Annotated in this window: 54 protein-coding genes and 1 pseudogene (2 of these 55 running past the window's edge); 21 read left to right on the top strand and 34 right to left on the bottom strand. The window is 64.6% G+C overall.

Annotated elements, in window-relative coordinates; all coding sequences use genetic code 11:
• The 5 genes from RPS27_RS05295 to RPS27_RS05275 all read right to left on the bottom strand — a co-directional run.
• Nucleotides 1–1,114, bottom strand: partial view of an AMP-dependent synthetase/ligase gene (locus RPS27_RS05295; protein ID WP_212067793.1) — the 5' portion only. Its footprint begins 725 nt before the window's first position; only the first 1,114 of its 1,839 coding nucleotides appear in the window; it begins with the start codon at nt 1,112–1,114; the stop codon falls past the left edge of the window.
• A gap of 91 nt (nt 1,115–1,205) precedes the next feature.
• Nucleotides 1,206–1,994 carry an ABC transporter ATP-binding protein gene (locus RPS27_RS05290; protein WP_212067792.1) on the bottom strand — a complete coding sequence of 263 codons (789 nt, stop codon included), beginning with the start codon at nt 1,992–1,994 and terminating at the stop codon, nt 1,206–1,208.
• 3 nt (nt 1,995–1,997) lie between these two features.
• Nucleotides 1,998–2,756 (bottom strand): ABC transporter ATP-binding protein, encoded by a 759-nt coding sequence (locus RPS27_RS05285; RefSeq protein WP_212067791.1) that lies wholly within the window; start codon nt 2,754–2,756, stop codon nt 1,998–2,000.
• On the bottom strand, nt 2,753–3,904 hold the full coding sequence (locus RPS27_RS05280) for a branched-chain amino acid ABC transporter permease (RefSeq protein WP_194404599.1): 1,152 nt from the start codon (nt 3,902–3,904) through the stop codon (nt 2,753–2,755). The genes RPS27_RS05285 and RPS27_RS05280 overlap by 4 nt, the downstream gene beginning before the upstream one ends.
• Nucleotides 3,905–3,909: 5 nt before the next feature.
• Nucleotides 3,910–4,785 carry a branched-chain amino acid ABC transporter permease gene (locus RPS27_RS05275; RefSeq protein WP_194404600.1) on the bottom strand — a complete coding sequence of 292 codons (876 nt, stop codon included), beginning with the start codon at nt 4,783–4,785 and terminating at the stop codon, nt 3,910–3,912.
• 261 nt (nt 4,786–5,046) lie between these two features.
• On the opposite strand from RPS27_RS05275, the gene RPS27_RS05270 reads away from it, so the two are divergent.
• The 5 genes from RPS27_RS05270 (at nt 5,047) to RPS27_RS05250 (ending at nt 9,995) form a co-directional block, all read left to right on the top strand.
• Nucleotides 5,047–5,796: an ABC transporter ATP-binding protein gene (locus RPS27_RS05270; protein ID WP_212067790.1), complete on the top strand. Its 750-nt coding sequence runs from the start codon at nt 5,047–5,049 to the stop codon at nt 5,794–5,796.
• Complete coding sequence (locus tag RPS27_RS05265) at nt 5,793–7,319, top strand: permease (protein WP_212067789.1); 1,527 nt, start codon at nt 5,793–5,795, stop codon at nt 7,317–7,319. Before RPS27_RS05270 ends, RPS27_RS05265 begins: the two co-directional genes overlap by 4 nt.
• A gap of 109 nt (nt 7,320–7,428) precedes the next feature.
• Nucleotides 7,429–8,244, top strand: a complete 816-nt coding sequence (locus tag RPS27_RS05260; protein WP_211415756.1) for an MBL fold metallo-hydrolase — start codon at nt 7,429–7,431, stop codon at nt 8,242–8,244.
• 65 nt (nt 8,245–8,309) lie between these two features.
• Nucleotides 8,310–8,831 carry a hypothetical protein gene (locus RPS27_RS05255; RefSeq protein WP_211415755.1) on the top strand — a complete coding sequence of 174 codons (522 nt, stop codon included), beginning with the start codon at nt 8,310–8,312 and terminating at the stop codon, nt 8,829–8,831.
• 111 nt (nt 8,832–8,942) lie between these two features.
• Entirely contained in the window at nt 8,943–9,995 is a 1,053-nt protein-coding gene (locus RPS27_RS05250; protein WP_212067788.1) for an amidohydrolase, read from the top strand.
• Nucleotides 9,996–10,076: 81 nt separating this feature from the next.
• Here RPS27_RS05250 and RPS27_RS05245 read toward each other — a convergent pair whose 3' ends face one another.
• Complete coding sequence (locus RPS27_RS05245; RefSeq protein WP_194404606.1) at nt 10,077–10,532, bottom strand: cupin domain-containing protein; 456 nt, start codon at nt 10,530–10,532, stop codon at nt 10,077–10,079.
• Nucleotides 10,533–10,768: 236 nt separating this feature from the next.
• Here RPS27_RS05245 and RPS27_RS05240 point away from each other — a divergent pair, with 236 nt between their 5' ends.
• Nucleotides 10,769–11,323, top strand: coding sequence for a hypothetical protein (locus tag RPS27_RS05240; protein WP_211415754.1), 555 nt, complete (start codon nt 10,769–10,771; stop codon nt 11,321–11,323).
• An 89-nt stretch (nt 11,324–11,412) separates the two neighbouring features.
• On the opposite strand, the gene RPS27_RS05235 is transcribed toward RPS27_RS05240, so the two are convergent.
• Nucleotides 11,413–12,669: an aminopeptidase gene (locus tag RPS27_RS05235; protein ID WP_194404608.1), complete on the bottom strand. Its 1,257-nt coding sequence runs from the start codon at nt 12,667–12,669 to the stop codon at nt 11,413–11,415.
• Nucleotides 12,670–12,781: 112 nt separating this feature from the next.
• Nucleotides 12,782–14,143, bottom strand: coding sequence for a 3-carboxy-cis,cis-muconate cycloisomerase (gene pcaB / locus RPS27_RS05230; RefSeq protein ID WP_212067787.1), 1,362 nt, complete (start codon nt 14,141–14,143; stop codon nt 12,782–12,784).
• Between the two features lie 464 nt (nt 14,144–14,607).
• Here pcaB and RPS27_RS05225 point away from each other — a divergent pair, with 464 nt between their 5' ends.
• Complete coding sequence (locus RPS27_RS05225) at nt 14,608–16,167, top strand: winged helix-turn-helix domain-containing tetratricopeptide repeat protein (protein WP_212067786.1); 1,560 nt, start codon at nt 14,608–14,610, stop codon at nt 16,165–16,167.
• A gap of 55 nt (nt 16,168–16,222) precedes the next feature.
• On the opposite strand, the gene RPS27_RS05220 is transcribed toward RPS27_RS05225, so the two are convergent.
• The 4 genes from RPS27_RS05220 to RPS27_RS05205 all read right to left on the bottom strand — a co-directional run bounded on the left by RPS27_RS05220 (nt 16,223) and on the right by RPS27_RS05205 (nt 19,271).
• Nucleotides 16,223–16,966, bottom strand: a complete 744-nt coding sequence (locus tag RPS27_RS05220) for a hypothetical protein (protein ID WP_212067785.1) — start codon at nt 16,964–16,966, stop codon at nt 16,223–16,225.
• 87 nt (nt 16,967–17,053) lie between these two features.
• A complete protein-coding gene (locus RPS27_RS05215) occupies nt 17,054–17,773 on the bottom strand; it encodes a hypothetical protein (protein ID WP_212067784.1) in 720 nt (239 codons plus the stop codon).
• A 135-nt stretch (nt 17,774–17,908) separates the two neighbouring features.
• The gene (locus tag RPS27_RS05210; RefSeq protein ID WP_194404612.1) at nt 17,909–18,157 is read right to left on the bottom strand and encodes a hypothetical protein; all 249 of its coding nucleotides are present in this window, start codon (nt 18,155–18,157) and stop codon (nt 17,909–17,911) included.
• Nucleotides 18,158–18,296: 139 nt separating this feature from the next.
• Nucleotides 18,297–19,271 (bottom strand): NAD(P)H-dependent flavin oxidoreductase, encoded by a 975-nt coding sequence (locus tag RPS27_RS05205; protein ID WP_212067783.1) that lies wholly within the window; start codon nt 19,269–19,271, stop codon nt 18,297–18,299.
• 109 nt (nt 19,272–19,380) lie between these two features.
• On the opposite strand from RPS27_RS05205, the gene RPS27_RS05200 reads away from it, so the two are divergent.
• Entirely contained in the window at nt 19,381–20,943 is a 1,563-nt protein-coding gene (locus RPS27_RS05200) for an AMP-binding protein (RefSeq protein ID WP_212067782.1), read from the top strand.
• A 325-nt stretch (nt 20,944–21,268) separates the two neighbouring features.
• On the opposite strand, the gene RPS27_RS05195 is transcribed toward RPS27_RS05200, so the two are convergent.
• The 7 genes from RPS27_RS05195 to RPS27_RS05165 all read right to left on the bottom strand — a co-directional run bounded on the left by RPS27_RS05195 (nt 21,269) and on the right by RPS27_RS05165 (nt 26,959).
• Entirely contained in the window at nt 21,269–22,042 is a 774-nt protein-coding gene (locus RPS27_RS05195) for a thioesterase family protein (protein ID WP_313753885.1), read from the bottom strand.
• A 207-nt stretch (nt 22,043–22,249) separates the two neighbouring features.
• Complete coding sequence (locus RPS27_RS05190; RefSeq protein ID WP_194404616.1) at nt 22,250–23,218, bottom strand: NAD(P)H-dependent flavin oxidoreductase; 969 nt, start codon at nt 23,216–23,218, stop codon at nt 22,250–22,252.
• A gap of 189 nt (nt 23,219–23,407) precedes the next feature.
• On the bottom strand, nt 23,408–24,808 hold the full coding sequence (locus RPS27_RS05185; protein WP_212067780.1) for an aspartate ammonia-lyase: 1,401 nt from the start codon (nt 24,806–24,808) through the stop codon (nt 23,408–23,410).
• Between the two features lie 36 nt (nt 24,809–24,844).
• Nucleotides 24,845–25,372, bottom strand: coding sequence for a hypothetical protein (locus RPS27_RS05180; protein WP_212067779.1), 528 nt, complete (start codon nt 25,370–25,372; stop codon nt 24,845–24,847).
• Between the two features lie 48 nt (nt 25,373–25,420).
• Nucleotides 25,421–26,002 (bottom strand): YqaA family protein, encoded by a 582-nt coding sequence (locus RPS27_RS05175; protein ID WP_249132012.1) that lies wholly within the window; start codon nt 26,000–26,002, stop codon nt 25,421–25,423.
• Nucleotides 26,003–26,069: 67 nt separating this feature from the next.
• Nucleotides 26,070–26,474, bottom strand: a complete 405-nt coding sequence (gene hisE, locus RPS27_RS05170; protein ID WP_212067778.1) for a phosphoribosyl-ATP diphosphatase — start codon at nt 26,472–26,474, stop codon at nt 26,070–26,072.
• A 116-nt stretch (nt 26,475–26,590) separates the two neighbouring features.
• Nucleotides 26,591–26,959: a hypothetical protein gene (locus RPS27_RS05165; RefSeq protein WP_211415744.1), complete on the bottom strand. Its 369-nt coding sequence runs from the start codon at nt 26,957–26,959 to the stop codon at nt 26,591–26,593.
• Between the two features lie 226 nt (nt 26,960–27,185).
• Between RPS27_RS05165 and RPS27_RS05160 the strand changes: the two genes are divergently transcribed.
• The 8 genes and pseudogenes from RPS27_RS05160 (at nt 27,186) to RPS27_RS05125 (ending at nt 35,537) form a co-directional block, all read left to right on the top strand.
• Nucleotides 27,186–28,238, top strand: coding sequence for an ABC transporter substrate-binding protein (locus RPS27_RS05160; protein ID WP_212067777.1), 1,053 nt, complete (start codon nt 27,186–27,188; stop codon nt 28,236–28,238).
• A 67-nt stretch (nt 28,239–28,305) separates the two neighbouring features.
• Nucleotides 28,306–28,581: a type II toxin-antitoxin system RelE/ParE family toxin gene (locus RPS27_RS05155; RefSeq protein WP_211415743.1), complete on the top strand. Its 276-nt coding sequence runs from the start codon at nt 28,306–28,308 to the stop codon at nt 28,579–28,581.
• Between the two features lie 39 nt (nt 28,582–28,620).
• A complete protein-coding gene (locus RPS27_RS05150) occupies nt 28,621–28,932 on the top strand; it encodes a HigA family addiction module antitoxin (RefSeq protein ID WP_063200303.1) in 312 nt (103 codons plus the stop codon).
• A gap of 74 nt (nt 28,933–29,006) precedes the next feature.
• A complete protein-coding gene (locus RPS27_RS05145; protein ID WP_194404622.1) occupies nt 29,007–30,803 on the top strand; it encodes a glucan ABC transporter ATP-binding protein/ permease in 1,797 nt (598 codons plus the stop codon).
• A 188-nt stretch (nt 30,804–30,991) separates the two neighbouring features.
• Complete coding sequence (locus RPS27_RS05140) at nt 30,992–32,485, top strand: serine hydrolase (protein WP_212067776.1); 1,494 nt, start codon at nt 30,992–30,994, stop codon at nt 32,483–32,485.
• A 188-nt stretch (nt 32,486–32,673) separates the two neighbouring features.
• Complete coding sequence (locus RPS27_RS05135; RefSeq protein ID WP_313753884.1) at nt 32,674–34,359, top strand: long-chain fatty acid--CoA ligase; 1,686 nt, start codon at nt 32,674–32,676, stop codon at nt 34,357–34,359.
• 12 nt (nt 34,360–34,371) lie between these two features.
• Nucleotides 34,372–34,943 (top strand): annotated as a pseudogene (locus RPS27_RS05130) (DUF924 family protein).
• A gap of 108 nt (nt 34,944–35,051) precedes the next feature.
• A complete protein-coding gene (locus tag RPS27_RS05125; protein WP_194404626.1) occupies nt 35,052–35,537 on the top strand; it encodes a peroxiredoxin in 486 nt (161 codons plus the stop codon).
• A gap of 133 nt (nt 35,538–35,670) precedes the next feature.
• On the opposite strand, the gene rnhA is transcribed toward RPS27_RS05125, so the two are convergent.
• From rnhA to ispH, 3 genes are read right to left on the bottom strand one after another with little or no spacing between them, the layout of a single operon-like run.
• Complete coding sequence (gene rnhA, locus RPS27_RS05120) at nt 35,671–36,135, bottom strand: ribonuclease HI (RefSeq protein ID WP_211415739.1); 465 nt, start codon at nt 36,133–36,135, stop codon at nt 35,671–35,673.
• Nucleotides 36,132–37,115: a homoserine kinase gene (locus RPS27_RS05115; RefSeq protein WP_212067775.1), complete on the bottom strand. Its 984-nt coding sequence runs from the start codon at nt 37,113–37,115 to the stop codon at nt 36,132–36,134. Before RPS27_RS05115 ends, rnhA begins: the two co-directional genes overlap by 4 nt.
• Before the next feature lie 6 nt (nt 37,116–37,121).
• Nucleotides 37,122–38,090, bottom strand: coding sequence for a 4-hydroxy-3-methylbut-2-enyl diphosphate reductase (ispH, locus tag RPS27_RS05110; protein ID WP_194404630.1), 969 nt, complete (start codon nt 38,088–38,090; stop codon nt 37,122–37,124).
• A 264-nt stretch (nt 38,091–38,354) separates the two neighbouring features.
• On the opposite strand from ispH, the gene RPS27_RS05105 reads away from it, so the two are divergent.
• The gene (locus RPS27_RS05105) at nt 38,355–39,050 is read left to right on the top strand and encodes a DUF1013 domain-containing protein (protein ID WP_194404631.1); all 696 of its coding nucleotides are present in this window, start codon (nt 38,355–38,357) and stop codon (nt 39,048–39,050) included.
• A 130-nt stretch (nt 39,051–39,180) separates the two neighbouring features.
• Here the strand turns inward: RPS27_RS05105 and RPS27_RS05100 are convergent, their stop codons facing one another.
• Complete coding sequence (locus tag RPS27_RS05100; RefSeq protein ID WP_211415737.1) at nt 39,181–39,927, bottom strand: OmpW family protein; 747 nt, start codon at nt 39,925–39,927, stop codon at nt 39,181–39,183.
• A gap of 192 nt (nt 39,928–40,119) precedes the next feature.
• Nucleotides 40,120–40,395: a hypothetical protein gene (locus RPS27_RS05095; protein ID WP_249132028.1), complete on the bottom strand. Its 276-nt coding sequence runs from the start codon at nt 40,393–40,395 to the stop codon at nt 40,120–40,122.
• A 211-nt stretch (nt 40,396–40,606) separates the two neighbouring features.
• Between RPS27_RS05095 and RPS27_RS05090 the strand changes: the two genes are divergently transcribed.
• Nucleotides 40,607–41,278, top strand: coding sequence for a hypothetical protein (locus RPS27_RS05090; RefSeq protein WP_212067774.1), 672 nt, complete (start codon nt 40,607–40,609; stop codon nt 41,276–41,278).
• A gap of 205 nt (nt 41,279–41,483) precedes the next feature.
• On the opposite strand, the gene RPS27_RS05085 is transcribed toward RPS27_RS05090, so the two are convergent.
• The 3 genes from RPS27_RS05085 to RPS27_RS05075 form a co-directional block, all read right to left on the bottom strand.
• Entirely contained in the window at nt 41,484–43,394 is a 1,911-nt protein-coding gene (locus RPS27_RS05085) for a propionyl-CoA synthetase (RefSeq protein WP_212067773.1), read from the bottom strand.
• Nucleotides 43,395–43,746: 352 nt separating this feature from the next.
• Entirely contained in the window at nt 43,747–45,132 is a 1,386-nt protein-coding gene (locus tag RPS27_RS05080) for a tetratricopeptide repeat protein (protein ID WP_212067772.1), read from the bottom strand.
• A 185-nt stretch (nt 45,133–45,317) separates the two neighbouring features.
• Nucleotides 45,318–46,082, bottom strand: a complete 765-nt coding sequence (locus tag RPS27_RS05075; protein ID WP_212067916.1) for a tetratricopeptide repeat protein — start codon at nt 46,080–46,082, stop codon at nt 45,318–45,320.
• A gap of 134 nt (nt 46,083–46,216) precedes the next feature.
• Here RPS27_RS05075 and RPS27_RS05070 point away from each other — a divergent pair, with 134 nt between their 5' ends.
• Together RPS27_RS05070 and RPS27_RS05065 are read left to right on the top strand one after the other, a co-directional pair.
• Nucleotides 46,217–47,794, top strand: coding sequence for a cation:proton antiporter (locus tag RPS27_RS05070; protein ID WP_212067771.1), 1,578 nt, complete (start codon nt 46,217–46,219; stop codon nt 47,792–47,794).
• 66 nt (nt 47,795–47,860) lie between these two features.
• On the top strand, nt 47,861–48,631 hold the full coding sequence (locus RPS27_RS05065; protein WP_211415732.1) for a hypothetical protein: 771 nt from the start codon (nt 47,861–47,863) through the stop codon (nt 48,629–48,631).
• A gap of 57 nt (nt 48,632–48,688) precedes the next feature.
• Here the strand turns inward: RPS27_RS05065 and RPS27_RS05060 are convergent, their stop codons facing one another.
• The 5 genes from RPS27_RS05060 to RPS27_RS05040 form a co-directional block, all read right to left on the bottom strand.
• Nucleotides 48,689–49,495: an SDR family NAD(P)-dependent oxidoreductase gene (locus RPS27_RS05060; RefSeq protein WP_091955767.1), complete on the bottom strand. Its 807-nt coding sequence runs from the start codon at nt 49,493–49,495 to the stop codon at nt 48,689–48,691.
• 55 nt (nt 49,496–49,550) lie between these two features.
• Nucleotides 49,551–49,928 (bottom strand): DUF1850 domain-containing protein, encoded by a 378-nt coding sequence (locus RPS27_RS05055; RefSeq protein ID WP_212067770.1) that lies wholly within the window; start codon nt 49,926–49,928, stop codon nt 49,551–49,553.
• Nucleotides 49,925–52,036 (bottom strand): TRAP transporter permease, encoded by a 2,112-nt coding sequence (locus RPS27_RS05050; protein ID WP_212067769.1) that lies wholly within the window; start codon nt 52,034–52,036, stop codon nt 49,925–49,927. Before RPS27_RS05050 ends, RPS27_RS05055 begins: the two co-directional genes overlap by 4 nt.
• A 184-nt stretch (nt 52,037–52,220) precedes the next feature.
• The gene (locus RPS27_RS05045; RefSeq protein ID WP_194404640.1) at nt 52,221–53,168 is read right to left on the bottom strand and encodes a TAXI family TRAP transporter solute-binding subunit; all 948 of its coding nucleotides are present in this window, start codon (nt 53,166–53,168) and stop codon (nt 52,221–52,223) included.
• A gap of 194 nt (nt 53,169–53,362) precedes the next feature.
• Entirely contained in the window at nt 53,363–53,842 is a 480-nt protein-coding gene (locus RPS27_RS05040) for a hypothetical protein (protein ID WP_212067768.1), read from the bottom strand.
• Between the two features lie 193 nt (nt 53,843–54,035).
• Here RPS27_RS05040 and RPS27_RS05035 point away from each other — a divergent pair, with 193 nt between their 5' ends.
• Entirely contained in the window at nt 54,036–54,341 is a 306-nt protein-coding gene (locus RPS27_RS05035) for a hypothetical protein (RefSeq protein WP_063203784.1), read from the top strand.
• A 148-nt stretch (nt 54,342–54,489) separates the two neighbouring features.
• On the opposite strand, the gene RPS27_RS05030 is transcribed toward RPS27_RS05035, so the two are convergent.
• Nucleotides 54,490–55,704 (bottom strand): hypothetical protein, encoded by a 1,215-nt coding sequence (locus RPS27_RS05030; protein ID WP_212067767.1) that lies wholly within the window; start codon nt 55,702–55,704, stop codon nt 54,490–54,492.
• 53 nt (nt 55,705–55,757) lie between these two features.
• Nucleotides 55,758–56,186, bottom strand: partial view of a CoA pyrophosphatase gene (locus tag RPS27_RS05025; RefSeq protein WP_211415726.1) — the 3' portion only. 198 nt of this gene lie beyond the right edge of the window; the window shows 429 of its 627 coding nt (coding positions 199–627); the start codon falls outside the window, past its right edge — the gene reads right to left on this strand; its stop codon occupies nt 55,758–55,760.

Below are 56,186 nucleotides of genomic sequence, written 5' to 3'. Positions count from 1 at the left end.
AGCGGATCAGTTCCGGCGCGATCGGCGCCGCGCCGGTGAAGGCGACGCGGCAGCGATCGAGCCCGATCATGCGGCGGATGTTGCGGAATGCGACCCGGTAGGCGACGCGGCTTGCGAGCCGCAGCGACAGCGGCGGCGCCTTGCCCTCGAGCCTGTAGTCGACCATGCGGTAGCCGATGCCGATGGCGCGGCGATAGACCCATTGCTGGAGCGGCGTCGCATCCTTCAGCGCGATGGTGACGGCGGAATAAAATTTCTCCCAGATGCGCGGCACCGCCAGGAAGACGGTCGGCTGCACCTCGCGCAGATTGTCCGGCACGGTCTCCGGGCTCTCGGCGAAATTCATCACCGAGCCGAGCGCGACCGAGATGTAGTAGCCGCCGATGCGTTCGGCGACGTGGCAGAGCGGCAGAAAGATCAGGCGGGCGTCGTCCTCTCGCGCCGGGATGAAGTCATTGGCATGCCGCATCTGGTGCGTGACGCTGCGGTTGGCGTGCATCGCGCCCTTGGGCGGGCCGGTCGTGCCGGACGTATAAACGAGGATGGCGAGATCGCCGGCGCTGCGGCTGTCGATCATCTCCTGCCACAGCGCCTCGCGCCCGACCATGTGATTGCGGCCGAGCGCGCGAAACTCGTCGAGCGACATCACCATGTCGTCGGAGAAGCCGCTGAGCCCCTCCATGTCGAACACGATGATCTTCTGCAGGCTCGCACAGCGGGCGCGGCAGGCGAGGATCTTGTCGAGCTGCTCCTCGTCCTCGGCGAAAATCACCCTGGTTCGGGAATCGTTGACGAGATATTCGACCTGGGACGACGCGTCGGTCGGGTAGATGCCCGAGGAGACGCCGCCGGCGCACAGGATGCCCATGTCGGCATGGACCCATTCCGGGACGGCGTTGGCGATGATGGAGGCGACGTCGCCGGGCCGGAAGCCGATCGCATTGAGCCCGTAGGCGATCTCCTTGGAGATCTCCAGCCATTCGCGCCAGCTCGTCGGCTGCCAGATCCCGAATTTCTTCTCGCGGATCGCCGGCCGATCGCCGCGCGTCTCCGCAGCGCGCAGAAAGCTCTTTGCGATCGTATCAGCGACCGTCAGCACCGCCGGTCGGGCCATGCGCCTCTCCTCCCTGTCGCCTGCCTCCGCTGCCTGCCTTGCCGGCGGTCTATGTCGCGGATGGCAAGCTCATCTTACTGCCAGCTTGTCCTCACCGCCATGTCTTCTTCTTTTTCCAGCGCCGCTCGCCGCGGGCGCCCGCTTCCTTGGCGCCAAGGTAGAACTCCTGGATGTCCTGGGAATGCATCAAGCGGTCGCAGCTGTCGTTCATCACGATGCGGCCGATCTCCAGCACATAGCCGTAATGCGCCGTCTCCAGCGCCACCTTGGCGTTTTGCTCGACCAGCAGGATCGACATGCCCTGCTCCTCGTTGACGCGCCGGATGATGGTGAAGATCTCCTTCACCAGCAGCGGCGACAGGCCGAGCGAGGGCTCGTCGAGCAATAGCAGCGTCGGCCGGTTCATCAGCGCGCGTCCGATCGCGAGCATCTGCTGCTCGCCGCCCGAGAGCTGCCCGGCCGGCTGGTTGATGCGCTCCTTCAGGCGCGGGAAATAGCCGTAGACGCGCTCTAAATCGTCAGCGACGCCGTCGCGGTCCTTGCGCGGATAGGCCCCCATCATCAGGTTCTCGCGCACAGACAGGAACGGGAACACCTCGCGCCCCTCCGGCACATGGCTGAGGCCGAGCCGCACGATCCGGTCGGCCTCCATGCGCTGGATCGGCTTGCCCAGGAATTCGATCGCGCCCTTCTGCGGATCGAGGATGCCGGAGATGGTCTTCAGGACCGTGGTCTTGCCGGCGCCATTGGCCCCCAGCAGCGTGACGATGCGGCCGCGCGGCACTTCCAGCGAGATGCCGCGGATCGCCATGATCGGTCCGTAATAGCTCTCGATGTTGGAGAGCTTCAGGATGATATCGGGTGTCACCGCGGCATCCATGGGTCAGGCTCCAAGATACGCGGCGACGACGTCGGGGTGCTGCTGAACCTCGGCAGGCGAGCCCATCGCCAGCACGCGGCCGTAGTTCAGTGCGATGACGCGATCGGAGACCCGATTGACCAGCGACATGTCGTGCTCGACCATCAGCACGGTGATGCCGAGCTCGCTCTTCATGTCCCGGATCCAGAACGACATGTCGTCGGTCTCCTCGACATTGAGGCCGGATGACGGCTCGTCGAGCAGGATCAGCTTCGGCTCCGAGCACAGCGCGCGGGCCAGCTCGATCACCTTGCGGACACCATAGGGCAGGCCGGAGATCAGCTTGTCGCGATAAGGTTCGAGATCGAGGAATTCGATGACCTGCTCGACCCTGCGGCGGTGCAGCTTCTCGTTGGCCCGCACGCTCGGCAGGAACAGCAGCTCCTGCCAGAGCTGCGTGCTCGAGTGCCGGTGGCGGCCGACCAGGAGGTTGGAGAGCACGGTCGCGTTCTCGAACAGCTCGATGTTCTGGAAAGTGCGGGCGATGCCGAGCTTGGCGATGTCGTAGGGCGGCTCCTCCGTGATGTCCAGGTCCTCGAAGAAGATCCGGCCCGAGGTCGGCCGGTAGATCCGCGAGATCAAATTGAAGATCGAGCTCTTGCCGGCGCCGTTGGGCCCGATGATCGAGAGGATCTCGCCCTTCTCGACCGCGAAGGACACCGCATCGACGGCCTTGAGGCCCCCGAAATGCAGCGACAGGTTTTCGGCGCGGAAATAGCTCATCGGTTCCGCTCCGACTTCACATAGATCTTCTGCCGCTTGAAGGTGGCGCGCTTGTAGAGCGGGAACAGCTGGAAGAAGAGCTTGATCTTCAGCCAGCGGCCGTAGAGGCCGAGCGGCTCGAACAGCACGAACAGCACGATGATGATGCCGTAGATCGCGCCCTTCAGGCCGTTGAGCGAGGCGAAGGCCGCGACGTTCGACTTGATATTTCCCGCGATCGCCGGGCCGGCGCCAAGCGTCGCCGCAATGCCGGAGATCATGCCGGGCATGTCGTCCTTGAGGTAGGTGAGGAACGGATCGATCATCACGATGAAGATCGCGCCCAGCACCGCACCGTGCAGGCTGAAGGTGCCGCCGATCAGGATCACGATGATGAACTCGATCGAGAGCTGCAGCGTGAACATCTCCGGCGAGATGAAGGAGAGCTTATGGGCGAACAGCACGCCGGCAAAGCCGGTGATCGCCGCCGAGATCGCAAAGGACTTCACCTTGTAGAGCGCGACGTTGACGCCCATGCTGCGCGCCGCCGTCTCGCTGTCGCGGATCGCGACGAAGGCGCGCCCTGTCGGCGAGCGCAGCAGATTGAGCGTGCCGACGATGGTCAGCACCAGCACGGCAAGGCAGAGGAAATAGAAGGCCGGGCTGTCGCGCGGCACCGTGACGCCGAGCAGCGACAACGTCTTGACCCGCATGCCCTCGTTGCCGTTGGTGACGCTTTCCCAGCGCGCCAGGATCTCCTCGACGATCAGGGCGAAGGAGATCGTGGCGATGACGAGGTAGATGCCAGTGAGGCGCAGCGCGGGAAAGCCGACCATCGCGCCGATGATGCCGGTCAGGCCGCCGGCGGCGAGGAAGTAGACCGGGAACGGCACGTTGTATTTCTGCAAATAGGCGGCGGTGTAGGCGCCGATGGCGAGGAACGCGGCGTGGCCGAGCGAGGCCTGGCCGGTGAAGCCGGTGAGGATCAGGAGCGCCACGCCGACGGTCGCATAGATGCAGACGAAGACGAGCTGGCTCATCAGATAGCTGGAGAGCACATAGGGTGCGATCAGCAGCAACGCGAGCAGGATGCCGTAGGAGACGAAGTAGCCCGAATGCGGGAACAGCTTGATGTCGTCCTCATAGTCGGTCTTGAACAGGAAGCGCATGGCGTTCAGACCTTCTTGCGGACGTGGTGGCCGAACAGGCCTTCGGGCTTCAAGAGCAGCACCGCGAGCAGCACGAGATAGGGCGCGACGTCCTTCCAGCCTTCGGGCAGGTAGAAGCCGGCCATGCTCTCGATCACGCCGATCAGGACGCCGCCGACCACCGCACCCGGAATCGAACCGAAGCCGCCGAGCACCGCGGCCGGAAACGCCTTCAGGCCGAGCACGAGGCCGACATTGGAATGGATGAAGGTGATCGGCGCCAGCAGCACGCCGGCGCAGGTCGCGACCGCCGCGCTGATCGCCCAGACGATCGACACCACGCGCTTCACCGGAATGCCCATGTAATAGGCGGCGAGCATGTTCTCGGAGCTGGCGCGCATCGCGGTGCCGAGCGTGGTCTTGTTGAAGAACAGCCAGAGCAGCGTGCACAGGATCATCGTCGCCGCGATCACCGACAGCTTGTCGTAGGCGAGCACCAGCGAGCCGATGCGCAGCACGCCCTGGCTGAACGGCGTCTCGATCTTCAGATCATCGGTGCCCCAGATCATGCCGGCGATCGAGCGCAGGAAATAGCCGAGGCCGATGGTCGCCATGATGATGGAGAATTGCGGATAGCCGAGGATCGGCCGCACCACCACGCGCTCCGCCAGCATGCCGAACAGCGCCATCGCGGCCACCGCACCGGCAAAGCCAATCCAGTAGTTCAGGCCCATCATGCCGATGAAGGTGAAGGCGAAGAAGCCACCGAGCATCATCAGATCGCCCTGGGCGAAATTGACGACCTCGGTGGCCTTGTAGACGAGCACGAAGCCGAGCGCGATCAGGCCGTAGACGCAGCCGAGCGCAACACCGCTGACCAGCTGCTGAACGAAATCCAGCATTGACGCGCGTCCTCCCGATACAACCGGCGGTTCTTCCCGACCGCCTTGCCGTATCTTGTGTCCAGTCGCTACGCAGTCGTTTCGCTGCGTTAGCGCCATTTGTCCGGAACCAATTCAGCCTGAACCACTCAGCGCTGTCAACAAACGGTGACTTGCCTTTAGTCCAATCCGGATGACGGAATTTGCTGCAGCGCGATTCACCGCGCCGAAACATCTTCGGGTCATGGTCCAAGCGATGCAAAACCGGATGGTGTGGCCGTCATGAAGCCGGACAGCTCGGCGCTGGAAGTTAAGGGGTTAACGAAGCGTTTTGACCGTTTGGCGGTCGATAGCCTCGATCTCACCATCCACGCCGGCGAATTCTATGCGCTGGTCGGCCCCAACGGCGCCGGCAAGACCACGACTTTGCGCATGGTGGCGGGCCTGCTGCGCCCCGATGCCGGCGCGGTCTCGATCTTCGGCATCGATGCGCTCCAAAACCCCGTCGCCGCCAAGCAGGTGATGGCGTGGGTCTCCGACGAACCGATGATCTACGACAAGCTGACCCCGCTCGAATACCTCGAATTCGTCGCCGGCCTCTGGGGCATCGCGCCGTCGGTCTCCGAGCCGATCGCGCAGGACCTGCTGGATTCGCTCGGCCTCGCGCCGCACCGGCACGAGCGCTGCGAGGGCTTTTCCAAGGGCATGCGCCAGAAGGTGGCGCTGGCCGGCGCGCTGGTGCACGACCCCCGCCTCATCATCCTCGACGAGCCGCTGACCGGGCTCGATGCCGTCTCGGCCCGCCATGTGAAGGGCCTGCTCAGCGAGCGTGTCCGCGCCGGCTGCACCGTCATCATGACCACGCATATTCTCGAAGTGGCCGAGCGCATGGCCGACCGCATCGGCGTGATCGCCTCGGGCCGCCTCGTCGCCGAGGGCACGCTGAGCGAGCTGCGCCAGCAGAACGGCGATGCCGACACCAGCCTGGAGGATCTCTTCATCGCGCTGGTGACGCTTCCGGAAGCCGCATGAGCTCGGCGACCGCGCTCTCCTGGTTTGCCCGCCACGAGCTACGGCTCGCCTGGCGCGAATGGTTCGCCATGATGACCGGCGGACGGCGCAAGCGGACGCGCGCCGCTGTCATCGGCCTCGTCTGCTTCGCTGCGCTGCTGCACCTGCCGGCCTGGGCGGTGATCGGCCGTTTCGCCGATCTGCAACTGCCGCTCGACAAATCCTCGCTGATCGTGATCTCGGCGACGATCTTCCTCGCCTGGACCCTGATGCTGTCGCAGGCGATCGAATCGGTGACGCGGGTGTTCTACGCCCGCGCCGATCTCGACCTGATCATGTCCTCGCCGGCAACGCTCGCCAATCTGTTCTCGGTCCGCATCGCCGCGATCGCGCTGACCGTCACGGTGATGGCGCTGCTGTTCTCGACGCCCTTCATCGACGTGCTCGTGATCGGCGGCGGGCCGCGCTGGCTCGCTTCATTCGGCGTCGTGGTCGCGATGGGCCTGTCGGCCGCGGCGATCGCCATCGCCGTCACCATCCTGTTGTTCCGCCTGATCGGCCCGGCGCGGACGCGCCTGATCGCCCAGATCCTCGCCGCGATCATCGGCGCCGGCTTCGTGATCGCGCTCCAGGTCGCCGCGATCATGTCCTACGGCACGCTGTCGCGCTTCACCATCCTGACCTCCGGTAGCCTGGCCGCTCACGCGCCCGACGTCGACAGCATCTGGTGGTGGCCGGCGCGGGCGGTGATGGGCGACAGCGAGGCGTTGCTGCTGCTCCTGGCGCTCGCTTTGGTGCTGCTCGGCAGCGTCATGGCGATGTTCTCTCACCGCTTTGCCGACACGGCGATCGATGCCGCGGCCTACGGCACATCGGGCGGCCGGCGCGCCAAGGAGCGGCCGTTCCGCGCCGGCTCGCGGCAACAGGCGCTGCGTCGCAAGGAATTTGCGCTGCTCTGGCGCGATCCCTGGCTGATCTCACAGACCCTGATGCAATTGCTCTATCTGGTGCCGCCGGCGCTGCTGCTCTGGCGCAATTTTGCCGACAGCTCCGCGGCGCTCACGCTGATCACGCCCGTCATCGTGATGGCGGCCGGGCAGCTCGCCGGGGGACTTGCCTGGCTGACGATCTCGGGCGAGGACGCCCCCGACCTCGTCGCGACGGCGCCCTTGACGCCCTCCAACGTCACCCGCGCCAAGATCGAGGTGGTGCTGATCGCGATCGCCGTGATCTTCTGCCCGCTGATCGCCGCACTCGCTTTCGCCTCGCCTTACCAGGCCGCAATCAGTGCCGGCGCGGTCATTACCAGCGCGGCCTCCGCGACCGCGATCCAGCTCTGGTTCCGGGTGCAGGCCCGGCGCAGCCAATTCCGCCGCCGCCAGACCTCGTCGCGGCTGGCGACCATTGCTGAAGCCTTCTCCTCGATCGGTTGGGCCGCGAGTGCAGCGCTGCTGCTCGCTTTGCCTCTGGCAGGCCTGATCAGCGGCCTGATCACCGCCGGCCTCGTCGCGGTCACCTGGAAGTTCAGCCCAAGACGCGAATAGAGGGCGGGAGCGACAGGTGCGACACTGACGCGCTGTTGATCGCTGGCAGTTGGCCACATGCAGCATTGCACGCTAGACTTTCCCCGAGGCGTCATCGGGGACGGAATTCATGTGGCGACTGGTTTCGGCGACTCTGGCGCTGTTCGGCGCAGTTCTCTCACCTGCCCTCGCCCAGCAGCAACCACAGCGCAGCGAATGCCTGGCGATGGCCAACGCGACCCCGCGGGCCATGCCGGTCGCGTTCCGGCAGGCCGCCGGCACCGCCGAGGTCGAGATCACCTATGCCGGCCACTCCACCTATTTCATCGACACGCCCGGGGGCTTGCGCATCGCGACCGATTACAGCGGCGCCTATCAGGTGGGACGGCTGCCCGACGTCGTGACCATGAACCGGGCCCACAGCACCCACTACTCGCTGTTTCCCGACAAGCGCATTCCTCACGTGCTGCATGGCTGGGGCGAGGACGGCAAGCCGGCGCTCGTGTCGGAGCGCATCAGCGACACCTTCATCCGCAACGTCACGACCGACATCCGCCGCTATTTCGGCGACGATGCCGGCACCGACATGATCCGCGACGGCAATTCGATCTTCATCTTCGAGGTCGCCGGCCTCTGCATCGGCCATCTCGGCCACCTCCATCACAAGCTCGACGACAGCCATTTCGCCCAGATCGGACGGCTCGATATCGTGATGGTGCCGATCGACGGCACCTACACCATGTCGCTGGACGGCATCTCCGACATCACCAGGCGGCTGCGCGCCTCGGTGGTGCTGCCGATGCACCGCTTCGCCACCCCGCTCGACGACTTCATGCGCCGGATTGGCCAGCAATTCGAGATCGACCGCCGCTCCGGGCGGTCCTTCCGGATGTCGCGGGATGCGTTGCCCTCGAAGCCGACGGTGATCATCCTCGACGGGGTCTGAGGCGCAATTTTCTCCAAGCCGGTCGCCGGCCGAAAGTGCTGATTTCCTCTCAACAGGAGATCGACATGACCGACTTTGCCAAACTCTTGCACGCGGACGGACCGAATCCCGAGCACACGGCGGCGCTGCAGCTTTACGGCCGCTTTGTCGGCGACTGGGATGCCGAGATCACCGCCCATGGATCCGACGGCGCAAAACACACCGCAATCGGCGAGATCCATTTCGGCTGGGTGCTGGAGGGCCGTGCCGTCCAGGACGTCTGGATCATTCCCCGCCCCGCGGGCTCTCAAGCGTTTCCGATCGCCGGCAACTGGTACGGCACGACGCTGCGTGTCTACGATCCGACCATCGACGCGTGGCGGATTTCCTGGTTCGATCCCGGCCGCAGCGTCTTCCGCCAGCAGATCGGCCGTTCGCGCGGGCAGGACATCGTACAGGAAGGCACCACCGAAGCCGGCGAACTGACGCGCTGGAGCTTTACGGAGATCACCAAGGACGCCTTCCATTGGCTCGGCGAGGTCAAAACGGCCAATGCAGCCAATTGGCGACTGGTCGTCGACGTGAGGGCCAAGCGGCGCAAGAGCTGACGACAGCGCCGCATTGCCCGTGGCGACGGGTGCGGTTGCGCAGCGCGCGCTGCTGCGTGGCGAGACGAGATGATAGGCTCCCGGCACAATAACATGAGGGAGCGAACGCCGATGGCTGCAAGGGGGTTGCCCGCCAACACGAGCGGGTTGTTCGTCGAACCGCGCGAGGACTGGCTTGCGCTGCATCGGGAGGAGATCATCGATCCCGCGCGGCCGATCGTCGATCCCCATCACCATCTCTGGAATCGCGGGCACCGCTATCTCATCGAGGAGATGGCTGATGACATCGCCTCCGGCCACAACATCATCGCGACCGTCTATGTCGATTGCCGCTCGATGTATCGCGCCCACGGACCGGAGGCATTCCGGCCCGTCGGCGAGGTCGAGTTCGCCAACGGGGTCGCGGCGATGAGCGCGAGCGGCGCTTACGGCAAGGCCGCGATCTGCGCCGGCATCGTCAGCCACGCCAATCTGCTGCTCGGCGACGCCGCAAAACCGGTGCTGGAGGCCGAGATCGCGGCCGGCAACGGCCGCTTCCGCGGCATCCGGCATTCCTCGGCCTGGGACGAAGATCCTGCTGTCGCCGGCATGTATGCGAACAGGCCGAAGGGGCTGTTGCAGGACCCGGCCTTTCGCAAAGGCTTTGCCTGCCTCGCGCCGTTGAACCTCAGCTTCGACGCCTGGCTATTCCATCCGCAGATCGGTGAGCTCACCGCGCTGGCACGAGCCTTCCCCGACACCAGGATCGTGCTCGACCATTGCGGCGGCCCGGCCGGGACAGGTCGCTTCGCGGGACGGCGCGAGGAGGTGTTCGCGCAATGGCGTGCGTCGATCCGGGAGATCGCGAAATGCGAGAACGTGGTGGTCAAGCTCGGCGGGCTCGCAATGTGCCTGCTCGGCTACGACTTCCATTTGCGCGAGAGGCCCCCGACATCCGAGGAGCTCGCCGCGGCCTGGCGGCCCTATGTCGAGACCTGCATCGAGGCGTTCGGCGTCAAGCGCGCGATGTTCGAGAGCAATTTCCCGCCGGACAAGGGTCAGTGCAGCTACCAGGTGATCTTCAACGCTTTCAAGCGTATCGCCGCACCGCTGAGCGAGGACGAGAAGACGGCCCTGTTCTCGCAGACTGCAACCGAAGTCTACCGGCTCGAGTTGCCGTCATGACGAGAAGAGGGGCCGGGATGTTATCCCGCCCCCTCTTCGTCGTGGCCGCTGGGAAGCGTCCTTGAAACCTGATTGGTAGCCCTAGCCTGCGCCCATCAGCGAGGCCGGGCGGCGCTCGCCGGTGGCGGTGAAGATCTTCTTGAGCTTGTTCACCACCCGGATCAGGAAGCCGATCATCACGGGATTGGTCTTGCGGCAGAAGGCGATCTTCTTGACGTAGCCTTCGACATGCCATTTGGCATGCGCGCCGTCGCGGAAGAAGATGACATCACCGGGGCCGTAGCGCTTCGGCGGCATGCCGTCGCTTTCGAGCACGATCGATCCTTCCATGATCATGATCGTCTCATCAATATCGTAGTACCAGTTGAAGCGCCCTTCGGTGCAGTGCCAGATGATGGTCGAGGCGGTGCCGTCGGCGCTGGTGGACAGGATGTGCGAGCGCGACACCGGGTTGCCCTCGATGATCCAGGACGGCTCGATCGGCCGCAGCTCGAGGTCGACATTGCAACTACCGATTTCAATCAATGAGCGCGACATCTTCTTCCCCAGGGGATATAATAAGTATGGCCGGGTCTCGGCCCGGATTGTTTCGAAAGAAGTTGGAACGCTAGTCATCGGTTTTTAATTCTTTCTTACGCAGGCCTCGAAAATCAGCCGGAAGTTGCAGCCGCAACGCGGTTAACGCCGCGATTTCCCTGCAAATTCGCGCACATGAACCGGTCCCTTTTGGGGTGCGACAAAGTGCGCGGAAGCACCAAAACGGAGCCACTCCGATGCCCCTCACGCCCGAGGTTGTGACAGCCAATCGCGCGGTCGTCGCCCGGCTCGCCAGCCTCGACGTTTCCTTCGTGCTGGACGAGGAGCCCTGGTTCACCATCGACGGCATCGACACCCCCCGGCAGATCGGCAGTGACGGCTCCGGGGGCGCGCTCGTGCTTCTGCCGTCGCAGACTGTGCTCTACGTGTCGTCGGAGGGCCGCGCGGGAATTATCGCGGACAGTTTCGAAGCATTCGTCCAGCTCGTCGTCGCCCGCCCCTATTGGCTCGACATCCTCAAATTTTCCGCCGGCGGTGACCTCCAGGAGATGCGGCGCGCGGCGGAGGCACTTGAGGCGACGCTCGACGACGAGGACGAGATCAACGAGGCCCGTGAGGAGATCCGCAAGAACCTCGAGTTCAGCGAGGCGGACGATCCCGTCGGCGCGCTCTACGAGGCAATCGCTGCGTCCGACGCCATCGTGCGGGCCACCGACGGCAGCCCGTTCACGACGCTGTTCAACCGTTTCAGCATCGACAACAATCCAATGCTGCGCAACGCGGCAGAGTGAGAGGTAGCGAGACTGTCGCGAAGACCTCCACCTCTCCCTGCGGAAGAGGTGGGCCACGCCTCGGGCTACCTATTGGATCGAACTGGCTACTACTTCGCCCACTCGCCCTTGCGGAACACCGGGACCTTGCTGCCATCGGGCAAGATGCCGTCGATATCGGTCTCGGCCGAGCCGATCATCCAGTCGATATGGATCAGGCTCTGGTTGCCGCCTTGCGCCGCGATCTGCTGCGGGGTGAGCTGCGCGCCGTTGACGAAGCACTTCGAATAGCACTGGCCGAGCGCGATGTGAGACGCCGCGTTCTCGTCGAACAGCGTATTGTAGAACAACAGCCCGCTCTGCGAGATCGGCGAGGAATGTGGCACCAGCGCCACCTCGCCGAGGCGGCGGGCGCCCTCGTCGGTGTCGAGCACCTTGTTCAGCACCTCAGCACCGCGCGAAGCCTTTGCGTCCACGATCTTGCCGTCTTCGAAGCGCACCGCGATGTTGTCGATCAGCGTGCCTTGGTAGGACAGCGGCTTCGAGCTCACGACATGGCCATAGACGCGACGGCAATGCGGCGTGGTGAAGACCTCTTCGGTCGGGATGTTGGCGTTGCAGCTGATGCCGTTCTTGGACAGCGAGGCCCCGCCCTCCCATTCGTGGCCGTCGGCAAGACCAATTGTGAGGTCGGTGCCCGGTCCCGAATATTGCAAGGCACGAAAGCGCTGGCCGTTGAGCCAGTTGGTCCGCTCGCGCAGCACCGCATTGTGGCTCGCCCAATTGCCCATCGCGTCCTCGCGATCGACACGGCTTGCTGCGAAAATCGCATCCGCCAGCTTGCCGATGGCAACGTCCTCGGGATCATCGGGGAAGACCTGCTTGGCCCAGGACGGGCTCGGATAGGCGATGATGTTCCAGTTGGTGTCGAAATTGACGATCTTCTCCAGCGCGGGCTGATAGGCCATCGAGTTCGCCTTGCTGGCGCGTGCCACCTTGGAAGGATCTTCGCCCGACAGCAGCATCGGATTGTCGCCGACGATGGCGAGCCGCGCGGTGTTGTCAGCGAATGCCTTGGCCATGCCCTCGTAGAGCCAGCCGGCGGCGCGATCGAAGCTGTTGTCGTGGCCGTGGCGGTAGCGCGCCAGCGTCATCTCCTCGTCCGACAGGATCGGCGTCACGATACCGGCGCCGGCCTTGTAGGCATGCACGGCGATCCGCCTCACCAGCGGCAGCGCGATCGCAGGCGCGGTGAGAAGAAGATCCTGTCCCGGCCGCAAGCCCAGGCCCACCTTCACCGCCACCTCGGCCAGCCGGTCGAGCTTCACGGGATCAATGGAAGCGGTGGAATTGCGGTGGTCGGTCATGCGGGGCCCTCTGCCGAAGTCTCTCGTTCAATCTAAGTCTAGCATCGCGAGGCGCAAGTGCGCGAGCACCTTGCGGCACCGAGAAGATACGCAGTTTCACGCATATTGGTTTTCAACGCGTTGCCGATTTCAGCACCCGGTCAACCATGTCGGGCGCGAGCCCGAGGTAATTTTTCGGTGAGGTGAGCGCCTCGATTGTGGCGCGATCGATGCGGCTCGCGATCCGCGAGTCCGCCGACAGCGCATCGGCCAGGCTCATTCCCTTGTCGTTGGCCTGACGGCAGGCGTCGTAAACCACGTCATGGGCCTCTTGCCGGCCGAGCTGCGGCGCGAGCCCCATCATGACCGCTTCGGCCACGATCAGGCCGCGGCTGACCGCGAGATTGTCGTTCATCTTCGCCTCGTCCACGATCAGGCCGGCGAGTGCGAACTTCGCCTGATGCAGCGCGCCGGCGGTCAGCACGAAGCTTTCGGGGATCGCCATCCATTCGGCGTGCCAGGGCCCCGTGGCGCGCTCGAAATCCTGAACCATGGCGTCGAGCATCAGGCCGGCATGCTGGCGCACCGCCTTGGAGGCCGCCAGCATCAGTTCCGACGAGATCGGATTGCGCTTCTGCGGCATGGTCGAGGAGGCGCCGCGCCCCTTGACGAAGGGCTCGTAGACCTCGGCGAACTCGGTCGAGGCCATGATCATGATGTCGAGCGCAATCTTGCCGAGCGAGCCGGTGACGAGAGCCAGGAAGTTCACGGCTTCCGCAAATCCGTCGCGCGCGACGTGCCAGGTCGAGGCGGGAACGCCGAGCTTCAACTCGGCGCAGAGTGCCTCCTGCACCTCGAACCCCTTGTCGCCGAGCGAAGCCAGCGTACCGGCTGCGCCGGCGAACTGGCCAACCAGCACGCGCGGCTTCAGCTGCCTCAGTCGCTCGGCATGGCGATCGAACATGGCGAGCCAGATCGCGGTCTTGTAGCCGAAGGTCACCGGCAACGCCTGCTGGAGATGGGTGCGGCCGGCCATCGGCGTGTCGCGATGGCGTTTCGAGAGGTTCGCCAGGATGCCTCGGAGTTCGTCGATGTCGCGCGCGACGATCTCCAGCGCGGCGCGGAGCTGCAGCACCACGGCGGTGTCCATGATGTCCTGCGTGGTCGCGCCCCAATGCACGTAGCGGCCGGCCTCCCCGCACTGCTTCGCCAGCTGATGCACCAAAGGGAGGATGGGGTAGCCGACGATGTCGGTTTCCTGCCTGAGCAGATCGAAATCGAGCGCGGCGACGTCAGTCCGCGCCGCGATCTGCTCGGCAGCGTCTCGCGGAATGACGCCGCATCTCCCTTCCGCCCTCGCCAACGCCACCTCGACCTCCGCATAGCGGGCGACCGTCGCGACGTCGGAAAACACCTCGCGCATCTCCGGCGTGCCGAAGGCATCGCGGAACAGCATGGAATCGAGCACAGTGGTGGAAGCGCTAAAGGCGGGCATGGGCGTTTCTTCGTGGTTGGTGGTTTGTATGGGCGATAGCTTATGCAGGCCGCGCGGTTCAGGAAAGGACATTCACGGCTCATCGCATCGACCGCACGACGACATCATGACGGCACTTCCCGTTAATTCGTCATCCTGAGGCGCGGGCGAGCGATGCTAAGCAGCGCACGAGGAGCCTCGAAGGATGAGCGGCCGCGCTGCAGCCGGGCCGTGCATCCTTCGAGGCCTCCGCTGCGCTCCGGCACCTCGGGATGACGATGTTGGATATGCGAAGATGATCTTTCTTGGTGATTTGCTCAGCGCAACATCCTGGCAGTGGTTGTATTCCCTCCGACAAGGGCATGGCTGCCATCACACGATGGCGGTGAACCAGGCGCCCCTCTCGGCAGACTCACAATTTTCGACCCAAATTTCCTTTTTGTCGTTTGCTTGCCCGATGTCGTTGTGAAGCCTGAGTTTTCGACGTGCAGTTTCTGTTCCGGGACCACCTCCTCGATACCGACCTGCGCGAGCTGAGCCGCGAGCAGGTTCCAATTGCCGTGGAGCCGCAGGTCTTCGACCTCGTCGTCCACCTCATGCAGAACCGCGACCGCGTCGTCAGCAAGAACGAGCTGATCGACAAGATCTGGCACGGCCGCAGCGTCTCCGAATCCACTCTGACCAGCCGCATCAACGCCGCGCGCAAGGCGATCGGCGACAGCGGCGCGAGCCAGACCCTGATCCGCACCATCGCCCGCAAGGGTTTTCGCTTCGTCGGCGATGTCGAGGCCAAAGGTGGCGCGATCCTGCCGGAACACGGCCGCGCCGCCTTCATGCCGCGGGCTGCGCTGGCGCTTCCCGAGCGGCCCGCGATCGCCGTGCTGCCCTTCACCAATATGAGCGGCGAGGACGGGCAGGATTATTTCTCGGACGGCATCTGCGAGGACATCATCACCGCGCTGTCGAAGCTGCGCTGGTTCTTCGTCGTCGCGCGCAATTCCTCCTTCGTCTACAAGGGCCGCGCCGTGCACATCCGCGAGGTCGCGCGCGAGCTCGGGGTACGCTACGTGGTCGAAGGTAGCGTGCGGCGGAGCGGCGAGCGGGTGCGCATCTCGGCCCAGCTCAACGATGTCTCGACCGGCAGCCATCTCTGGGCTGAGCGCTACGATCGCGAGCTCGCCGACATCTTCGCCGTGCAGGACGAGATCACCGAGGCGATTGTCGCCGCGATCGAGCCACAGCTCTATGCCGCCGAAAACTTTCGCGCCCAGCAGAAGCCGCCGGGGAGTCTCGATGCCTGGGACCTCGTGATGCGCGCGCTGTCGCATCATTGGCGCATCACGCGGGAGGACAACGCCGCCGCGCAGGGGTTGCTCGAACAGGCTGTCGCGATCGATCCTGCCTATGGCAAGGCGCTGGGCCTGCTCGCGACCAGCCACATTTTCGGTGCGCATATGGGCTGGGCCGACATGGCGACGACAGTGCCGATCGCCGAGCGCGCGGCGCTCGCGGCGGTGGAAGCCGATCGCGAGGACGCCTTCGCCCACCACGGGCTCGCCTACACCTATCTGTTCCGCCGCCGCTTCGACGACGCGCTGGCCGAGTTCGAGCTGGCGCTGCAGCTCAATCCGAATTTTGCAATGGCGCACGCCTTCCATGGCGTGACGCTGTGCTACGCCGGCCGGTGGCAGGACGGCGACGCCGCCGCGCGCCGCGCATTGCGGCTCAGCCCGCGCGACCCGCTCGCGGCAATCTATTGCGGGGTTGCGGCCTATGCCCGGTTCGTCGGCCGCGACTATGAGGGAGCCGTGCAGATGGCGCGGGAGTCGATGCGGCAACGCGGCGATTTCGTCGGCGCGCACCGCGTGCTGACGGCTGCCGCTGGGATGTCAGGAAATCCGGCGCTCGCGGCGACCGCCCTGGACGGTCTGCGCCGCGCTCAGCCCGGCATCTCGCTCGGCTGGATCACACGCGAGCTGCCGATGCTGCGAGACGAGGATCGTGCGCATTATTTGGAAGGGTTTCGGCGCGCCGGAATGACGTGACGGCGGCGCGGCAATGACAGCGCACCTTCTTTGCTGGCAGAATCGCGGATAAGCGCTAATCGTCGTCGGAGCCGAACAGCCTGATCTGCGGGAAGCCACCGCGCGGCCGGCCGGCGTAATCGCGGGAATCCGAGTCCTCGCGGACGTTGCGCGCGACGTCGTCCCAATCGGTGCGATCGCGCACGCCGCGCTGCTCGCGGCCCTCGTAATAATGGCGGCGCTCTGCCCAACGATCGCGGCGCTCCATTCGGCGCCGCTCTGACGCTGCGCGCTTCACGTCGGAATCTTTCGCCTTGGCATAGGCATTGTCAGGCGACGTGGCGGGATCGACCGATGCTTGCTGCTCGCCCGGTTTTGCGGCCTTTGGTGACGATGCGAGGGCCGGTTTGGACTGTTCCTTAGATTGTTCCTTGAACTGTTCCTTGGGTGGCTCAACCGCGGCCGCCTGTGACGGCGGCGGCGGTGCCGGCGGTTCGGCATTCGCTTGAGTGGGCTGCGGGTCAGGTTTGGCCACTTCGGGCTTGGCCGCTTCAGGTTTGGCTTCAGCCTGCGCCGGTGTGGCGATCATCCCGCCAAAGGCTTGCGAGCCCGTGAGATAATTCACGCGTTCCGACGGCGCGTTGGTCGCCGCCGGCACGCCAGCCGATTCAGCGCGTTGCGCCATCTTGCTGGTGTCCGGGCCGTGCTTGGACGTGACCGGATTCATGATATTGCCGGCGACGATGCCGCCGCCCAGACCAATGGCGATGGCTGCGACAATGGTTCCGGCACCGACGAAATAGGCTGTCGAGGCGCGCATTGATCCACTCCCTCTTTGGGGCGAGCAACGCGCGTTGATTGCCGGATGTTCCTGGTGGGAAAGCAGTTCCTGAAGGGAACTTGAGCGTCAGATCTGCTGCGCGACCTTCTCGAGCCCGATGAGGCGAGCGAGCTTGCGCACTTCCTCTTTCTGATCGTCACGCAGCTGGAACAGCAGCGGCATGGCCGCCGACTTCAACTGCTGGACCTCATCGCAATTCGGGTCGATCTGCGCGCTGGGCGGCGCGTTCGGATTGGAGAGCTTGTTCGCGGAAATCTTCCGGACGACGTTGCGCAGCGCGCTCTCAACCGAGGGCCAGTAATATTCCTGCGACGAGGACAGTTTCAGGCGGTCCCTGATGCCCGCGATCTGTGCGTCGGACAGCAGGGTGTAATGTTTCTGCGGCTGCGGCTTCGTCACCACCTTCGGCTTGGCCGGAACTTCGACGGCGGGAACCTCCGCGGCGGCGGGCGCTTCGGACACGCTTGGCGCGGCCTTCGGCATTGGGAAGTCGGTGGGCGTTGCAGCGGCAAAGGCCTGGCGCAGCGGCTCGGTCAGCACGGGCGCCTGGGAAAGCCTGTCGGCGGGAACCTGCACCGGCTCGATCGCGGCCGAAGCCAGGGCGAGGGTCGGGACCAGGCGATCGGCCTTGGCGGCGCGGTTGGTTGCGAGCGGCTTGGGCGGAGGCGTCTGGGCGATCATGTCTTCGCTGACGCTGGGTACGCTGTCGCGGCCAAGGATGGCGGTGGTTGCGGCGCCCAGGACGAGGAAACAGGTCAGCACAACGATGGTGATGGCTTTGGACAAACGTCTCTCCGGGAACGGAGCTTCACGAGTTTGTTAACGATGCCCGGGAAAAGGGCACGAATTATGGCTTGAGTGTGCCTTCGTTGCGACAATCAGCATGCTTGCAGCGACATTCCGCGCAAAAAGCCAAGGAAATCAGGCTGCTGCCGACAGGTCGTAGGCGTCCTGGATGTCGGCGACGATCTCCGAGGCCTCCCAGACCGCGCGCGGCTCGACCGATTGCAGCGCCACCGTCCAGTTGCCGCCCCGGCGGGTGCGGGGGACGCTGACGATGTCGAAGCGGACGTTGCGGCACAGCGGGTGGCGGGCCAGGGCATGAGCGACGCGGACGCGAATCTCGTCCAGCGTCGCGGCTGTCTTGCTGTTGAGATAATCGAAATCCATCGCCTGTCCCTCTCGTCCTGATTGGCGGCCGTGAGGGGATTCTTGGCGGGCGTTGGTTAATCTGCCGTTAAGTGAGGCGTTTCGAGCGAGCGCTCGATTAACTGTGATCGAGACCGGCGGGCCCTGCCCCTCCGCAATTCTACGGGGATAGACGCGTCCTCGCCTCGCGATATTCGATCACGGTCCGCGCAACGAGATCCTCGACAGCGAGCACGTTGGTGACACCCGAGGTGGAATGTCCCCCGCTCCAGATGTCGCGCCAGCGTTTCGGACGATTCTCGCGCTTGGCGACGTCAATATCCTCGGCAATGTCGATCGCGCCGCGCGCCGGCAGGTCGTCAGGATCAAGCCCGGCGGCCACGATCGACGGCCGCAGCATGCTGGTCTGCAGGCCCGTGAATGCGGTGGTGAGCAGGATGTCGTCGGCGCTGCTGTCGACCAGCATCCGCTTGTGGCGGTCGTCCGCCATGCTCTCGCGCGTCGCGATGAACTTGGTGCCCATATAAGCGAGATCGCAGCCGAGCACTTCGGCCGCATGCAGCGCATGGCCGTCGCTGATGCCGCCGGCGAGCACGATGATGCCGTCATAGAACGCGCGCACCGCGCGGACGAAGGCGAACGGGTTGAGCCAGCCGGTCTGCCCGCCCGCGCCCGCGGTGAGCAGCACCAGCCCGTCGGCCCCAGCTTCGGCCGCGCGTTCGGCGTGGCGGATGGAAGCGACGTCCGCCAGCACCAGCGCACCCGCATCGTGCAGCGGCTTCACCACGGGCGCGGGCGAGCCGACCGACGTGATGACGATCTCGGGTCTGTGCCGCAGCAGCACGGCGAGATCCTGCTCCAGCCGCGCATTGGAGCGATGCACGATCAGGTTCGGGCAGAGCGGCGCGGCCTTGCGGCCGGTCTGGTCTTCGTGCTGGCACAGCCGCGTCTCGATCGTGGTGAGCCATTCATCGAGCTGGTCCGGACTGCGGCAATTCACGGTCGGGAAGCTGCCGATCACCCCGCTCTGGCAGGCCGCGGCCATGAGCTCGACGCCCGACACCAGGAACATCGGCGCCGCGATCAAAGGCAGCGCGAGACGATCGCGAAAGCGTTGCAGTCGATCGGATGTCACGCATGCCTCCCCTCGCGCGGGCTTTGTCGTTTCCTCCCGCAGTCTCTGTGCTAGCGTCATCGGCAACATTGGCACGTCAGAAGCCGGTGACAAAGCAACGAGGAAACATATGTCCGATCTGCTCCACGCATCGTCCCCGACTTGTGCGCAGACGCTACGGGCGCTGTCGCGCTATCCCGGCCGCACCGCCTTCGCCTGGCCCGGCGGATCGTTGAGTTACCAAGGCACCATCGACCTGATCGGACGCATCCAGAATGTATTCATGCGGCTCGGCTTGCGGCCGGGCGCGCGCGCCGCCTTCCTCACCGCGAACCGTGCCGACACCTGGTGCGCCGGCGTCGCCGCACAATTGTCGCGGCTCTGCATCACCTGGCTGCATCCGCTGGGATCGCTCGAGGACCAGCTGTTCCAGCTCGACGATTCCGAAGCCGAGATGCTGGTGGTCGATGCGGCTGCCTTCCGCGATCGCGGCGGCGAGCTTGCGGCGAGAGCGGGCCGGCTGAAGGCGGTCTTCACCATGGGGCCGGCCGGCTACGGTGTCGATCTGCTGGCCGCCATCGAGAGCACGGGACATGCGAGCGCGCAAAACCTCGCCAGCCTCGACGATCTCTCGACGCTGAACTACACCGGCGGCACCACCGGCAAATCCAAGGGCGCGCTGCGCTATCACCGCGAGAATGCCGGAGCAGCCGCCGCGATCCTCGCCGATTTCGAAATCCCCGACGCAGCGCGCTACCTCACGGTCGCCCCGATCAGTCACGTCGCCGGCACGAAAGTGCTGCCGACCCTGATGCGCGGCGGCACCGTGCACATGCTCAAGGGATTTGATCCCGAGGCGGTGCTGACGACGATCGCGCGCGAGCGCATCAATTTCACGCTGTTCGTGCCGACCATGATCTACGTGCTGCTCGACCATCCCGCGCTTGACAGGACCGATCTCTCCTCGCTGGAGCTGGTGCTCTACGGGGCGTCGGCGATGTCGCCGAGCCGGCTGGTCGAAGGCATCGAGCGGATCGGCCCGGTGTTCTCGCAGCTCTACGGCCAGACCGAATGCTATCCGGTCTCGGTGCTGCGCAAGGCGGATCACGATCCCAAGACGCCGGAGCTGTTCCTGTCCTGCGGCTTCCCGATCGCAGCCTGCGAAGTCAGGATCCTCGACGACAACGACGAGGAGGTGAAGACGGGCGAGGCCGGCGAGATCTGCGTGCGCGCCCCGCATGTCATGGCGGAATACTGGAAGCGGCCGGACATCACCGCCGAGACGCTGAAGAACGGCTGGGTGCACACCGGCGACATCGCGCGGAAGGACGAGCGCGGCTACATGTTCATCCTCGACCGCAAGAAGGACATGATCGTATCAGGCGGCTTCAACATCTTCCCGCGCGAGGTCGAGGACGTGCTGTCGCAACATCCCGATGTCGCCATGGTCGCGGTCGTCGGCATTCCCGACGAGAAATGGGGCGAAGCCGTCACCGCCATTGTCGTGCCGCGCGAGGGCGCAAGGCCGGATCCGGACGAGCTGATCAATTTGGTCAAGACCCGCAAAGGCTCGGCGCATGCGCCCAAGCAGATCCAGTTCGTCAAGCAATTACCGATGACCGGCGTCGGCAAGGTCGACAAGAAAGTGCTGCGCGCAGGCTTCTGGAGCGGCCGGGATCGGATGGTGGGGTAAAACACCCCGGAATTCTACGGGGATGTTGTGGCCCGGACAGCACAACGCGCAACGGAGTGCGCGCGCGTGGCGCCCACACAATTGCCGGCGAATCCGGGAATCACCTAGACCGCTGATGGGGCTGGGAAGCGGAGTGGGACATGAGAGTCGCTTCCCTGGAAAGTGCAGTCGCCGCGGTCACGTTGATCACGGCTATCATCGTGGTGCTGTGGGAGATCAAGATCTTCTACGGACTATGAACTGGCAGGATGCCCGGGTCGAACACGACCACGCATCCCTTCCGCGGCGGCGGAAGCCTGCCCGTTCAATCGCGCGATCCGTGCCCTCACCGCTTCTCGATCACCAGACTCTGCACCGCGCGGCCGAAATAGCCCTGGCGGTCGGCGAGGCGCGACATTGCGAGGCCTGTGCCGTCGGCACCGATCCAGGATTCCCCGTCGAGCAGGATCCACTCGCCGACTGGCTGACGCGCGAAGCTCACGGTGAGGTCTGCATTGATGTAGGTCCAGGCGCGGAAGTCGAGCGTCGAAGCGGTGCCGTTGGAGAAATCGGCGGCGACCACGGCGCGCATGGCCTGCGAGATCGCCTCCCCCTCGATCAGCGGATTATCGACGCGAAACCAGATCGCGCCGGCACCGGCCTGACCGAAGCGGCCGCGCGCGGCACGCATCGAGACCGAACGCACGAACGGGCTGGTGGCGGCGTGACCATCCTCGGCCAGTGAATCCTCCGGCGACGGCAGCGTGACCGGAAGCTCCTCGACATCATCGGGCAGGCTCAAGGCCTGGCGCCTGATCTTGAGCACGGTCGCGCCGACGACCTGCACGCCATCGGCCAGCAGCTTGATATTGCAGAGCTGGATCTTGCGGCCCTCGCGCAGGACCTCGGTCTCGATCGTGAGCGGCGCCACCGGTACCGGACGCATCAGGTCGATGGTGACCCGCGCGATGTCCATTGCAACAGGCGTCGGAATGCGCTCGGCTGCCCACGTCACCAGCGACGCCGGCGCCGAGCCGTGCTGCATGCGCCGATCCCAGGGACCGGCGGCATCCGGGCTGGTGACGACGCTGTTGCCGTCGACGCGGTAGATGGCGGACATCACTCAAATCTCTGTTGGCTTTGAATGTCGGAGCTTAGCAAAAAGTGTCGTCCCTGCGAACGCAGGGACCCATAACCCCAGGAAGAAGTTGTCGCGCGAGACTGGCAACCCCGAGTGTTCGCCAAACTCCTCGTGGTGGCTATGGGTCCCGGGTCTGCGCTGACGCTTGCCCGGGACGACAGTGGAGAGAGGCGGGACGACAGTGTTCTACAGCGGCGGATCGACCGCTTCGTCGTATTCCTTCTTGAAACGGGCGATCAGTTCGGCGGCGGGCACGATGCCGTCGACGCTGCCGATGCCCTGGCCCGAGCCCCAGATCTCCTTCCACGCCTTCGGCTTGGCGCGCTCGCCGGAGGCGTCGGTGCCGAAATTCATCTTGGAGGGATCGGAGGTCGGCAGATTCTCGGGATCCATGCCGGCAGCGAGAATCGAGGGCTTCAGATAGTTGCCGTGCACGCCGGTGAAGAGGTTGGAATAGACGATGTCGTCGGCGGTCGATCCCGCGATCATCTCCTTGTACTTCTCGACCGCGTTGGCTTCCTTGGTCGCGATGAAGGCCGAGCCGATATAGGCGAAGTCGGCCCCCAGGATGCGCGCCGCGCGGATCGCCTTGCCGTTGCCGATCGCCCCGGACAGCGCGATCGGTCCGTCGAACCATTTGCGCGTCTCGGCGACGAAGGCCAGCGGCGAGATGGTGCCGGCATGGCCGCCGGCGCCCGCTGCGACCAGGATCAGACCGTCGGCGCCCTTCTCGATCGCCTTGTGCGCGAATTTCTGGTTGATCACGTCGTGGAAGACGATGCCGCCCCAGCCGTGCACGGCCTGGTTCAGCTCCTCGCGGGCGCCGAGCGATGAGATGATCATCGGCACCTTGTACTTGGCACAGAGCTGCATGTCGTGGTCGAGCCGGTTGTTCGACTTGTGCACGATCTGGTTGACGGCAAACGGCGCCGACGGCCGTTCCGGATGGGCGCGGTCATAGGCCGCGAGCTCTTCGGTGATCCGCGCCAGCCACTCGTCGAGCAGCTCGGGCGGCCGCGCGTTCAGCGACGGGAAAGAGCCGACCACACCCGCCTTGCACTGCGCGATCACGAGATCGGGCACCGAGATGATGAAGAGCGGCGAGCCGATCACGGGGATCGACAGGCGCCCTTTGAACAGGGCAGGCATGGACATTGCGAAACGATCCTCTGTTGGTCGGCCGATGGCAGGTTGGGCGCCATACCAACAAGGCAATCTTTCCACTGTCAAGTATTGCGTTTTGGCGCCGTGGCGACACCAGCGCTACTATTCCAAGCCGCGGAATTCTCTCCTCGTCGATCCGCGGCGACGCGTCAGCGTCGAACCCGGAATGACGGCGACTGCCTATCCGATCAGATCCGGATTGATCAGCCGCTCGAACGAGAACATCTCGTCCCACTTCTCCTGCGTCAGCAGCTTGCGCTCGGTCACCACGATCTGGTGCAGCGACTTGCCGCTCTTGTAGCCTTCACGCGCGATCTCGGCGCATTGCTTGTAGCCGAGCAGCGGCTTGAGCACCGTGACGATACCGAGTGAATTCAGCACCATGTTGCGGGTGTGCTCCGCGTTGGCGGTGATGCCGACGACGCAATTCTCGCGCAGGCTGTTGACGGCGCGCTCCATGGTGCGGATCGAGAAGAACAGCGCGAACGAGATCACCGGCTCCATCACGTTGAGCTGGAGCTGGCCCGCGGACGCCGCGAGCGTCACCGTGGTGTCGAGCCCGATGACAAGGAAGCTGGTCTGGTTGACGACCTCGGGGATCACAGGATTGACCTTGCCGGGCATGATCGAAGATCCCGGCTGCAGCTGCGGCAGGTTGATCTCGTTGAAGCCGGCGCGCGGGCCGGAGGCGAGCAGGCGGATGTCGTTGCAGATCTTCGTCAGCTTGCTCGCCGTGCGCTTGAGGACGCCCGAGAGCTGCACATAGGCGCCGGTGTCCGAGGTCGCCTCGACGAGATCGCCTGCGAGGATGAAGTCGACGCCGGTGAGCGCGCTCAGATGCCGGACCGCGAGCTTGGGATAGCCGACGGCCGCGGTCACGGAGGTGCCGATCGCGGTGGCGCCGAGATTGATCTCGCGCAGCAGCGCCCGCGCCTCGGAGATGCGATCGACCTCCTCGCCGATCGTGGTGCCCCATCCCCGGAATTCCGCGCCGAGCGACATCGGCACGGCATCCTGCAGATGCGTGCGGCCCATCTTCAGAACGCGGTCGAACTCGCGCCCCTTGGCGAAGAATGCTTCCTGGAGCTGGCGCAGCGCGGTCATGTAGCTCTCGAGCCGCAGGACCAACGCGAGGCGAAAGGCGGTCGGATAGGTGTCGTTGGTCGACTGGCCGTAATTGACGTGATCGTTGGGACTGACGTGCTGATAGTCGCCCTTGCCGAAACCGAGCGATTCCAGCGCGAGGTTCGCGATCACCTCGTTGGCGTTCATGTTGGTCGAGGTGCCGGCGCCGCCCTGGATGAAGTCGGTGACGAACTGATCCATCATGTCGCCGGCGATGACGCGGTCGCAGCCGAGGATGATCGCGTCGGCCACCTTGGCGTCGACCGCGCCGAGGTCGCGGTTGGCCATCGCGGCGGCCTTCTTCACGTAACCGAGCGCCTTCACGAAGTAAGGCTCCTGGTTCATCGGAATGCCGGTGATGTGGAAGTTCTCCTTACCCCGGATGGTCTGGACGCCGTAGTAGATGTCGTCGGCGATCTCACGCTGTCCGAGGAAGTCCTGCTCCGTACGGCTCATAGGCGCTCCTTGTTGCATGCGCGCGAGGCCTTCACCTCAGTTCTGGCACAGCGCGCTGGTCACGAAAGTATCGGTGCGGCAGTCGTCCGGCTTGCGTTGCCTACCCGGGATCAGGACCTTGGCCGAGCATTTCTCGGCGGAATCGGCATTCAGGCTCTTGCCTTCCTTGTAGCCCTTGCTCTGGCAGAGATGGTCGGCGGCCTGCTTGCAGTCGGGCGCGCCGTTCGACGAGGCCGGACAGGCCACACGCCCTGACACCATGGTCGAGGGCTTGGTGAGCCGTGACAGGTCGTTCATGGTTTCGCCGGGGCTTTTGATCGGCGGCAGGATCGAGGGCAGCTTGTCGAACAGCTTGCCCATTTCATTGATCAATCCGGGATTTTCCTCGCGGGCAGGCGGCGCCGGTGGAGCGGGCGTCGACGGTGGCGGCGCGGCCTGCGTTCCCTGCTGCTGGAGGCCGAGCGATTGCGGCCATCCTGTCCCGCCGGCACCGAGCAGGAGCAGCAGCGCTGCTGACATCAGCGTCCCGAGCCGCAGAGCCGGATTGCCGGATCGAACCATCATGCCGGCAACCGTAGCCGAAGCCGGCCCGGCGGCAAAGCCGCCAAGACGTTAGATCAGCTTGATGGCGATGACGAAGCCGAGCACCAACGCTGCGGCGCCGACCGCCACCACGAGACCGAGATGCTTCTCGATCTTGACGCGGATCCAGTCGCCATAGCGATTGAGCAGGATCGCGACGATGAAGAAGCGTCCGCCGCGTGCAATGACGGAGAACAGGACGAATAGAAGCAGGTTGTATCCGGCAAAGCCGGACGTGATGGTGACGAGCTTGTACGGGATCGGCGTCAGCCCCTTGAGCAGGATGATCAGCGCGCCCCATTCGGCATATTTGGCACGGAAGCCGTCGACCTGATCGCCGAGCCCGTAGAGCTGGATCAGCCAATGACCCAGCGAGTCGTAGAGCAGCGCGCCGATGGCGTAGCCGAGGATGCCGCCAAGCACCGAGGTCGCGGTGCAGACGGTCGCATAGAGCCAGGCGCGCTGCGGGCGCGCCAGCGACATCGGGATCAGCATCACATCCGGGGGGACCGGAAAAAAGGAGCTTTCGGCGAAAGACACGATGCCCATGATCCAGAGCGCGTAGGGCTTATGGGCGGCGTCGATGCACCAGTCGTAGATACGTTTCAGCATGGCGCCGCGATGAAGCACCATGGGGCGGATTTGTCCATCGCGAGTTTTGTGACGATTTTGTCGCGCTTTAGTGGCGCTTGCGCGCGGCGCGCCCCTCGAGCGCGACAATTGGCCGCCTGGCAGCCACGCGCGGTGAGGCGACTTTGGGCAGCTTCATCGACGATTTCGGCAACTTCTCGGCGATGCCGAGCATGTCTTCACGCCGCGTCATCTCGCGCCAGACGTCCTCGGGGCGCACGCCGGCCGAGGCCCAGAGCACGGTGAGATTGTACAGGAGGTCGGCGCTTTCCCGGATCACGGCGTTGGTGTCGCCATTGACCGCATCGATCACGACCTCGATGGCCTCTTCGGCAAGCTTCTTTGCCATCTTCGAGGGCCCGCGCTGAAACAGCCGGGCCGTACGCGATGTTGCCGGATCAAGATCCCTGGCCGCGAGCACAGCCAGATATAGCCGCTCAAGCGAATCACTCATGGTACTCAAAACTACTCTAAACAAATGGCGAGCGTGTTAACGCGCGGGCATAAAAGCAGAAAACAGGCCGGCGCGGCAAGCGCGACGGCCTGTTCGGGTCAAGTTCGGTAACCCGCTTAGTAGCAGGTTGAGAGGTTGCCCTGGCCGCCTTGCGCAGACTGGTAGGGACCGCCGCAACGATGGAACGGGCGCGGGCCGATATAGGAATCGCCGCCGTAGTAGACCGGGCCGTCGTCATAGTAGACCGGACCGCCGCCATAATAGGCCGGCGCGTCGTAAGCATAGGCGTCGCGGGTGGCGGCGATCGCAAGGCCGGTGCCGATGGCGCCGGCGATGGCCGCGCCGGCAAAGGCCGCGCCGCCTCCGCCATGCCAGTGGCGACCGCCGGCGTAGGAGGCAGTCGGGGCGACCGCGGTCAGCGCCAGCACCGCGGCAGTGGCGAGAACGGCCTTGCGGCCGGTAAACTTCGAAAAACTGTCAAACATGTCCTGGACCCTCCTTGGGACCTCGAATGGTGCCTGCAGACAAGGCTCATGTCTTTCAAACACGCACCTCCATGTTGGGTTCCCCACCCCCAACACAAGCTGAACGGGGTTGCGTAATCGTGACGCAACCGCCGCTCATCCTCCGTTCATATTGGCGCGCGCACGGTGTCGCTGGCCGGCGCTGCAAGCGTCACGAAACCATAACAATGCGGGACCGGCACAACTGATGTCGGAATTTCGGACGATCGCGCTTCGTTGCCTGCTGGCCCTCTCGATCTCGCTTGCGACACTGATCACACGCGGTGTCAGCGCGGCCGAGACGCCTGCGCCTTCCTCCATCGCGATTCACTTCACCTTCGACCGTCCGTTCGACGCGAGCATGGCGCCGTTCTTCCTGGCGGCGAAGGACGGCAGGTTCGGCGCCGAGCGTCTCAACGTGTCCTTTGGCAGCGCCAGCGGATCGCCGGAAGCTCTCGCGCGCGTCGCCAAAGGCGAGAGCGAGTTCGCGCTCGTCGACATCAACGAGCTGATCCGGTATCGCGACAAGGAGGACGCGGCGCCGGTCAAGGCGGTGTTCGTGCTGTTCAATCGCGCGCCCTACGCGATCGTGGCGCGCAGCAGCCGGGGCATCCATGTGTTACCGGATCTCGACGGCAAGACCGTCGGCGTTGCCGACGGCGATCTGTCGATGCGGCTGTGGCCGGCGCTGGCGCAGCACAACGGCATCAAGTCATCGCGCGTCAAGTTCCACAAGATCAGCGCGGCGGTGCGCGAGCCGATCCTGTCCGCGGGACAGGTCGATGCCGTCGCGGGCTTCAGCTATCTGTCGGCGGTGAACCTGCGTGATCGCGGCGTGCCCGGAGCCGATCTCGTCGTGCTGCGTTATGCCGATTATGGCTGCGAGGCCTATGGCTTCGCCGTGGTGGTCAATGCCGCCTTCGCCGCAGCAAAGCCGGATGCCGTGAAGGGCTTCATTCGCGCCTTGATCGCCGGCGTCGCCGCGACCGTCAAGGAGCCGGCGCGTGCGGCGGACGAGGCCGCGAGCCGCATCGACGACGGCGACCGCGCCCTGGAGCTGGAGCGCCTGCGCGCCGTCCTCGCCGACAACATCCTGACCGACGAGGTCAAGCGCAACGGTCTCGGCGGTATCGAGCCAGTGCGCCTGGAGCGCTCGATCGACCAGATCGCGCAGGACTTCAAATTCCGCAAGCGGCCAACTGCAGCCGACATCTTCGACGCCCAATTCCTGCCGCCGGTCGCGGGGCGGTTGATCAATTGAGCCTTCCGATCTTGACTCATGTAAGCAAATAGCTTACACTCGTTGCCGGATCAGATTTGGCGGACTCTTGATAAAGTCTTTCCGAAACAAGGCTCTTGGCGATCTCTGGTCTAAAGGAAAGACGGCGAAGATCGACTCGAAGATGCACGCCAGGATTCTGCGGCGTCTCGATCAACTCGATAGCGCCACGCTCGCCGAGGACATGAACGTGCTCGGCTTTGACTTCCATCGTCTGCAAGGAAAGCCAGTCCGTTACACTGTCCATGTGAACGGCCCTTGGTGCATCACTTTCGAATTCGAGGATGGCGACGCTTACCGGGTCGATTTCGAGCAATATCACTAGTTACCTCAGCCGAGAGGGACTCGGCATCGCGGAGCTGCCATGGTCGAATACGCTGCAAAGAAAAATCCGCGCCGTTGCCCGGTTCATCCCGGCGCGGTGCTGCGCGAGGACATGCTGCCGGCCTCCGGCAAGACCAAGGTCGAGATCGCGCGGCTGTTGGGCATCTCGCGGCAGCACCTTCACGACATCATGGAAGAGAAGAAGCCGCTGTCGCCGGAGGTGGCGGTGCGTGTCGGAAAGCTGTTTGGAGGCGGCGCCGGGATCTGGGTCCGGATGCAGGCAGCCCATGATACCTGGCATGCGGAGCGGACGGTGGACGTCAGCCACATCCCCACCTTGAAGGTGGCCTGAGCCGTCCATGCCGGTGTAGTGTTGCACCTTCCTACCGGTGATCCACGACCTTCTCTCACGGTTCAGCCTATCGCATGTCCATCCTCCGTCTCTATACCCGCGTTCTCGAGCTGCTCGGCAGGGAGGCGCGGCTGGGCTGGCTGCTCGCGGTCGCCAATCTCCTGCTGGCGGGTTCGCAATTCGCCGAACCCGTGCTGTTCGGCCGGATCGTCGACGTGCTCTCCGGCAAGACGGTGGCCGGCTCGAATTCGGCCTGGCCGTTCCTGGTCGCCTGGGTCGCATTCGGGCTCTTCACCATCCTGTGCAGTGCGCTCGTGGCTCTGCAGGCCGACCGGCTCTCGCATCGCCAGCGCCAGGCGGTGCTGACCGACTATTTCGAGCACATCCTGCAACTGCCGCTGACCTTCCACTCCGGCACCCATTCGGGCCGTCTGATGAAAGTGATGCTCAACGGCACCGACGCCCTGTGGCGGCTGTGGCTCGGCTTCTTCCGCGAGCACTTTGCCGCGATCCTTTCGGTCGTGGTGCTGCTGCCGCTGTCGCTCTACCTGAACTGGCGGCTCGCGATCCTGCTGTTCGTGCTCTGCATCGTCTTCACCGCCCTGACGACCTTCGTGGTGCGCAAGACCTTCGGCATGCAGATGGAGGTCGAGGAGCATTACAGCGAGCTCTCCGCGCGCGCCTCGGATGCGCTCGGCAACGTCGCGCTGGTACAGAGCTTCGTCCGCGTCGAATCCGAGGTGAAGGGGCTGCGCTCCGTCGCCGACCAATTGCTCGAAGCCCAGATGCCGGTGCTGTCGTGGTGGGCGCTGGTCACTGTCATCACGCGCGCCTCCACCACCATCACGGTGCTGGCGATCTTCACGCTCGGCATCGCCCTGCACGACCAGGGCCTCACCTCGGTCGGCGAGATCGTGATGTTCGTGAGCTTCGCCACGCTCCTGATCCAGAAGCTGGAGCAGGTCGTGAGCTTCATCAACAACGTGTTCATGGAAGCGCCGCGCCTGCGCGAGTTCTTCAATGTGCTCGACGCCGTGCCCGCGGTGCACGATCGTCACGACGCGATCGATGCCGGCAGGCTGTCCGGCCTCGTCGAGTTCAACGACGTCACCTTCTCCTATGACGGAAAGCGGCCGGCGATCGAGGATCTCACCTTCACCGCGCTGCCCGGCCAGACCATTGCGCTGGTCGGCCCGACCGGCGCCGGCAAATCGACCGCGATTGCCCTGCTGCATCGCGCCTTCGATCCGCAGTCCGGCTTCATCAAGATCGACGGCATGGACGTGCGCGGCGTGACGCTGACCTCGCTGCGGCGGAACATCGGCGTCGTGTTCCAGGAAGCGCTGCTGTTCAACCGTTCGATCGCGGAGAATTTGCGCGTCGGCAAGCCGGATGCGACCGAGGCCGAGATGCGCAAGGCGGCCGAGCGCGCGCAGGCGCTCGAATTCATCGAGCGCAGCGGCGGCTTCGAGACCAATGCCGGCGAGCGTGGCCGCATGCTGTCCGGCGGCGAGCGGCAGCGCCTGTCGATCGCCCGCGCGCTGCTGAAGGACCCGCCGATCCTGATCCTGGACGAGGCGACAAGCGCGCTCGACGCCGTCACCGAGGCCAAGGTGAATGCTGCCCTCGACGAAGTGATGAAGGGCCGCACCACCTTCGTGATCGCCCATCGCCTCTCCACCATCCGCAACGCCACCCGGATCCTGGTGTTCGAGAATGGCCGCGTGATCGAAAGTGGAACTTTCGATGAACTCGTGGCCAAAGGCGGCCATTTTGCCGAGCTCGCCAGGGCCCAGTTCATGGTCCATGAAACCGCACGGGCCAGCGTGACGGCCTCTGAGGCTGCCGCGACGGCAGCCAAGTCCCCGTAGCAAGTCCCGACAGCACCGTCGAAATTCGGCCTATTTCATTGCGGAATACCGCACCCGGCCCCCTATTCTCGACGCATCAGCCGGTATAGGTTTGCGGCGCCGCAAGCGGCGGCGCTGGATTTCAGAACCGACAATCAGATCACGAGAGCCGCCTGGAACAGCGGGTCTCCAAGGACCGGAATCGGATAGTGCACGCCCTACGCCCGCTGCTTCGCAAATCCTTGTTCAACCTGTTTGCTGCGAGCCTCGCCTGTGCCGCGCTGCTTGCGCCGCGCGCTGCGAGCGCCGAAGCGCTGCTGCTGATCGAGGCCGACAGCGGCAAGGTGCTGCAGGCGGATAACGCGACCATTCCCTGGTATCCGGCCTCCGTCACCAAGATCATGACCGCCTATGTGACGCTGAAGGCGGTCAAGGACGGCAGACTGACGCTCGACACCCTGCTCACGGTATCTCCGACGGCGGCCTCGCAATCGCCCTCGAAGATGGGGTTCCGTCCGGGAACGCAGCTCACCGTCGACAACGCGCTGAAGATGATGATGGTCAAGTCGGCGAACGACATGGCCGTGGTGCTCGCCGAAGGCGTCGGCGGTTCGATCGACGGCTTCTCCGCGATGATGAACGACACCGCAAAGAAGCTCGGCATGACGCAGACCAGCTACGTCAATCCGAACGGCCTGCCCGCCGATGGCCAGATCACGTCGGCGCGCGACCTCGGCATCCTCGCGCGCTCGTTCCTGCGCGACCTGCCGGAGTACGAATATTTCGTGCACATCCCGGCGATCCGCTTCGGCAAGCGCGTGACCGGTAATTTCAACAAGCTGATCGGCCGCTATCCCGGCGCCGACGGCTTCAAGACCGGCTTCATCTGCGCCTCCGGCTACAATCTCGTGGCCTCGGCGACGCGCAACGGCCGCCGGCTGATCGCGGTAGTGCTGGGCGCCAATTCCGGCACCGCGCGCGCGGTGAAGGCGGCGCAGCTGCTGGAACGCGGCTTCGCTCAGGACAATCTCACCTGGCTGCGCCCCTCGCTCGGCACGGTCGACAACCTCGTGCCGGTCGACGCCTCGCCGCCGAACCTGCGCGATGAGATGTGCGGCGGCCATCGCAAGCGGCCGGCCAGCGACGACGACGATGCGCTGATCGCCGCCAATGGCGGCACGTCAGGATCGGCCTCGGCCACCGGCGGCGAAGCCCAGGTGACCTTCTTCACCGCCGGCCTCCAGCCACCCCTGATGAAGGCTTCCGAACTGATGGCCTCGGCACCGGCGGCGACCGAGCCCGTGCTGGTCTATACCGGCCCGACCCGCACCGGCACCGCCCTGATCGCGGCAGTCGCGGCCGATGCCGATCAGCAGGCGGCGTCCAAGCCGCGTGGCAAGAAGTCGCGCGTCGCCAAGAAGCCTGATGCGGCCGACAAGCCGAAAGACGGCGGCAAGGACGCGAACACCAGGACGGCAGCGGTAAAGCCGGATGCCAAGCCGGCCGGAGCCAAGAACAACGGCAAGAACGACGCCAAGAGCGACTCCAAGACTGCAGCGAAGCCGGCACCGCCCAAGCATGCGGCCGCCAAGCATGATGCGGCGACAAAACCCGCCGAGAAACCTGCGGCGGGCGGCGATCCGAAGCCGGCCAAGCCGAAGGCCGCGACTAAGCCCGCGACCAAGCCCGCCAACAACAGTTAACGGCGCAAGCCGGGCCGATCCGGCCCGGCTTCGCACCTGCGGCAGCACTTCGCGCGGATTTCCAGTAGCCACTCCCCGGCCTTTGCCCTAAGCGTCGACGGCTTGCCACCCGTTCCGGCAGGCTCGATACTGGCGGCAATGAGGCAAGCCCGAGACACAACGGGCTCAGGTCAATGAGGGGAGTTTCCATGGAGCGCATCTGGCTCAAACAATATCCGCCCGGCGTGCCTGCCGATATCGAGCCGACCCAGTACGCATCGCTGGTCGACCTGTTGGAGGAGAGCTTCACCAAGTTCGCCGACCGCAAGGCGTTCATCTGCATGGACAAGTCGGTCAGCTACCGCGACCTCGACCAGATGTCGGTCGCGCTGGCTGCCTATTTGCAGGGCCGCGGGCTGCAGCGCGGCGCCCGCGTCGCCATCATGATGCCGAACGTGCTGCAATATCCGGTGGCGACCGCGGCCGTGCTGCGCGCCGGCTTCGCGGTGGTCAACGTCAATCCGCTCTACACGCCGCGTGAGCTCGAGCACCAGCTCAAGGATTCCGGCGCCGAAGCCATCATCGTGCTGGAGAACTTCGCCCACACCGTCGAGCAGGTGATCGCGAAGACCGCGGTGAAGCATGTCATCGTCGCCAGCATGGGCGACCTGCTCGGCTTCAAGGGCGTGATCGTCAATCTCGTCGTCCGCCGCGTCAAGAAGATGGTACCGGCATGGTCGCTGCCGGGCTCGGTCTCCTTCAACGACGCGCTGTCCGCGGGACGCGGCATGACGTTCAACAAGCCGAAGCTCTCGCCCGGCGACGTCGCCTTCCTGCAATATACCGGCGGCACCACAGGCGTCTCGAAGGGCGCCACTTTGCTCCACCGCAACATCGTCGCCAACGTCCTGCAGAACGACGCCTGGCTGCAGCCGGCGATGGCCGCGCAGCCGCATGTCGATCAGCTCATGATCGTCTGCGCGCTGCCGCTCTATCACATCTTCGCGCTGACGGCCTGCTACCTGCTCGCGGTGCGCGCCGGCGGCTGCAATCTCCTGATCCCCAACCCGCGCGACATCGCGGGCTTCGTCAAGGAGCTGGCGAAATACCAGGTCAACAGCTTCCCGGCCGTCAACACGCTCTACAACGGCTTGATGCACCATCCCGACTTCAAGAAGCTCGACTTCTCCAAGCTGAAGATCTCCAACGGCGGCGGCATGGCGGTGCAGCGTCCCGTGGCCGATCAATGGAAGGCGATCACCGGCTGCTTCATTGCCGAAGGCTATGGCCTGTCGGAGACCTCGCCGACGCTGACCTGCAATCCGGCGACCGCGACCGAGTTTACGGGGACGATCGGCATCCCCGTGCCGTCGACCTACATCTCGATCCGCGACGACGACGGCAACGAGGTGCCGCTCGGTCAGCCCGGCGAGATCTGTGCCAAGGGTCCGCAGGTGATGTCGGGCTACTGGAACAGGCCGGAGGAGACCGCCAAGGTGATGACCGCGGACGGATTTTTCCGCACCGGCGACATCGGCGTGATGGACGAGAAGGGCTACACCAAGATCGTCGACCGCAAGAAGGACATGATCCTGGTCTCGGGCTTCAACGTCTATCCGAACGAGATCGAGGAAGTGATCGCGAGCCATCCGGGCGTGCTCGAATGCGCCGTGATCGGCATCCCCGATTCCAAGTCGGGCGAAGCGGTGAAGGCTTTCGTGGTGAAGAAGGATCAAAACCTCACCGCCGAGGCCGTGATCAAATTCTGTCACGAGCAGCTCACCGGCTACAAGGTGCCCAAGCACATCGAATTCCGCAACGACCTGCCCAAGACCAATGTCGGCAAGATCCTGCGCCGGCAGCTGCGCGACGAGAAGAAGGCGGAGGCGGCGTAAGCCGCACCGCTGATGACGGACGCCAGTGACATCGCGCCATCGGGCATTCTCGCCTTCTGGCGCGAGGCTGGCCGCGAGCGCTGGTACGAGCGCAACGAGGCTTTCGACGCCGAGGTCCGGCACCGCTTTCTGCGCTGTGGCAGCAAGCGATCGCCGGCGAACTGGCATCATGGGAAGACAGTGACGACGGCGCGCTCGCGCTGATCATCGTGCTCGACCAGTTTCCCCGCAACATGTTTCGCGGCACGCCGCAAGCCTTTGCCAACGACGCGCTGGCGCGCGACGTTGCCCGCCGCGCCATCGACCGGGGTGTCGATACCAGGGTCGACCCGGTCCTGCGCGAATTCCTCTATCTGCCCTTCATGCATTCGGAGCACCTGCCCGACCAGCTGCATTGCGTCGCGCTGTTTCAAAATGCCGGCAACGCCAGCAAGGCTGACCATGCCGAGAACCTGAAATACGCCCGGGTGCACGCCGACATCATCCAGCGGTTCGGCCGGTTTCCCCACCGCAACCGCCTCCTCGGCCGCGACACCACGGAGGAAGAGCAGGCCTTTCTCGACAATGGCGGCTTTTCCGGCTGATGACATCGCGGTGAAGGCCCCCCGCCCCGGCCGCTTTCCCCGCCGGCAATATTGTGCAGGCCCGCCGCACGGTCTAAAAAGCGGGACCGATTTTCAGGGAGACTGACGATGGCGATCCAGATTGGCGACAAGCTGCCCGAGGCGAAATTCCGCGTGATGACGGCGGAAGGCCCGCAGGTGAAGACCACCGACGATATCTTCAAGGGCAAGAAGGTGGCGCTGTTCGCGGTGCCGGGCGCCTACACCGGCACCTGCCACAAGATGCATCTGCCGAGCATCTTCCTCAACGCCTATGCCATGAAGGACAAGGGCGTCGAGACCATCGCCATCGTCTCCGTCAACGACGCCTTCGTCATGAACGCCTGGAAGCGCGACACCGACCAGCGGGACGAGGCGATCTTCCTCGCCGACGGCAATGCCGAGTTCGCCAAGGCGATCGGCATGGAGCTCGACGCCTCCGCCAACGGCCTCGGCATCCGCTCCAAGCGCTATTCGATGCTGGTCGAAGACGGCGTGGTGAAGAAGCTGAACCTCGAGGCGATGCCCGGCAAAGTCGAGGTCTCCGGCGGCGATACGCTGCTCGGACAGCTCTGAGCGTTAGCCATCTTTGCAAGGACGACGTCATGCCCGGGCTCGTCCCGGGCATCCACGTTCTTGGTGTCGCGCGGTAAGACGTGGATGGCCGGTCAAGCCCGGCCACGACGAATGAAGGGAGCGAGCCCCCTCGCTACTCGCTGATCCGAGCCTGCAGCCGCGCCTTCACGATCCCATCGCGTGCGAGCTGATCGGCGCGCTCGTTCTCGGGGTGGCCGGCGTGGCCCTTGACCCAGTGCCAGCGCACCTCGTGCTGCTTCAGCGCGGCATCGAGGCGCTGCCATAGCTCGACATTCTTCACCGGCTTCTTGTCGGCAGTGCGCCAGCCATTGCGCTTCCAGCCGTGGATCCAGCCGGTGATGCCCTGCCGGACATATTGGCTGTCGGTGTAGAGATCGACGATGCACGGTTTCTTCAGCGCTTCGAGCGCCGAGATCGCCGCCATCAGCTCCATCTGGTTGTTGGTGGTGTGACGCTCGCCGCCGTTCAGCTCTTTTTCCTTGTCGCCGAACTTCAGGATCGCGCCCCAGCCGCCCGGCCCGGGATTTCCCGAGCAGGCGCCGTCGGTATAGATCGTGACATTGGGACGCTCGCTCACGCCACCAGCCCCGACGGCATCAGCCCATAGTCGCGCACGCTCGTGACGCTCTGGTGGAAGCGCAGCTTGCGGACATATTCGAGAGGGTCTTTCGGCTTCACCAGCGCACCGGGCGGCACGTTGAGCCAATCCACCAGCCGCGTCAGCAGAAAGCGGATCGCCGCCCCGCGCGCCAGCAGCGGCAGCGCGGCCTCTTCCGCCTCCGAGAGCTTTCGCACCCGGCCATAGGCGTTGAGGAAGGCACGCGCCTTGGTGACGTTGAAGGAATGATCCGGCTCGAAGCACCACGCGTTGAGGCAGATCGCGACGTCATAGGCCAGCATGTCGTTGCAGGCGAACGTGAAGTCGATGATCCCGGAGAGCTGATCGCCGAGGAAGAAGACGTTGTCGTTGAAGAGGTCGGCGTGGATCACGCCTTCCGGCAAATGTTGCGGCCAGACCCCGCTCTCGAGGTGGTCGAGCTCGGCCGCGAGGAACGCGCGCAAGCCCGGCTGCACCTCGTCGGCACGGTGCGAGGCCGCGTCGAACAGCGGCCGCCAGCCCGAGACCGACAGCGCGTTGGCGCGCCGAACCGCAAAATTCGCGCCGGCGAGATGCATCTTCGCCAGCCCCGCGCCGACGCCGGCGCAATGCGCCGCGTTCGGCTTGCGCGGCCACATGCCTTCGAGAAAGGTGATGATCGCCGCAGGCCGCCCCGACAGCTCGCGCAGCGCCTCGCCGTCGCGTCCCTTCACCGGCAGCGGACAGTTGACGCCGTGCTCGGCCAGATGCGTCATCAGCGCGAGGAAGAACGGCAGGTCGTTCTTCGCCACGCGCTTCTCGTAGAGCGTGAGGATGAACGACCCCTGACTGGTATGCAGCAGGAAGTTGGTGTTCTCGACGCCCTCGGCGATGCCCTTGTAGGAGAGCAATTCGCCGAGATCATATTGCCTCAAGAAGTCCGCAAGCTCGTCGGCGGCGACGTCGGTGTAGACCGCCATAAAGGTCTACTCGGCGGCAGCTTCGGGACGCACCTGACGCGGCAGCGGGAAGAACTCGTTCTCTTCCGCGGCCGAGACTGTCTCCACATGCAGCGTGTAGCGCTCGGCGAAGGCGTCCATGATCTCTTCGACGATCACCTCCGGCGCGGAGGCGCCCGCCGTGATGCCAAGGCTCGAGATGTTGCTGAACCGCTCCCAGTCGAGGTCAGCCGCGCGCTGCGCCAGCACCGCGATCCGGCAGCCCTCGCGCTCGGCGACCTCGCGCAGGCGCTGCGAGTTCGACGAGTTCGGCGCACCGACCACGATCAGGGCGTCGACCACCGGCGCCACCTTCTTCACCGCAAGCTGGCGGTTGGTGGTGGCGTAGCAGATGTCTTCCTTGTGCGGCCCGTTGATGTTGGGGAAGCGCTCCTTCAAGAGCGCCACGATCTCCGCGGTGTCGTCGATCGACAGCGTGGTCTGGGTCACGAAGGCGAGGTTGTTGGGGTCCTTCGGGGCGATGGTCTTGGCGTCCTCGGCGGTCTCGATCAGGGTCACGGCGCCGGTCGGAAGCTGGCCGAGCGTGCCCACCACCTCGGGGTGATGGGAGTGGCCGATCAGGAAGATCTCGCGGCCACGCTTGAAATGGATCGCGGCCTCGCGATGGACCTTGGTCACCAGCGGGCAGGTCGCATCCAGCGAGAACAGATTGCGGGACTGCGCGTCGGCCGGAACCGATTTCGGCACGCCATGGGCCGAAAACACCACCGGCGCGGTGGTGTTTTCCGGGATCTCGGCGAGCTCCTCGACGAAGATAGCGCCCTTCTTCTTCAACCCGTCGACGACGTACTTGTTGTGTACAATCTCGTGGCGAACATAGACGGGGGCGCCATATTTATCGAGCGCCCGTTCCACGGTGTCGATCGCCCGGACCACCCCGGCACAGAAGCCGCGGGGAGAACAAAGCACGATCTTGAGGTCTGGTTTGGCTGACATTGAGCGATCTCGGGACCGAATCACCCGTTTCGCCTTCCGGCAGGGGCGGTCGATGGATGGAATGGGCTTAAAACGGTCGGCTTGAACTATACCGCGAGTTCTAAGGGAATTGGGCCCCCTTTCGGGCGCTGTCAAGGCACTATCTATAGCAGAACCATTGCGTGGCTACCCCCTCCGGGCTTATATAGCGCGAATTCCCTGTCATCGCTGATGACCACCGGTTTCGCCTCCAGAGGGGTGGGCGAAGCACAAAGGAGATTTGCCATGAGCAACGCACCTCTGATGCCCAAGGCGACCGCCGTCTGGCTGCTCGACAACACCGCGCTGACCTTCGACCAGGTCGCCGATTTCACCAAGATGCATCCCCTCGAGGTGCGCGCGATCGCCGACGGCGATGCGGCCCAGGGCATCAAGGGCATGGATCCCCTCTCCAACGGCCAGCTCACCCGCGAGGAGATCGAGAAGGGCGAGAGGAACCCGGATTATCGGCTCCGCCTTCAGGAGAGCAAGGTGGTGCTGCCGCCGCAGCCCAAGCGCAAGGGCCCGCGCTACACCCCGGTGTCGCGCCGCCACGAGCGTCCGAGCGCCATCCTCTGGCTGCTGCGCAGCCATCCGGAGCTCAAGGACGCCCAGATCATGCGCCTGGTCGGCACCACCAAGAGCACCATCGCCAGCGTGCGCGACCGCACCCACTGGAACACGTCCCAGCTCACCCCGATCGATCCCGTCACCCTCGGCCTCTGCTCGCAGATCGAGCTCGATTTCGAGGTGGCGCGCGCAGCCAAGGAAAAGCCGATCGACGCAGCCTATGGCGGCGCCACTCTGCTGCCGGCCTCCGAGACCACGAAGAAGGACGAGTTCGAGCCGGCCGAGCGATCGAGCGACGACCTCAACGTCGATGCCGTGTTCGCCAAGCTGAAGACGCTCGGCGGCAAGAAGCAGGAAGAAGAGGAGGAGTAATTCCTCTCTCTTACGCTCATTATCGAACGCAAACGCGGCGGGAAAACCCGCCGCGTTTTTGTTTTTGCCCGCGTTCGCGAGGGCGACAGCAGAACTTGTTGCCGCTGGATACCTTTTATCGGCAACGCCCTCAGAACTTATACGTCACGCCCGCGCCGACCAGCCACGGATCGATGTGGGCGGTGCCAGTGACCGGCAGGCCCGAGACGGTCGCGCTGTAATCCGGGCGCAGCCAGAGCTTCTTGACGTCGACGTTGAGACCCCAGTGCCGGTCGATCATGTAGTCGAAGCCGAACTGCACGGCGCCGCCCCAGGCGTTGCTGACATGCAGGTTGGTGGTGGTGGCGACGATCGCGGGCGGACCGGCGATCGCGGCCGGCGCATTGGCCGCGGAGTTGTTGAAGAACACGGTGTAGTTCACGCCGGCGCCGATATACGGCTTGAACGCGCCGAACTGATCGAAGTGATATTGCAGCGTCAGCGTCGGCGGCAGCAGCGTGGTCTTTCCGATCGGCAGGCTCGCGAGCGAGCCGGTGCCGGTGATCGAGTGCCGCGTCACGCCGAGGATCAGCTCGGCCGCGATGTTCTTGGTGAAGAAATAGCTGATGTCGAGCTCGGGGACGACCTGGTCGCTGATCGACAGGCCGGAGTTCGGCGAGGACAGCGAGGGCACGCCCGCCACATTGACGGTCGAGCCGCCGGCGTCCGGCAACACGCCGAGCACGCGCAGGCGCACCATCCACGGATTGAAGGCTTCCACCGGCGGCGGTGCCTTCTTGTAAACCGGCAAATCGGCAGCTTGCACCGTTGCAAGCATGCCCGCGAGCATCGCGCCAACCGTCGCAAGCCGCGCCAGGTTTCTTGTCGTTCTCTGCATTTCAATCCCCTTCAGCCTTCTCTCGCGCGTCGTTGCGCGACATGAGCGTCAGAGCAGAAAGGGACCGCTGAAGGATTTGACCTTGATCAATTCAGGCCAAGGTCGCCACGATTTGGCCATGGCGTTGCAGATGTGTCACGAAAGCCACGAAGGCGGGATGCATTGCGCGGCAAGATAGTGCCGCACATCATGTCAGGGCCGTTCGGGATGGTTCAGCATGTATTCGCCGAGGTCGCGCTGGCGGCGGTCGGCGCGCGTGGTGGCGGCGTTGCGCTGGACGTCGCGGTCCTTGCGGCAGGCCACGTATTCCGGCGAGCCCTGCGCGTAACCGCGGCCCTGGCAGACCGCATCGTCATCGTCACCGCCCACCGCCACGGCATTCTGGTGACGCGTGGAGCAGGCGGAAAGGGCGATGGCGAGCAGGGCAATCACGAAAAAGCGCGCAACGATCACAGGCATCTCGATCATATGCAAGTTAGTCAATCTCCGAGCAGACCGGGTAACTGAAGTCCATCTAAACCAAGGCATTTACTTGTTCCCGCAAGGATGTCCAACGGTCAAACTTGGGGTCTCCCAAAACTCTTTCCCCCCAACGCAAGAACATCAATCTCAGATTGTAAAATCGACCTTTAGCTGCAAATATGAGCTTTTCGTCAAGGGTTTTGCGACGAGGTTTCTTATGAACATTTTACTCGACTTAGTGAAGCTGGGTGCGATTGGAGCAAGCCTTGCCTTTTTACTGCTTTCATTCCAGCTGCTCAAAAATGAGCAAGCCCTCAAGAACAAGGATGGCAATCCCGCAGAACCACGCCCCCTCTTCTTAGCAGCGATTGGCAATTTCCGCCGCGCCGCACTAACATTTCTGGTCGCCGGCGTGCTTCTGGAATTTTTCCTTTCACAGGGACCGCTCGTGTTGGCAGCTCTGAACCAATCGATCTTGAAAAGTGATCTCACCCGAGTTCGGTTCACGAATTGGGAGTATTCGCCCGAAGTAAAGAAAATCGTTTTTGGCTTTGAGGAAGATCGGATGGATACCTCGCTATATGTTGCGCCGGCCCTAAAGAACAAATACGCGGTTTACGTTGGGGTGAGAAAAAAGGATGCAACCGCAGCCAGTCAGGGACAGTACGATCTGGTACTGGGCCCTTACAAGATCTCCAACCAGAGCAATCTAGAAAAGCAATTGAGCGAAACTGAACTTGCTTCACTTGGGCAAGATTGCGTTCAATTCACTGCATTTGGCGTTCTGAAATCCGACACAGAAAAGGCAGACCTTCCAAAGCCTTTCATCCCAGCTTCGAATCCCAATGAAATCAACTTTTTCAATTCCGCGACCGCATGCCTCCAATAGTCATCACAGGACGATGATCATGCCGCTCAAGCTCACTGCGCTTCACTTTCTTCAGTTTGTCTGCGTCGCCACGGCTCTAGTCTTGGCGACCAATGCGATGGCCGGCACGAAGTGCCAGTCACGTACGGGGTCATCCACGGTTCAGGGGTGCTCGCAGGATCCCTAGAAACCCCTTGCCCTTTTCGGGGAACGATGGAGGGCGCCGTCACACCCGCCCCTTCAGAGCGTCCCCGATCTCCTCGAGCGTCTTGGGATCCTCGATCGTTGCCGGCATGGTCCAGGATTCGCCGTCGGCAATCTTCTTGATGGTGCCGCGCAGAATCTTGCCGGAGCGCGTCTTGGGCAGGCGGCCGACGGTGATCGCGAGCTTGAAGGCGGCGACGGGGCCGAGCTTGTCGCGCACCAGCGCGACGATCTCCTTCTCGATCTCGGCCGGGGCACGCTTCACGCCGGCCTTGAGCACCAGGAAGCCGCAGGGCACCTCGCCCTTGATCACGTCCTTGACGCCGAGCACGGCGCATTCGGCGACGTCGGGATGCGAGGCCAAAATCTCCTCCATGCCGCCGGTGGAGAGCCGATGGCCGGCGACGTTGATGATGTCGTCGGTGCGGCCCATGACGAAGACATAGCCGTCCTCGTCCTTGTAGCCGGCATCCGAGGTTTTGTAATAGCCGGGGAATTCGCTCAAATACGCTTCCTTGAAGCGCGCATCCTGATTCCACAGCGTCGGCAGGCAGCCCGGCGGCATCGGCAGCTTGATGACGATCGAACCCATGGTGTTGGGCCCCACCGGCTTTGCCGCCTCGTCGACCACGTCGACCTGGTAGCCCGGCATCGGCACCGTCGGCGAGCCGTGCTTCACCGGCAGCATGCCGAGCCCGACCGGGTTTCCGGCGATGCACCAGCCGGTCTCGGTCTGCCACCAATGGTCGATCACCGGCACCTTCAGCTGCTGCTCCGCCCATTCGACCGTCGGCGGATCGGCCCGCTCGCCGGCCAAGAAGAGCGTGCGGAACTTCGAGAGGTCGTATTGCCGGATGAATTTTCCTTCCGGGTCCTCTTTCCGGATCGCGCGGAACGCGGTCGGCGCGGTGAAGAACGCGACCGCCTTGTGCTCGGAGATCACGCGCCAGAATGCGCCGGCATCGGGCGTGCCGACCGGCTTGCCCTCGTACATGATCGTGGTCGCGCCATGCAGCAGCGGGCCATAGACGATATAGCTGTGGCCGACCACCCAGCCAATGTCTGAGCCGCACCACCACACCTCGCCCGGCTTGACGCCATAGAGGTTGAACATCGACCATTTCACCGCGACGAGATGACCGCCATTGTCGCGCACGACGCCCTTGGGGATGCCCGTGGTGCCCGAGGTGTAGAGGATGTAGAGCGGATCGGTGGCGGCCACAGGCACGCAAGGTGCCTTCTTGCCGTCGTTCAGCGCCTTGCGGCGCAGGCTCGCCCAATCATAGTCCCGTCCCGGCGCCAGATCGCAGGTGAGCTGCGGACGCTGCAGCACGATGCAGGCTTTCGGCTTGCTGCCGGCCAGCTTGATCGCCTCGTCGAGTAGCGGCTTGTACTGCACGATGCGGCCGGGCTCGATGCCGCAGCTTGCGGACAGAATCAGTTTCGGCTGCGCGTCGTCGATGCGGGTGGCGAGCTCCTTCGCGGCAAAGCCGCCGAACACCACGGAGTGCACCGCCCCGATCCGCGCGCAGGCGAGCATCGCGACCACGGCCTCCGGCACCATCGGCATATAGAGGATGACGCGATCGCCTTTGGCGACGCCGAAATCCTGCATGATGGCGGCAAGCGCCTGCACCTCGTTCAGCAGTTCGGCATAGGTGAATTTGGCGACGCTGCCCGTCAACGGCGAATCATGGATCAGCGCGACCTGGCCGGCGCGGCCGCCTTCGACATGGCGGTCGAGCGCGTTGTAGCAGGTATTGACGACACCGCCGGTGAACCAGCGGCCGTAGGTTCCTTGGCTGGGATCGAAGATTTTCTTGGGTGGCTCGATCCAGTCGATCTCCTTGGCCGCCTCCGCCCAGAAGCCTTCGGGGTCGGCGAGCGAGCGCGCATGGACCTCGTGATAGAGACTCTTGCCCTGGATATTCATTCCCGCGCTCCCGTTCCCTTTATTCGGCTGGCTTTGAGCCTCGTGGCAGGGCGGGCGTGCCGCCATGACCAGGATCAATCGCCGGCCTTGTTTGAGGGCTATTTTCCCGGGAACGGGCCGCGGTTCAAGCTGAAAAGGATGGGTCTTCTGAAGGTAGAGTTCGCGCGGCATTGGCGGTGCGCCCGCTTGCGGGGGAGGGCCGGGGTGGGTGTGCTTCCGCGTCGGGATTGCTCGAGGCCCTCGTAGGTAATCCCCAAGAGGAGGGAGCCCCCACCCGCCGCGCTCTTCGAGCGCGTCGACCTCCCCCGCAAGCGGGAGAGGTAACCGAGCCAGCTGCGCGACCTCGGTCCGCTCAGCTCTCCATAGCATTCAGCTTCTGCAAGCGTTCCTGCATGACCTTCTTGAGGTCATAGCCCGGGCGGCCGAAGCTCGTGTTGCGCGTCGTCAGGAAATCGCGCTGGGTCTTGCGCAGGTCGCTCGCCGAGCGCTTGCTCGCCGTCTTCAGCACGCGCGCGTAGGTCTCAGCGATCTGGCGATCGAGCACGCCCAGGTCGGGATCGGCGCAGATCACCTTCTCGACCTCGCGCCTGGCGGTCGCGCATGCGAAGGACGGACCGTTACCGGACGCCGCATTCAGCGCCCGCGGCGGTTCGGTGCCGAATTTGGCGATCTCGGCGATCATGGTGCGGCGACCGCTCGCGGCATTGTCGTTGGCGGGATCGAGCCGCAGGGCCGCCTCGTAATCGGCCAGGGCCTTCGCGCGCTCCCCCATCTTCTTGTAGAGCACGGCGCGGTTGTTGTAGGTCTTCGCAAAGTTCGGATCGAGCTTGAGCGCGGCATCATAGTCGCTCAAGGCAGCGCCGAGCTCACTCTTGAACTGGTAGGAATCGCCGCGATTGGTCAGGAAGTTCGCGCGCTGCTCGCGCCGGATTGCCTGGTCGTAATCGGCGATGGCCTTGTCGTACTCGCCCATCGCGGCATAGGCGAGGCCGCGATTGTCGTAATATTCCGGCTGCTTCGGATCGAGCCTGATCGCCTCGCTATTGTCGGCAACCGACTTGTCGAACTGGCCGAGCTTCTTCCAGGCCGCGCCGCGGTTGGAATAGGTGCGGGCCCGGTTGGGATCGAGCCGCAGGGCCTCGTCGAAATTCCTGATCGCCTTGTCGTTGTCGCCGCCGAGATAATAGGTCGCGCCGCGGTCGGACCAGGCCTGCGCGTCATCCGGCTTCAGCTTGATCGCCTGGTCGTAATCGGCGAGCGCGCGGTCGAGCCGGCGCTGATTGGTGTAGACGACGCCGCGCAGCCCGTAAGCTTCCGCATCCGAAGGATCGAGCTCGATCGCCCTGCTGAGATCGGCTGCGGCGCGATTGAGATCGCCGCCGGCCTCGCGCAGCAAGTCGCCGCGCAGGCGCCAGGCCTTTGCATTCTTGCCGTCGAGCGCAATGGCGCGGTCGATATCCCGCAAGGCCTGGGTGAGGCCGCCCGAAGTCCGGGCATGGGCATCGGCACGAACCAGCAAAGCCGCGGCACGGTCGGACGTGGGATTGGCCGCCTGGTCGATGATGACGGCGCAGGCCGGGATCAACTCGGCCGGGGCGGCCTTGCTGCCCATCACACAATCGGTGCCGGCGGAGGCTGGGTTTGCAAGGGCAAGGCTCATGGCCGCGCCGGCGAGAAGGATGCGCAGCGATGTCTTGGTAAACGAAGAGATTTGCGCGGAAAAATGCGTGCCGCACATGACAGAGGACTCCGTGACGTCAGGTTTTCACCATTGTCGCGGCGGGAAAGGGATGGGTTCAATTCGGGGCTGTCGTCGTCATGGCCGGGCTTGTCCCGGCCATCCACGTCTAGCCCCCGGGACGGAAAGAACGTGGATGCCCGGGACAAGCCCGGGCATGACGAACTCTCACAAGGCGACGACGCTCAATATCCGTCCACCCCGTTGATCTCTTGCACCCGCTCCTGCATCGCCTTCTTCAGATCGTACCCCGGCCGGCCATACGCCGCGTTGCGGCGGGCGATGAACGCGTCCTGCTCGCGCTGGAGCTTCTTCGCCGCCGCCGGATTGGGCGCCTCCCGGATCGCCCGCACATGCGATCCGTAGATCTCGCGGTCGAGATCGGCGAGCTCGCGATTGCCGCAGATCGCTCTTTCCACCGCGCGACGCGCTCGTGCGCAATTGAAACTGGGCTTGCCGGCCACGGCCATCTGCGCGCCGATCCGCTCGATCTCGCGCGCCATCGCCTTGTGATTGGCCTTGGCCTTCTCGTGGTTCGGATCGATCTTCAGGGCCGCGCCGAAATCCTGCACCGCCTTGGGCTTGTCGCCCTTTTTGAGCCAGAGCTCGCCGCGCGCATTGAAGATGTCGGCAAGCGTGGGGTCGAGCTGGAGAGCGCGGCTGTCGTCGGCGATGGCGCGGTCGACCTGATCGTGCCGCGCAAAGAGCGCCCCGCGCGCGATCAGCGCCTTGATCAGATCCCCCTTCGCGGTCTTCTCATTGTCGATCACGGCGGCACAGGCCGTGGCGGCCTTTTCCATGTCGTCGGCCGCGGTCGCCGCGAGGCACGATGCGACATCGACCTGGATCACCGCAGCCGGCTCGCCGCCGGTCGCAGCCTTCGCGCCGGCAAGCGGGAGCGCGCAAAGCAACAATGCACCTGACGATTGGATGAGTTTTCGAAAACGCATGCTCATGGCGGTCAGAAGTCTTGCTTTCGGTCTTGCCTTACGTCTTGCCTTTTTGGACTTGCCTTTGAGAACTTGCCATCAAGACTTGCCTCGGGGCCGTACTATCCATCATACGGCCCGATTGGTGCTGGCTTGTGGCGCCGCTCACGTCGAGTTCGAGGATCATCGTGTCGACATTCGAATGGATAATCGTGCTGCTGCTCGGCGCCGTTGCCTTATCGGCGCTGGCGCGGCGGATCAAGGTCCCCTACCCGACCTTTCTCGCCATCGGCGGCGCGCTGATCGCCTTCGTGCCCTCCAGCCCGTCCTGGACGCTGGAGCCCGACCTGGCATTGGCCCTTTTTGTCGCACCGGTCCTGCTCGACGCCGCGTTCGACACCTCGCTGCGCGATCTGCGCAACAATTGGGTTCCCGTCTCGACCCTGGTCGTCGCGGCGGTCGGCCTGACCACGGCCGGCGTCGCCGTCGTGGCGCACCGGCTGATGCCCGAGATGCCCTGGGCCGCCGCGGTTGCGCTCGGCGCGATCGTGGCGCCACCCGATGCGGCTGCCGCGGTCGCGATCCTGAGCCAGGTCAAGCTGCCCCACCGCATGGTGAAGGTGCTGGAGGGCGAAAGCCTGCTCAACGATGCCAGTGCGCTGCTGATCTATCGCATTGCGGTCGGAGCGGTCGCCACCGAGCATCTGACGTGGAGCCAGGTTGCACCGACCATGGCGCTGGCCCTGGTCGGCAGCGTCGTCGCCGGCCTGCTCGCAGGCCGCATCATTCCGCTGTTCCTGGAGCGGGTGACGGAGGCGCCGAGTGCCATCATCGTGCAGTTCGCCACCACCTTCATGGTCTGGATCGCCGCCGAGCATCTCGGCCTCTCCGGCATCCTCACCATCGTGGTCTATGCCATGACGATGGCGCGCTCGGCGGGGATGCGCATGCCGGCGCGGCTGCGGGTGCCGTCTTACGCGGTCTGGGAGACCATGGTGTTCGTGCTCAACGTGCTCGCCTTCATGCTGATCGGCATGCAGATGCGGCCGATCTGGACACGGCTGGATGCGGGCGTACGCTGGGAATATTGCGTGGCTGCGGCCTGGATCCTGCTCACCGTGGTGCTGGTCCGGCTGCTCTGGGTGACGTTCTACCGCACCACCTTGCGCGTGCTGGTCGCACAGGGGATCTATCATCCGAAGGACCCCAGGGCCGTCGCCTCGCCCAAGGGCGGCCTCATCATCTCCTGGTGCGGCATGCGTGGCCTCGTGACGCTCGCGACCGCGTTCGCGCTGCCGGAGAATTTTCCCCAGCGCGACTTCATCGTCTTCATCGCCTTTGCGGTGGTGCTGGGATCGCTGGTGATCCAAGGCCTGACGCTGCGGCCGCTGATCCTGGCGTTCGGCCTCAAGGATGACGATCCCGTCGGCACCGAGGTCGCGCACGCACGCGCCGTCGCTTATCGCGCAGCGCTCGATGCGATCGAGAACGATCCGTCCGAGGAGGCGGAGATCCTGCGCCTCGAATATCGCGCCGTCCTGATGCAGGCCGAGAGCGATCCCAAGGGCGGCATCGCCAATGGCGAACTGCCCGCCGATCCCCTGCGCCGCCGCGCCATCGAAGCCGCGCGCAAATCGATCGTCGACCTCCGCGCCACCGAGGTGATCGGCGACGATGCCTTCCACCGGATCGAGGAAGAGCTCGATCGCGCAGAATTGAGCGCGGGGGGATGAGGTAGCGACAGTGGAGGGGGAACAGCCGGCATTGAACCAAACCACTCTTTCCCAGACTCACTCCTGATGACGACCCTGACCGACGACCGTCGTGTACGCGCGCGAGATGCGTCGCCTGCACGATATTTTTATCTGCACATGGCCCTGGCCTGCGCCGCCACCGCCTTTCTCGGTTTTGCGCCGACCTATTGGGTCCCGCTCGCCCACCGGACGCTCTCCGCAAGCCCGGTGATTCATTTTCACGGATTCTTGTTCTTCACCTGGTCGCTTTATTTCGTGTTGCAGACCTGGCTCGCGGCCTCCGGCCGCGTGGTCAATCACCGTTCGCTCGGCATTGCCGGTGTCTCGCTCGCGACTGCGATGACCATCTTCGGCTTCCTCGCTTCCGTGCACGTGATGCAGCATTCCGCCGCGCTCGGGCAGCGCGAAGCGGGCATCGTCTTCTCGATCGTGCCGATGAGCGGCATCGCGTTCTTCGCAATCGTGTTCGTGCTGGCGATCATGAACACGCGCAAGCCCGAGATTCACAAGCGCCTGATGTTGCTCGCCGCGGTCTCGATCCTAGACGCTGCGATCGCGCGCTGGTTCCTGACCTTCCTGGCGCCTCCGGGACCGCCCGGCCCGCCGCCGGTGCCGGTGACGATCGCGCCGGCCGTCGTCGCCTCGCTGCTGCTTGTCGTCGCCATGGTGCGCGACTGGCGAACCGAAGGCCGCGTGCATCCGGTCTATATCTACGGCACGCTCGCGCTGCTGGCGGTGAAGGTGCTGAATTGGCCGATCAGCGAGACCGCGGCCTGGCATTCGTTTGCCGGCGGCATTCTGGCGCTGGCGCAGTAATCACCGCTGTCGTCCCGGACCGGCGCGGCCGCCGGGACGACGGCAGAGTGTGGGCGCCTACGCCCCCGCCTTGCACGTGATGCCGCCGTCCACCACGAGCTCTATCCCCGTCACATATTTCGACTCGTCCGACGCCAGGAACAGCGCGGCGTTGGCGACGTCGAAGGCATCGCCCATGTGGCCCATCGGCACTTGCGCATCGCGGGCGCGCCACATCGCCTCGACATCGCCCTTGGCGTAGCTGGCGGCAAGGCCTGCGGAATGCTCGACCATCGGCGTCTTCATCAGGCCGGGCAGGATCGCGTTGACGCGCACATGATGGCGCGCGAACTCGATCGCCGTGGTGCGGGTCATCTGGTTCATGGCCGCCTTGGAGGTGCCGTAGGTGACGTAGGAGATGCCCATGTGACGGATCGAGGCGATCGAGGAGATATTGATGATCGAGCCGCCGCCCTGCTTCACCATGACGGGGATGACATGCTTCATGGCGAAATAGGCGCTCTTGAGGTTGACGCTGAAGACGCGGTCCCAGCTTTCTTCGGTCACCTCGACCACGCTGCCCATCTCGGCGATGCCGACATTGTTGTCGAGCACGTCGATGCGGCCATAGGCCTTCAGGCACGCCGCCACCATCGCCTCGATCTCGCTCGCCCGCGACACATCGGCCGTGAAGGCCGTCGCCTTGCCGCCCTCGCCAGTGATGATCTTCGCCGTCTCCTCGGCCGCAGCGCCGTTGCGGTCGACGCAAAACACCTGCGCGCCCTCGCGCGCAAAGGTCACCGCGGTTGCCTTGCCATTGCCCCAGCCGGGCCCGATCGAGCCGGCCCCCACCACCATCGCAACCTTGCCCTTGAGCCGATCCATTTGTGTCTCCTTGTTGTTGTTCTTGTAGCCCGGATGAAGCGAGGCGTAATCCGGGCTACGGATCGTCGCACACCTTCATCGTCGTCACGTTAGCACCAATGGGATGTCCGACAATCTCCGACAGCGTCCGACACTGTCCGTCATGGCACAACCGCCATTCGCCCGCCGCGCCGGAATTGCCGAGCACCACCTCTTGCATCGGTGCCCGCTTCGGCTGCCACTGAAACCAGCCGTCGACCAGCCGTGCCTCCGGCGGCGGCTCCATGCCGGGGCCGGTGCCCTTGACGCGGGCCTGCACCAATTCGAGACCGGCGGGCGTGACGCGCCAATCCTCCTGCCAGTCGATCTTGGCGATCGAATGCGTCCAGACCAGCGTGAAGGCGGACAACGTCAGCGCCTTCACGCCGAAAGCCGTGGCGAAGCAGAGGCTCACACCGCCTCGACCGGCGCCGGCGGACGCTGCCGCCACTGCCACAGCACGAGCGCCGCGGCGAGCACGAATCCGGCGGTGTCGCTGAACGCAAATTCGCCGAGCAGGCAGAACGCGGCACCTAGCGCGACCAGGCGCTCGATCAGCGTCAACCGTGTGAACAAGAAGCCGATCGCGACCATCCCGAACAGGGCGATCGCCACCAGCGCCTTCACGCTCGCCAGTGCCACCGCGCCGTAGAAGCCGAGCTTGGCCGCCATGGGATCGCCGGCCTGCAGCATCAAGGCGGGCGAATAGACGAAGATGAAGGGGATGACGTAGCCGGCGAGCGCGATGCGCATCGCCTCCCAGCCGATCTTGTCCGGGTTCTCCTTGGCGATCGGCGCCGCCGCGAGCGCGGCCAGCGCCACCGGCGGCGAGAGGTCGGCCATGATGCCGTAGTAGAACGCGAACATGTGGCTCGCGATCAGGGGCACGCCGAGCTTGGCAAGCGCCGGCGCGGCCAGCGCAGCGGTGATGATGTAGGTCGGGATGGTCGGAATGCCGGTGCCGAGCAGGATCGACAGCAGCATGGTCATGATCAGCGCCAGGAACAGGCTCTTTTCGCCGAGCCCGATCACCCAGCCGCCGAAGATGGTGCCGACGCCGGTCTGCGACATCATGCCGATGATGACACCGACGATGGCGCAGGCCATGCCGACGGTGATGGCGGATTTGGCGCTCTCGGCGAGCGCATCGCGGCACTCGCGCAACGCCTTGAACCCGCCGCGTACGAAGGCAGCGATCAGGATCAACCCGACGACGACGCTTGCGACCGGCACGATCTTGAGACCGTCACGCGACAGCGCAGCGACGACGAGCGCAAGGCCGACCCAGAAGATGATGCGGATCGCATTGGAGGAGGCGCCCGTCGTGATGGCGGTGCCGAGGATAAGCGCCACCGTGAGCGCAAGGCCCATGCTGCCGGCATAAAGCGGCGTGAAGCCCTCGAACAGCATGTAGACCAGCGCGGCCAACGGCAGCACGAGGTACCAGCGCGTCACCAGCGCCCTCCACGCGCTCGGGATCTCCGAGCGCTTCATGCCGACGAGGCCGTGCTTGCCGGCCTCCAGATGCACCATCCAGAAGGCCGAGGCGAAATAGAGGATCGCGGGGATCGCCGCCGCCTTGACGATCTCCGAATATTGCACGCCGAGCGTTTCGGCCATGATGAAGGCGACCGCGCCCATCACCGGCGGCATGATCTGCCCGCCCATCGAGGCCGTCGCCTCGACGCCGGCGGCGAACGCGCGGCGATAGCCGAACCTGATCATCAGCGGAATGGTGAACTGGCCGACGGTGACGACGTTGGCGACGCCGGAGCCCGAGATCGTGCCCATCATGCCCGAAGCGAACACCGCGACTTTGGCGGGGCCGCCGCGGGTCCTGCCAAACAGCCCAAGCGAAACATCGGTGAAGAGCTGGATCATGCCGGCGCGCTCCAGGAACGAGCCGAACAGGATGAACAGGAAGATGTAGGTCGCCGAGACGTAGATCGGCACGCCGTAGAAGCCTTCGGTGCCGAACGACAGATGCGTGATGATCTGGTCGAAATCGTAGCCGCGATGGTTGAGCGGCGACGGCAGATATTGGCCGAAGAACCAGTAGACGAGGCACGCGCCGCACATCAATGGCAGCGCCGCGCCCATCAGGCGCCGCGTGCCTTCGAAGATCAAAACCGCCAGCAACGTGCCGACCACGAGATCGAGCCGGGTCGGATCGCCGTCGCGCGCGATCAGGTCGGCATAGAAAATCCACTGGTAGAGCCCGCAGAGGAAGCCCGCGCCGCCGATCACCCAGCCGAGCGCGCGGCCGGCATTGCTCTTCGCGGTGAAATTGGCGATCAGGCCGAAAGTGAGGAGAACCAGGAAGCCGACATGGACGCCGCGCACCACCTGGCTCGGCAGATAGTTGAAGGCGGCGACATAGAGCTGGAAGGTGGCGAAGGCGATGCCGATCCAATAAGCGAGCGCGCCCCACCAGCCCGGGCCGAACCCTTCGGGGAAACCGTGCTCGAAATTGTCGAACTCGACCTTGATGGGGGCCTGGGTGGCCTCTGCCTTTTCCAGCATCTAAATCGTCCTTAGCCCGTGAGGGCGATAATAGCACCGGCACTGCTGCCGCATACGTCATGGCCGGGCTTTTCCCGGCCATCCACGGCTTACGGTGCCGCTAAGAACATGGATGCCCGGGACATCTGCGCGAAGACGCGCTTCGCGCTTTTGCCCCGGGCATGACGTCGGCGGATGAGGCTGATTACTTGATCAGCCCTTTTTCCTTGTAATAGCGGATCGCGCCGGGGTGCAGCGGAACCGGGCTGCCGCTGGCGGCGGTCTCGAGCTTGATCTCCTTGCCGGCGGCATGCGCGTTCACGAGTTCCGGCAGCGACTCGTAGACCAGCTTGGTCATCTGATAGGCGAGATCGTCCGACACGGCGGAGCTCGTGACGAGATAGTTGATCACGGCCGCCGTCGGCACGTCCTTGTCCTGGCCGGCATAGGTGTTGGCCGGAATGATCGCGGAGACGAAGGGCGGGCCGATCTTGTCGACCGTCTCCTTCGGCACCGACACCACCGTGATCGGGCTCGAGGTCGACAGGTCCTTCAGCGAGGCGACGCCAAGGCCGGCCGATTGCAGCGTCGCGTTGAGCTGCCGGTTCTTCATGAGGTCGACGGATTCGGCGAACGGCAGATACTCGACCTTGCCGAGATCCTTGTAGCTCATGCCGGCCGCGGACAGGATGGCGCGCGAATTCAGCTCGGTGCCGGACTTCGGCGCGCCGACAGAGAGGCTCTTGCCCTTGAGGTCGGCCAGCGTCTTGATGCCGGACTCGGTGGTCGCGACGATCTGGATGTAGTTCGGATAGATCGCGCCGATGGTGCGCAGCTTGTCGAGCTTGGTCTTGAAGCCCGCTTCCTCCTCACCGTCCCAGGCCGCCTTCAGCGAATCGCCTAGCGTGAACGCCAGCTCGCCGCGGCCCTGCTGCAGCAGGATCAGATTCTCGACCGACGCCTTGGTGGCCTGCACCTGCGTCTTCACGTTCGGGATCTTGTCGCCGTAGATCTTTCCGATCGCGACCCCGAGCGGATAATAGACGCCGGAAGTGCCGCCGGTCAGCACGTTGATGAAGGATTGCGCCTGCGCGCAAGGTGCCGACGCCGCCAGAGCAAGAGCCGCGGCCGCGCCGAAAATGGTCCGTTTCATGGTTGTTGTTCTCCCCAAACCGGCCGCGAAATTGGCCGGATGACGCGAGCGGGTCAACCCATCCAAAAGATAAAGCTGGGCTGCGGTAAATGGCCGATCCGGCTCGATTTTTCGGGAACCGGCGGGTGCGGCGACATGGCGCAGCGGCCGCTGCGCGGCCCGAACGCGTCAGATTCGGGCGCGCGATCCCGGTCTCACTGGAACGTCATGTCCAGACACTTGGAGATGTCGGAGCCGAGGCCGGAGGAGATGGTGATGCAGCCGCGGATCTTCTGCGCGCCGACGTCGGCGGCCCACACCGAATAGCCGCCGGGACCGAAGAACGAATTGGTGTTCGGCGGCTCGGTCTCGGTCGCGTCGAAATCATACTTGCCGTCGGTCTCGAAAATGCGCGGCTTCTTGGTGCAGCCGCCGTCGGTCTGGACGTTGATGACTTCCTTGTTGTCGCGGGTCAGCGCCAGCGAAACCTGGCAGCGGAAATATTCCGAGGTCTTGGTGTTGAAGAGATAGGTGTAGGACTTGCAGGTCGCCGTGTTCAGCTTGCCCGGGGCAAGGCCGCGGCTGCACGAAATGCGCTGGTTGTGGCTGAGCTGGTAGTCATCGGCCCGGGCGGCCGGCACCAGGGCCGTCAACGACAATGCAGCAGCCCAGCAAAGTTTAATCCCATGGCGCATCCGAATCATCCCTGCCAATAATTTTGTCGAGTTGCGTTCTAGACGGAAAGCGGAACATAGTCGCGAGGGGACGAAGGGAAAATCACAAACTGCTGGGCAAGACGTGATGCGCTGCGGCGCTTTCGCAAATTGACCCGGACATACCGTTCGTGATTTGTTCAAGCCCGGATGTCCCGACCGTGGGAGGATGGGAATGACGGCATTTTCAATCAAGCCATTTGCAATCGCAGTCGCACTCGGCGCCTTTTCAGCGCCCGCATTGGCGCAAGCCCCGGCAACGCCGTGGGAGCTCAAGCCCGACACCGGCTACGCCTATGACAAGGAGGGCAAGACCTTTTCCTACAAGATGGGCACCAGCAATGCCGGCGAACTGCTGAAGGGCGCCAAGAAAGTGCCGAAGGGCACGCTGTTCTTCATCGGTCACAACGGCCAGCTCTACATGCGCAGCGGCCCGTATCTGGAAGGCGACGGCAAGTTCAAGTTCGGCCCGGATCAGTAAGGGCTGCGGCTCTCGCCGCAAACGAAGCTGTCGTAGTGTGGGCAAAGGCGCCCTTGCGCCGTGCCCACCATCTCTCTCCATCGCAGAAGGTGCGTGGGCACGCTTCGCTTTGCCCAACCCTGCGGCAGGTCGCTACGGCAGCGGGTTGCTAAAATGCCGCCGCCAATTCCCTTGCGCCGGGCTTGCTGCTGTTCGCATCCATCCGATCGTCCGTCACCGCGAGCAGCTTCGCCACCGTGTTGTGGCGGATCGCGACCGGATTGCGCTCGTAGCCGCCGCGCTGGAAGAAGTTCGAGGTCGGCACCTGCTCGCGCATCGCCTGCGGCATCGTCACCATGTCGAGCCCGGTGCCGTCGCCGGTGAGGTTCATCATCTCGAGCTCGGCGGCGGTGAGCGGACGGGTGTAGCCCTTGGCGCGGGCGAACAGCACCGAGGTCAGCAGCTTGTGGGTCTGCAGCATCGGCCCGACATCGATGTCGAGCACCATCGCATGCATGGCCCAGCCCTGCGCGGTGTTGCCGATCTTCTCATGCTCCGACCAGGTGTCGGGCACCGCCTTGGCATGCGCGACCATCTTCTTCAGCACGACGAGCTTGTGCTCGAGCGACTGCCGCGCCGGTCCTGATGTCCGCGCCACCTTGTCGGAGAGCGCACGAATGAGTTCGTGGCCCTGCTCGGCCAGCAGCTCGACGCTGTTGGTGGTCAGGAGCTGGTTGTAGCCCATCGCGGTCGAGATCGCTCGCTTGCCGCCATGCTCGATTCCCGCCTGCACGTCGTGAGTGCCGGTGCCGCCGGTCTCGAACGAATAAACGCGCACGGCCTGCTCGCGCGTCAGCCCGGAGGCGAGCGCGTAGCGCGCATAGGCGCGCTTGAACTCGACCTCGCTTGTGGGTCGTTGCGGCATGAACTGGTAGAGCTCCTGCGCCGCGCGCAGGAAATCGGCGACGACGGGGATCGGCTTTTTGACAGGCCGGTCCGGCGTTTCCTCCGGCTCCGGATTCACCGGCTTCTTCGGCCCGTTATAGAGCGGCGGATGCTCCAGCACGTAATCGTCGAGCGTCACCTGCTGCCCGCTGCGCCGCTTGGCGTTGCGGCCTTTGCGCTTCTCGGAGATCTGGCTCCAATAGGCGCCGGCCTCGGCGTCGAACGCCGCGCGCGCCGCCTGGTACTCCGCGAGCTTGCGGCGATATTCGAGCACGGCGGGCGAAGCGCCACCTTGCGCGAAAAACTGCGACAGCAGCTGGGCGTTGGCGTCGCGGACGGCGGGCGGCAGCGCGTCCGCCTCGCCGCCATGTGCGATGGGTGTGACCAGGACAAGCGCGAGTGGAACCAGCGCCAATGTGTTTCGAATCGATCGATGCATGCCGCCCTCTTAGCAGGCATCCGGTAACCGTCACGTTAACGCGCCGTTTACCATCACTTCCAGGCGAATACCGGCTGTTCCAGGTCGGTGACGCGGGTGTGCCGCCCCGCCAGCACCTCGCGGAACTGGTAGATCAGCGCCGCCGTCGGCGCGTGGATCAGGCTCATCTGGTGATGGAAGCGGATCACGCGGCGGGTGCTTTCGGGGATCGCGGTGAAATCGAACGCGTCATCGCGCTCGATCGTGTCGAGCGCGATGCGATGGACGGAGGCGACCTCGTCCGGGTTCGGCGTGATCGCGACACGGCCCGCCGCCCACACCACGACCGGCGTGATCAGATAGCCGGAGCGGGTCGGATAATCGTCGAGCAGGCCGAGCACCGCGTCGGCTGAAAGTTTTAGCGCGAGCTCTTCATCCAGCTCGCGCAACGCCGCCTCGACCGGCGTCTCGCCGGCATCGCAGCGTCCGCCCGGCAGCGCCCA

The organism is Bradyrhizobium sp. WYCCWR 12699, from assembly GCF_032144035.1.
GTDB lineage: Bacteria > Pseudomonadota > Alphaproteobacteria > Rhizobiales > Xanthobacteraceae > Bradyrhizobium.
This window is presented reverse-complemented; position numbering and strand designations above follow the sequence as displayed.

What these genes read in the sequence shown, in the direction of transcription:
- RPS27_RS05290 (WP_212067792.1), bottom strand. Translation starts at nt 1,994, where the DNA reads ATGGATGCCGCGGTGACACCCGATATCATCCTGAAGCTCTCCAACATC.
- RPS27_RS05285 (WP_212067791.1), bottom strand. Translation starts at nt 2,756, where the DNA reads ATGAGCTATTTCCGCGCCGAAAACCTGTCGCTGCATTTCGGGGGCCTC.
- RPS27_RS05280 (WP_194404599.1), bottom strand. Translation starts at nt 3,904, where the DNA reads ATGCGCTTCCTGTTCAAGACCGACTATGAGGACGACATCAAGCTGTTC.
- RPS27_RS05275 (WP_194404600.1), bottom strand. Translation starts at nt 4,785, where the DNA reads ATGCTGGATTTCGTTCAGCAGCTGGTCAGCGGTGTTGCGCTCGGCTGC.
- RPS27_RS05270 (WP_212067790.1), top strand. Translation starts at nt 5,047, where the DNA reads ATGAAGCCGGACAGCTCGGCGCTGGAAGTTAAGGGGTTAACGAAGCGT.
- RPS27_RS05265 (WP_212067789.1), top strand. Translation starts at nt 5,793, where the DNA reads ATGAGCTCGGCGACCGCGCTCTCCTGGTTTGCCCGCCACGAGCTACGG.
- RPS27_RS05260 (WP_211415756.1), top strand. Translation starts at nt 7,429, where the DNA reads ATGTGGCGACTGGTTTCGGCGACTCTGGCGCTGTTCGGCGCAGTTCTC.
- RPS27_RS05255 (WP_211415755.1), top strand. Translation starts at nt 8,310, where the DNA reads ATGACCGACTTTGCCAAACTCTTGCACGCGGACGGACCGAATCCCGAG.
- RPS27_RS05250 (WP_212067788.1), top strand. Translation starts at nt 8,943, where the DNA reads ATGGCTGCAAGGGGGTTGCCCGCCAACACGAGCGGGTTGTTCGTCGAA.
- RPS27_RS05245 (WP_194404606.1), bottom strand. Translation starts at nt 10,532, where the DNA reads ATGTCGCGCTCATTGATTGAAATCGGTAGTTGCAATGTCGACCTCGAG.
- RPS27_RS05240 (WP_211415754.1), top strand. Translation starts at nt 10,769, where the DNA reads ATGCCCCTCACGCCCGAGGTTGTGACAGCCAATCGCGCGGTCGTCGCC.
- RPS27_RS05235 (WP_194404608.1), bottom strand. Translation starts at nt 12,669, where the DNA reads ATGACCGACCACCGCAATTCCACCGCTTCCATTGATCCCGTGAAGCTC.
- pcaB (WP_212067787.1), bottom strand. Translation starts at nt 14,143, where the DNA reads ATGCCCGCCTTTAGCGCTTCCACCACTGTGCTCGATTCCATGCTGTTC.
- RPS27_RS05220 (WP_212067785.1), bottom strand. Translation starts at nt 16,966, where the DNA reads ATGCGCGCCTCGACAGCCTATTTCGTCGGTGCCGGAACCATTGTCGCA.
- RPS27_RS05210 (WP_194404612.1), bottom strand. Translation starts at nt 18,157, where the DNA reads ATGGATTTCGATTATCTCAACAGCAAGACAGCCGCGACGCTGGACGAG.
- RPS27_RS05200 (WP_212067782.1), top strand. Translation starts at nt 19,381, where the DNA reads ATGTCCGATCTGCTCCACGCATCGTCCCCGACTTGTGCGCAGACGCTA.
- RPS27_RS05195 (WP_313753885.1), bottom strand. Translation starts at nt 22,042, where the DNA reads ATGTCCGCCATCTACCGCGTCGACGGCAACAGCGTCGTCACCAGCCCG.
- RPS27_RS05190 (WP_194404616.1), bottom strand. Translation starts at nt 23,218, where the DNA reads ATGTCCATGCCTGCCCTGTTCAAAGGGCGCCTGTCGATCCCCGTGATC.
- RPS27_RS05185 (WP_212067780.1), bottom strand. Translation starts at nt 24,808, where the DNA reads ATGAGCCGTACGGAGCAGGACTTCCTCGGACAGCGTGAGATCGCCGAC.
- RPS27_RS05180 (WP_212067779.1), bottom strand. Translation starts at nt 25,372, where the DNA reads ATGATGGTTCGATCCGGCAATCCGGCTCTGCGGCTCGGGACGCTGATG.
- RPS27_RS05175 (WP_249132012.1), bottom strand. Translation starts at nt 26,002, where the DNA reads ATGCTGAAACGTATCTACGACTGGTGCATCGACGCCGCCCATAAGCCC.
- hisE (WP_212067778.1), bottom strand. Translation starts at nt 26,474, where the DNA reads ATGAGTGATTCGCTTGAGCGGCTATATCTGGCTGTGCTCGCGGCCAGG.
- RPS27_RS05165 (WP_211415744.1), bottom strand. Translation starts at nt 26,959, where the DNA reads ATGTTTGACAGTTTTTCGAAGTTTACCGGCCGCAAGGCCGTTCTCGCC.
- RPS27_RS05160 (WP_212067777.1), top strand. Translation starts at nt 27,186, where the DNA reads ATGTCGGAATTTCGGACGATCGCGCTTCGTTGCCTGCTGGCCCTCTCG.
- RPS27_RS05150 (WP_063200303.1), top strand. Translation starts at nt 28,621, where the DNA reads ATGGTCGAATACGCTGCAAAGAAAAATCCGCGCCGTTGCCCGGTTCAT.
- RPS27_RS05145 (WP_194404622.1), top strand. Translation starts at nt 29,007, where the DNA reads ATGTCCATCCTCCGTCTCTATACCCGCGTTCTCGAGCTGCTCGGCAGG.
- RPS27_RS05135 (WP_313753884.1), top strand. Translation starts at nt 32,674, where the DNA reads ATGGAGCGCATCTGGCTCAAACAATATCCGCCCGGCGTGCCTGCCGAT.
- RPS27_RS05125 (WP_194404626.1), top strand. Translation starts at nt 35,052, where the DNA reads ATGGCGATCCAGATTGGCGACAAGCTGCCCGAGGCGAAATTCCGCGTG.
- RPS27_RS05115 (WP_212067775.1), bottom strand. Translation starts at nt 37,115, where the DNA reads ATGGCGGTCTACACCGACGTCGCCGCCGACGAGCTTGCGGACTTCTTG.
- ispH (WP_194404630.1), bottom strand. Translation starts at nt 38,090, where the DNA reads ATGTCAGCCAAACCAGACCTCAAGATCGTGCTTTGTTCTCCCCGCGGC.
- RPS27_RS05105 (WP_194404631.1), top strand. Translation starts at nt 38,355, where the DNA reads ATGAGCAACGCACCTCTGATGCCCAAGGCGACCGCCGTCTGGCTGCTC.
- RPS27_RS05100 (WP_211415737.1), bottom strand. Translation starts at nt 39,927, where the DNA reads ATGCAGAGAACGACAAGAAACCTGGCGCGGCTTGCGACGGTTGGCGCG.
- RPS27_RS05095 (WP_249132028.1), bottom strand. Translation starts at nt 40,395, where the DNA reads ATGATCGAGATGCCTGTGATCGTTGCGCGCTTTTTCGTGATTGCCCTG.
- RPS27_RS05090 (WP_212067774.1), top strand. Translation starts at nt 40,607, where the DNA reads ATGAACATTTTACTCGACTTAGTGAAGCTGGGTGCGATTGGAGCAAGC.
- RPS27_RS05085 (WP_212067773.1), bottom strand. Translation starts at nt 43,394, where the DNA reads ATGAATATCCAGGGCAAGAGTCTCTATCACGAGGTCCATGCGCGCTCG.
- RPS27_RS05080 (WP_212067772.1), bottom strand. Translation starts at nt 45,132, where the DNA reads ATGTGCGGCACGCATTTTTCCGCGCAAATCTCTTCGTTTACCAAGACA.
- RPS27_RS05075 (WP_212067916.1), bottom strand. Translation starts at nt 46,082, where the DNA reads ATGCGTTTTCGAAAACTCATCCAATCGTCAGGTGCATTGTTGCTTTGC.
- RPS27_RS05065 (WP_211415732.1), top strand. Translation starts at nt 47,861, where the DNA reads ATGACGACCCTGACCGACGACCGTCGTGTACGCGCGCGAGATGCGTCG.
- RPS27_RS05060 (WP_091955767.1), bottom strand. Translation starts at nt 49,495, where the DNA reads ATGGATCGGCTCAAGGGCAAGGTTGCGATGGTGGTGGGGGCCGGCTCG.
- RPS27_RS05050 (WP_212067769.1), bottom strand. Translation starts at nt 52,036, where the DNA reads ATGCTGGAAAAGGCAGAGGCCACCCAGGCCCCCATCAAGGTCGAGTTC.
- RPS27_RS05045 (WP_194404640.1), bottom strand. Translation starts at nt 53,168, where the DNA reads ATGAAACGGACCATTTTCGGCGCGGCCGCGGCTCTTGCTCTGGCGGCG.
- RPS27_RS05040 (WP_212067768.1), bottom strand. Translation starts at nt 53,842, where the DNA reads ATGCGCCATGGGATTAAACTTTGCTGGGCTGCTGCATTGTCGTTGACG.
- RPS27_RS05035 (WP_063203784.1), top strand. Translation starts at nt 54,036, where the DNA reads ATGACGGCATTTTCAATCAAGCCATTTGCAATCGCAGTCGCACTCGGC.
- RPS27_RS05030 (WP_212067767.1), bottom strand. Translation starts at nt 55,704, where the DNA reads ATGCATCGATCGATTCGAAACACATTGGCGCTGGTTCCACTCGCGCTT.